We start from the raw sequence: 55430 nt of genomic DNA, 5'->3' as shown, positions 1-55430 counted from the left end.
CGGTTAACGCCGAGCGGCCAGCCTTTGGTATTGACCTAAACTATCAATTTTGTGAGTTCTCAGCCAAAAGGCTCGGGGCGATCTGAGATGTATCCATCGTTGTCGCAGGTTGTAACTTCGGTTGAACGTCTGTCCGGGGTGCATCCATTCTTCGGGTATGCTTTTTTAGGATTTAAGCTGGCCAGCCTGCCTATTGGTACGACTCAGGAATTTCGCTACTCGTTCATTCGGGACTCAATCCTTGAACCCTACTTTCGCTTTAAAGGCGTTAAAGGGTTCTATAACCCGTTCAAGAGTTCCAAGCAGTGGGTCAGCGAGCGGTACGACAGCACCTCACTCCAGCGTGTTATCGCGGACACATTTTCTGCCGCCTTTGTGCGTGATCCAGATACGCATGGTTGGGGATGGACGCAAAACTATGTTCAAGAGCTTAGTTTCTTGAGGGAATCAAATCGATCTGAAAAGATACCCCTTTTTGATATGGCCGTTTGGTATTGCAGAAATGTAAATATTCAAGCAGCATCTGGAAAAGAGCCTGGCGAGATTATAAGAACGTTTGTTAGCTACTTCAATCTTTTGGATGAGGAAATTGAAACGTTATTTGATAACACATCGATACGCGACATTGGGTTATCTCAGCAGCCAGTATCAGAAAACGAGTTGCTCTCTTACATAGGCTATCCCACCGAACAAGTGTCGGACAGAGCCGTGTCATTGCGTCGACTCTCAGTGCGAAATGTTGGACCATTTCAAGACGCCACCTATCCAGCGTCGCCCCGCCTCAACGTAATTGCTGGCGACAATAGCTTGGGCAAAACGTTGTTGTTAGAGCTTGTGTGGTGGTCGCTGACTGGCAGTTGGGCCGCACATCGAGCGGAACCACAAATTATGGAACAGCGATCAGAGATCGAATTTGACCTAAACAGAACTTTGACCAGAGGATCAACGGCCCTTGTTCCTTACAATAAGGTTGACGGTAGCTGGCAGCGCCCAAACGCAGATCTTAGCAGCGTGGCGCTATACTTCTCGTTTGATGGTGGTGTTAATATATTTATACCACGGCATTATTCTAGTGCTCTAAGTGGCAATGAAGTTATTAGACTAGGCCGAGAGCAACTCCTCGATGGACTTAAGACAACAAGCTCTGACGGTGTATCAAGACGCGCGTCGAATGGATTGCTACAAGACGTAGTATTTTGGCAGCTCTTGCCTGAACGATACCCAAAAAGACGAGAAGTATTCGAGGCCGCACTCCGAGCCCTCTCACCGCCGGAAGGTAGGCACCTCAGGCTTGGACCCCCCGGACGTATCCGTACCGATACGCGAGAGCTGCCAACTGTCCGAATGCCGTATGGTGATGTTGCCTTCCCATACCTGTCGGCCGGCATCCAAAAGGCTTTTACATTTGCGTACGTTGTAGCTTGGGTTTTTTTTGAGTTTCTAGATGCCGGAAAGCTTGAACGGGACGTTGACCCGCAAATCGTAGTGCTGATTGATGAGGTGGAAGCACACCTTCATCCAAAGTGGCAAAGGCAGATTGTGCCGTCGCTGCTCGCGGCATTGAGGCAAGTCGCTCCAAACTATCCCATTCAACTGCATATTGCGACCCACTCGCCGTTGGTGATGGCCTCTCTTGAGGACGGCTTCGACCCGACGAAAGATACCATACATGTGACTAAGCTCGTAGGTCGCGAGGTCTGCATTGCGACTATGCCTTTTACTAAACATGGGTCTGTCAACAGGTGGCTAGAGTCAGATATTTTTGGCTTGGACTCCGCTCGGTCGAAGATTGCCGAGGATGCATTGAAGGCAGCGAACGCGTTGTTGTCCAAGACCGACGTGGCAATTAGTACTCTAGACCGGATTGAGTCAGATCTTCGCAAAGCCCTACCGGACGATGATCCTTTCTGGGTCAGGTGGAATCGCTTCGCTTCATTCCATAGGCCTAGCGGGAAATGATCACCGTCATCCAAGCCGCTGAGCCGGAAGATTTTGAGAACCGAGTTCGAGGACCGGGTCGTACATTTCTTGAAAATCTCCCCAGCCTGGAAGACGTAAACTTTACAGGGAGGGAATACTGGAGAAAAGCGATTCCGGCCCTACGAAATTCATACAATGCCGTATGTTGCTACACAGCTCATTGGATATCTAGCGATACTGGGGCAAGTTCGGCGGATCATTTTATTGCACGTAAAATCGACCCGCGCCTGGCATACGAATGGACAAATCTCAGGTATTGCTGCTCTCGATTGAACTCGCGTAAAGGTCTTCGAAATATTATTGATCCGTTTCATGTTGTTGAAGGGATGTTTGAGATTGTTTTTCCAAGCCTGTTCCTCCGATCGGGTGCTGACTTCGCAAACAACGATCTCGTTCACCGGACGATAGAACTTCTTGGATTAAACGACGACGTCGTTGTGTCCGCAAGAGAAGAATATGTCAATCAGTATGCTGGAGGCAGTCATATCAATCATTTGAAGCGACATGCGCCCCTCTTGCATCACGAGATCTTACGCCAGAACTTAGACCGAGAGGCGTTACTCGCGATGGGCTTTGGACCTCCAGCTGTCTGAGTGCGAGGTTTCGTTATGCCACGTCTCTACGCGCATTTTTCGGCGCAAGTCGCGTCGCAAGAGGTGCGGGTGGCCAACGGCGTCTTCGGCGCCGACATGAAGGTCTCGCCGGTCAATGGCGGCCCGGTGACGATCTGGCTCGACACGGCGGGCTGAGGCGTCGGTTCGCCGAAGGCGAATCCACAGGGTCGACGGCATGAGAGTTGCGGAGGGCGAACTCCGGGCCGGGCCCATGGATGCTCGGCCCGGCGGATTTGGCGGGTCAAACACCGTCGCCGGCTTTGGCTTCGCGACCTCCGAGGCTTGGACTCCCGACACTATCCCCTCCCTTCCGTCGCTCACGAGGTCGGGAATGACGACATCGGCTGGGGCCTTCGCTAGCCGCAAACGTCGGTGATTGGCCGAAGCAAATCATGACTGTCGTCATTCCCGACCTCGTGAGCGAGCGCAGCGAGCGGAGAGTGTCGGGATCCAGGTCTCGGACTCGAAGCTGCAAGCCGGGGCGGGACGGCATCCACCTCAAGACCGACGGCGGAGATGCGCATTCGCGATACCCGCCGGGCCGGTAAGGGAAAGCCCGAAAAAGGGGATAGTTTTTCGCCCTTCCGCGAAAAGACGGCGGCACCCCAAGGCGGAAAAGTCAGCCGCCTCCGGCACTTGCCCTGCCACGTCGCGAGCGGCGCCGACGAAACAGGCCCCTGCCGGCCGATTTTTATCCCCGCTCTTCCCGCCTCCCGCATAATCGCCGTCAGTTCCTCCCGCGGGAACGCCGGTCGCGACGGTGGTTTGGTGGGGAGGAACGGCGCCTCCGGTGCGGGAAGACGTAGCCTGCGCCCGGGGAGGCCCGTCCGAAGGTTCCTCCTCCGCAACTATGTGCGGGGCGCACTGGACGAGTGCTGCGGCATGGCCAGCCGAGGCGACGCAAGAAGCCGGAGCCGGAGCTATAGCGAAGCGGAACGGGATAGGGCCCAAGTCGCCGGACGGGCGGCCGCGAGGTCGCGCAAATTTTAGATGAGCGACCTCGCGGCCGCCCGTCTTCCCGACCTTTCACAAAACTCGGCGGCAGCGCGCGAGAAGGAGAGCCCATGCCCAGACGTACCCGGGACGATATGAAAAGCCCAGCCGACGGCACGCCCCTGCCCGATCGGCGCTGGCTGGAGCGGCTGGCCGCCGTGCCCGGCCTCGGGGCGCCGCCGGAAGGCATGAGCGAGGAGGAATGCTGGTCGCCGAAACCCTGCGAGCCGGCCGACTGGAGCGATCTTCTGGTCGCCGACCGCTACGAGCATTTCGAGATGCCGCCCGGCTGCCCGCGCTTCCGCGTGCCGCATGCGCCGCGCGCGCCGTGGCAGAGCGAGGCGCAATACGAGGCCGACCGGCGCTCGACCGAGCAGTTCTACTTCGCGCTCTCCATCTGCCTCGGCATCGCCCAGCAGGCCGCCACCGTCGTCGGCCTGCACAGGAGCTGTCCGCGAAATCCCTGCCGGCGCGCCGGCCAATGCGTGTCGCGGCGCGCCGAGGACGACTGGACGGTGTTTCCGGGACCGATGCTGCCGCCCTGCTGCAACGACCGCGCCCGCACCGAGCTGGTGCGCCACATGGTCAACGTCAAGCTCGAGCAGATCCGCGAGGAGCGGGGCGGCGAGGAGCCGTAGCCGGTTTGCTAGGGGGAAACAATCGCATATGGCCGTGTTCGTCACCCCGCCCGCCTCCCTGAAGGCAGGGCAATCATATGTGGTGGTCGGCGAGGACTTTCGCCGCTTCGTACCCCTCGCCCCTAGCCGGCTGGCCTCTCCGCCAGGCGCCGATCGTCGACGATTTCGCGCGGCATGGCGACCACAAGGTCCCCCTCCCCCTTGTGGGGAGGGGCTAGGGGTGGGGGTAACTCACATGCGACTGTCCTGCATCGAGGGGAAGCAGGGTGACAAACCAGGGCCATGCGTTTGCCCTCTCCGCGAGGAGGGGCAAGCCGCGTCGCTCCCTGCGCTCAGCTCCGCCGGCGATACATGTAATAGCGCTCGGCCGGCACGCTGTCGGGCAGCGGCAGCGCGGCCAGCGCCGGGTGGTCGAGCGGCAGGCCGGAGACGACGATGCCGCCGCGCTGCACCAGCGAAGCCGTGAGGTCCGGCAGCCATTCCAGCGTCTGCCGGTCGAGCGCGTCGTTGCCGGTGCCGATGTCGACATGGGCGAGGGCGGCGCCGATGCCGGCGAAGCGCGGCGCGGTGACGCGGATCTCGCCGAGCACGAGATCGTCCTCGGCCGGCACGCAGCTCAGATGCGCCGCCAGCACGCGGTCGAAGGCGATGATGCGCCGTCCGGGCAGGTGCTCGCGCAGATGGTCGAAGGTGCGGCCGTTGCCGAGGCCGATCTCCAGGATCGGGCCGTCGAGCGAGGCCGCCTCGGCGCAGGCGGCGTCGAGCAGGGTGCGCTGCGCCGTCATGCGGCGGATGAAGCTGTCGAGGCGGCTCATCGGCGCCCGCCGCCCTGCTTCGCCCGGTGTGTCGGGCGCGGCGTCGTCATGCGCAAAGCCACGCCGTCACACCCCGGTGCGGGCCGCGCGCGGCAGGAAGCGTTCGATCAGCTCCTCGACATGCGCGTTGCGGGCGCGCGCCGTGTCGCCGCCCATGACCACCACGACGAGGCGGCGGCCGTCGCGGCCGACCGAGGTGCAGATGTTGAAGCCGGAGGCGCGGATGTAGCCGGTCTTGATGCCGTCGACCCCGGCGACGCTGCGCAGCAGCTCGTTGTGTCCGCGGATGGCGCGGCCGCGATAGGCAAAACTCTGGTTGGAGAAATAGGCGTACTGCGCCGGGAAGCGTTTGCGCAGAGCCAGGCCGAGCACGGCCATGTCGCGCGCCGTCGTCACCTGGCCGTCGTCGGGCAGGCCCGAGGCGTTGCGGAAGGTGGTGCCGCGCATGCCGATCGAGCGCGCCTTGGCCGTCATCATGGCGGCGAACTGCTCCTCGCTGCCGCCGAGATATTCGGCCACCGCCACCGCCACGTCGTTGGCCGATTTGACGGTGAGCGCCAGGACCGCGGATTCGGCGTCGATCGTATCGCCCGGCCGCAGCCCGAGCTTGCTGGGCGGGCGCCGCGCCGCATGGGCCGACACCGGGATCGGCGTGTCCCTGGCGATGCGGCCGGATTCCATCGCCTCGAACAGCATGTAGAGCGTCATCATCTTGGTGAGCGAAGCGGGATAGCGCGGCGAGGTGGAATCCGCGTCGTAGAGCACGCGGCCGGTGCCCGCATCGACCACGATAGCGGCGTATTTGAGCGAAGCCGGGCGCTGCGGCTGCGCCACGCGCAGCGTCTCGCTCGTCGAGCAGGCGGCGAGCGCCACCAGCATCAGCAAGAACATCGCCGCCGTCCTGAGCGGCGCGGTGATCGTCATCATGGATTCCCGCACGACGCCAATTGCCCGATTCGGGCCGCCCACTCCCCGTGAAGCAGCCGCGCGGACGCTACTCCAGGTGCGCCCCTTCCTGCAACGGCGGATGCCGGCGCCTCCCCAGCTCTTCGTCCGCATCGCCGGGTATTGAGCCAGCACACATGGTTGACATGGCGCAGCTTTCGTTCAACTATGAAAACGCGCCGGGCAAGCAGGCCCGACAAGGCGCAAAGCTGCATGACATATTGATGGCAAGCGTGCCCACAGTGCCAACTGTCGGGCACTTTTTGCGTTGAGGGGTCATGACGCAGGCGCAATACCACATCGGCGTGCTGTTTTCGCAAGGCGGCCCATACGGGGTGGTTTCGCGCTCCATGTACAACGGAGCCATGCTCGCCTTCGACGAGATCCGGGCATCCCGGGACTATGCCTTCGCCGTAACCCCGATCGTCGCCGACCCCGCCGGTCGCTTCGAGCAGTATGCGATCTCGACGTCGGATCTCCTGGGCAGGCAGGGTGTCCGCCACGTCGTCGGCTGCTACACGTCCTCCAGCCGCAAGGACGTCATCCCGCTCTTCGAGAAGCACGACGCGCTGCTCTGGTATCCTTCGCACTACGAAGGTTTCGAAAGCTCGTCCAACGTCGTCTACACCGGCGCGGCGCCGAACCAGCACATCGTTCCGCTGATCGAGTTCCTGCTCGCGCACATGGGCAAGCGCGCCTATTGCATCGGCTCCAACTACATCTGGGCATGGGAGAACAACCGCATCCTGCGCGAAGCCCTGTCCGCGGCGGGCGGAACGGTGCTTGCCGAGCGATACACGGCCGTCGGCGACATTGACCTTTCGAAGATGATCGCCTCCATCCTCGACGCAAGGCCGGATTTCATCTTCAACACGCTGATCGGCACCAGCGCCTACCGCTTCTTCCAGGACTTCCGCATCGCCTGCGCAGAACGCGGCATCGACCAGCCCGCTGAAATGCCGGTCGTGAGCTGCAGCCTTTCCGAGCCCGAGCTGGAGCAGATCGGGCCGCGGGCCATGGACGGCCATATCAGCTCCAGCGTCTATTTCTCCTCCATCGACACGCCGGCCAACCGGCGCTTCGTTGCCGCCTACCAGGCGCGCTGGCCCGACGGTCCCGCCACGTCGGCGGATGCGGAAGCCTCGTATGTCGCGGTCAAGATGCTGGCCGCCGCGATCGCGGCGGCGGGGTCCGACGATGTCGAAGCCGTACGCCAGGTATTGCCCAGCCTGTCCCTCGACGCACCGCAGGGGATCGTCAGCATCGACGGCCGGACCACCCACGCCTTCCTCACCCCCCGCATCGGCAAGTCGACCAAGGCGGGGCAGTTCGAGATCCTGTGGGCGGCAAGCCGGCCGGTCCGGCCCGATCCCTATCTGGTCCAGACCACACCCCGCTATGCGGTGCGCAACGGCATGCCGGCACTGAGGGCGATCAAGTGAGCGAACCGCGGATCATCCAGAACTTCATCGGCTACCGGGCCACGATCGCCACGGAACAGCCGGCGGCCGTCGAGCAGCTCGAAGACATGCTCGCCAAGCTCGGCATGTCCTCCGCGATCGCGGAGATTGCCGACGGCAAGCTGCAGATCGAGCCCGGCGACAAGGATGTGCTGTTCATCGATTCTGATCTCAACGTCACCGTCGAGACGGGCGGCGCCGAGCCGAGCCGATGCCTGCCGGTGATCGGCATCGTCGGCGTGGAGGCCCCCAGTAGGCTGCGGTCGCTGATGCAGTTGGGAGCCACCGCGACGCTGCGCAAGCCGGTTCACAGGGCGGCGGTCTATTCGGCGCTCTTCGTAGGCATCAACGAGTTCCGCCGCCGCCGCTACCTCGCCGATCGCCTCGAACAACACGAGCGCCGGCGGCTGCTGCGCAAGAGCCTGGTGAAGGCGGTGCTCGTCGTCATGCAGCGCACCGGAGCCGACCACTCCGCCGCCTATGATCTGCTGCGGCGCGAAAGCATGCGCTCGCGCCAGAGCATCGAGGATTTCTGCGAAACGTTCATCCAGGCAAACGGTCCCGAGTTGGATGAACCCGAAACAACGGTCGGGACGACGAAAACATACGCCAAAAAGCCTTGAACCAGAGGAGAAATAGAATGACTGTCAGTTTGCTACGGGCAGCTACATTGGTCTGCGCTTTCGCGCTATCGGCGACCGCCCACGCTGCCGATCCCATCAAGATCGGCGTGCTGGAGGATCAATCGGGAGACTTCGCCGCGGCGACCATCGGCAAGGTTCACGCCATCGAGCTCGCGGCCGAGGAAATCAACAAGGCCGGCGGCATTGCCGGCCGGCAGATCGAACTGGTCGTCTACGACACCCAGTCGGACAACAACCGGTATCAGGAATTCATGCGCCGGGTGCTCCAGCGCGACAAGGTCGACGTGGTGTTCGCGGGGTTCTCGTCGGCCTCGCGCGAAGCCTACCGGCCGATCGTCAACCAGTTCGACGGGCTGGCCTTCTACAACAACCAGTATGAAGGCGGCGTCTGCGACGCCAACATGATCGTCACCGGCGCCGTGCCCGAGCAGCAGTTCTCCACGCTGATCCCGTGGATGATGGAGACCTACGGCAAGCGCGTCTACACCATCGCGGCCGACTACAATTTCGGTCAGATTTCCGCGGAGTGGGTGCGCAACATCGTCAAGGAGAACGGCGGCGAGATGGCCGGCGAGGAGTTCATCCCGCTCGGCGTCTCGCAGTTCTCGCAGACCATCCAGAACATCCAGACGGCAAAGCCGGACTTCGTGGTGACGTTGCTGGTCGGTGCGGCCCAGGCTTCGTATTACGAGCAGGCCTCGTCGGCCAAGGTCGGCCTGCCGATGGCGTCGTCGGTCAATGTCGGCCAAGGCTATGAACACAAGCGCTTCACGCCGCCCAGCCTGGCCAACATGTATGTGACGACCAACTACATCGAGGAGGTCGACACGCCGGCCGGCAAGGCGTTCCTCGAAAAGTTCCACGCCAAGTACCCGAACGAGCCCTATGTGAACCAGGAAGCGGCGAACTCCTACATCGCCATGAACCTCTACAAGCAGATGGTCGAGCGCGCCGAGGGCTCCACCAACCGCGAGGATCTGCGCAAGGTGATCGCCCAGGGCGACGTCTGCTTCGACGGGCCGTCCGGCAATGTCTGCCTGGACCCGAAGAGCCAGCATATGTCGCACACCATCTTCCTGGCCAAGGTGGGCGACGACCACTCGATCTCGTTCCCGAAGGTGTGGGAAAACATCAAGCCTTATTGGCTGGGTGATGCCGGCTGCGACCTGACGCAGGCCGATCCCAGCGAGCAGTACACGCCGTCCAATCCTCCGGCCAAGCAGTAGTCCCTGACCGCCGGGCTGGCGCGGGTTCTTCGCGTCGGCCCGGCCGTAGCTGTTTGCCAACCGGAGAGCCTCATGGATCTTGCGACAGCAGTCGTGTCGTCGGCCTATCAATTCGGCGACGCCTTCGCGTTTCTGGTCCTGTCCGCCTGTGGCCTTGCGGTCATTTTCGGCATGATGGGCGTCATCAACCTCGCCCATGGCGAGTTCATCATGTGCGGCGCCTACATGACCGTTTTCGCGGTCGGCTGGGGCCTGCCGCTGCCGCTGGCGATTCTGTGCGGCAGCCTTTTCGCCGGGCTGGTCGGGATGGTGATCGAGCGCCTCGTGGTGCGCAGGCTCTATGCCCGGCCCCTCGATTCCATCCTGGCGACCTGGGGTGTCAGCCTCATCGCCTCGCAGGGCACGCTGATCCTGTTCGGCCCGACCATGCGCGGCGTTGGCACTCCGCTGGGCAGCTTCACGGTCGGCGCGTTGTCTTTTTCCTACTATCGGCTGGTGCTGATGGCGACGGCGCTCGCGGTGTTGCTGCTGCTCTATTTCGTCTTCAACAAAACCCGTTTCGGCGTGCTGGCGCGCGCCACCATCCAGGCGCCGCACATGGCCAACGCCCTCGGCGTCGACACCAACCGCGTCTACGCCTTCACCTTCGGCATCGGCGCGGCGCTCGCCGGCCTGACCGGAGGCATCTATGCCCCGACCATGACGATGATCCCGACCATGGGCACCACCTTCATCATGGAGGCCTTCGTCACCGTCGTGGTCGGCGGCGCCGACGTGTTCATCGGAACGGCGCCCGCCGCGGCGTTGCTGGCGATCGTCAAGGCCTCGCTGACCTCGTGGCAGGGCCAGCTGGCCGGCCAGATCGGCCTGCTGCTTGCCGTCATTGTCGTCATCCGCCTCCTGCCGAAAGGCATCACCGGCTTCATCCTGAAAGATCGGGCGTAAGCAACAATGTCAGTGTCACGGATGTTGAAACGGCTGGAAGGGCCACAGACCATGGGCAGGGGACCCGTGTTCTGGAGCGCCTTCGCTGTCGTGTTGGCCGTCGCGGTCGTCTATCCGCTGTTTGCCGACGGCTACGATGTCGGCAACAATATCTACTTCCTCAACTGGACGTTCATGGCGCTCGGGCTCAGCCTGATCTGGGGTTATGGGGGCTCGCTCTCCTTCGGCCAGACCGCCTTCTTCGGCATCGCCGGCTACAGCTACGGCATCCTCACCATCAACTTCGGCACGGCATACGGCTTCGGCCTGCTCTCGGTGCTGATCGCCGTCGCCATCGCGGCGCTGTTCGCCGCCGTCCTCGGTTATTTCCTGTTCTTCGGGCGGATCAGCGGCATATTCCTCGGTATCGTCACCCTGTCCGTGACCCTTGCCCTCGAACGCTTTATGGCCCAGACGGCCGGCCCGGAGTGGAAGGTCGGCAGCGCGCGCCTCAACGGCTTCAACGGAATGAGCGGCATGCCGCCGCTGACCCTGCCCTGGTTCGGCGGCGAGATCGTCCTTTATCCCGACATCGGCCTCTACTATCTGGTGCTGGGCCTGCTCGTCGTCGTCTATCTCGGCCTGCGCATCCTGGTGAACTCCAAGTTCGGCAATGTGCTGGTGGCGCTGCGGGAGAACCCGCAGCGCGCCGAGATGCTCGGCTACGACATCCGCAAGTATCAGCTCGGCTGCTTCGTCATCGGCACTGCGCTCGCCGGCCTGAGCGGCGTCCTCTACACCAGTTGGGGGCAGTACATCACGCCGTCCAGCATGGGCATCACCGCCGCGGCGCTGCCGATCATCTGGGTCGCCGTCGGCGGCCGGTCGGACCTCACCGCCACCCTCATCGGGACGCTGGTCGTGCTTTCGGCGTTCCAGGCGCTGACCATCTACGGCAGCCAGTACGCGCTCGTGGTGATGGGCCTGCTGCTCGTCTGCACCGTTCTCCTGGCGCCCAGGGGGCTGGTCGCCAATGCCGGCATCCTGCTGGCCTCCCTGTTCGACCGCAAGGGCAGGAGCAAATAGCCCATGGCCCTGTTGCAGACACAGAACCTCAACAAGCATTTCGGCGGCCTGCACGTCACCGCCGACGTCAGCTTTTCCCTGCAGCCCGGGAAGATCCACTGCCTCATCGGCCCTAACGGCGCCGGCAAGAGCACGTTCTTCAAGCTGCTGCTCGGGCAATACCAGCCGTCGGCCGGAACGATCGCGTTCGACGGCGAGGACATCACCCGCCTCAAGCCGTTCCAGCGCATCAACCGCGGCATCAGCGTCAAGTTCCAGGTTCCGGGCATCTTCGCGGCGCTCAGCGCGCAGCAGAACCTGCAGATCGCCCTGCAGCACCGGCTGGGCCCGGCCGACCTCGACGCCGAGGTCGAAAGGCTGCTCCGCTTCCTGCAGCTCGAGCAGGTCGCGGACCAGCAGGCGGGCAACCTCAGCCACGGCCTCAAGCAGTGGCTGGAGATCGGCATGGCCATCAGCCTGAAGCCCAAGCTCCTCCTGCTCGACGAGCCGACCGCGGGAATGTCGCCCGAAGAGACCTTCATGACCGGCGAGATCGTCAGGCAGCTCAACGCCGAGGGCATGACCGTGCTCGCGGTCGAGCACGACATGGCCTTCGTGCGCCAGGTGGCCGACCGCGTGTCGGTGCTGCATTTCGGGCGCATCTTCGCCGAAGGCACGATCGACGAGATCGTCGCCGACGAACGGGTCGCCGCCATCTATCTGGGGCAGAAGCATGACTGAGGCCTTGCTCGAAATCACAGGCCTGCGGGCCGGCTACGGCGGCAAGCCTGTCCTGCAGGGCATCGACCTCACCGTCGCGAAGGGTGAGATCGTAGCCGTCATCGGCCGCAACGGGGTCGGCAAATCCACGCTGATGAAGACGCTGATCGGCCTGGTCGAGAGCATGGCGGGGACGATCAGGCTGGATGCCTCCGAACTCACCGGGCTCAGCCCGTTCCGGCGCGCACGGCTCGGCATCGGCTATGTTCCGCAGGGTCGCGACGTCTTCCCGCGCATGACCGTGCGGGAGAACCTTCAGGTCGGCGAAGCCATGCGCGAGCGCATAGCTTCGGATGTCTACGACCGTATCTACAGCCTGTTCCCGATCCTGAAGGAGCGAGCCGGCCAGCAGGCGGGGACCATGTCGGGCGGGCAGCAGCAGCAGCTCGCCATCGGGCGGGTGCTGGTGGGCTCGCCGCAACTGCTGCTGCTCGACGAACCGTCGGAAGGCATCCAGCCGTCCATCGTGCAGGACATCGGCCGCATCATCCGGCAACTCAACCGGGAAAGCGGCATGACGATCATGTTCGTCGAGCAGAACCTCGACATGATCAAGGCCCTCGCCCAGCGCTGCTACGTCATGGACAAGGGGCGCATCGTCGCTCACGTGACGCCGCAGGAGCTCGAGGACCGCGACACCATCAGAAAGCACCTGGCCGTCTAGGCCGCGCGATCAACAAGGGAGAAAACGAGATGTCCTGGCTTCACGATTCGATCATGGCCAAACGCGCGGTGGCGAAGGGCAAGGTCAACAGCGTCCACAGCATGACGGAAGCCGATCAAGGCAAATATCACTACGTCTACGGCCCTTATGCCGAGCCTGTGCTCAGGGTCGACCCCGGTGCCGAGGTCTCGGTCGAGACCCACGACGCCTTCGAGGGCCAGATCAGGAGCGAGTCCGACATACCCAGTCAGATCCTGAATTTCCCCTATCTCAACCCGCAGAACGGGCCGATCTACGTCAACGGCGCCGAGAAGGGCGACTGCCTGGCCGTCTACATCAAGGAGATCCGCCCGCGCGGGGAGCAGCCGTCGGGCACGACCTGCCTCATCCCCGAGTTCGGCGGCCTCGTCGGCACGGGGGATACCGCCATCCTCAACGCCCCGCTTCCGGAGCGGGTGAAGAAGGTCCACATCGACGCCGTGAAGGGCGTGACCTGGAACGACAGGATCACCATACCTTACGAGCCGTTCATCGGCACGATCGGCACGTCGCCCGAGATCGAGGCGATCTCGGCGCTTCAGCCGGATTATTACGGCGGCAACATGGACCTGCCGGACGTGGCGCCGGGCGCCGTAGTCTACCTGCCGGTCAACGCGCCCGGCGGCCTGCTCTATCTCGGCGACTGCCATGCGAACCAGGGCGACGGCGAGCTGTGCGGCGTCGCGCTCGAGCACCCCACGGTCACCACCGTCCAGATCGACCTCATCAAGAACTGGAACTTCAAATGGGTCCGGCTCGAGAACGAAAAGGTTGTCATGACGATCGGCTCGGGTCGTCCGATGGAGGACGCGGCCCGTATCGCCTATCGCGAGCTGGTGCGCTGGATGGCCGCCGACTACGGCTTCGCCGAGCTCGACGCCTATATGCTGCTGACGCAGGTCGGCCGCGTGCGGCTCGGCAACATGGTGGACCCGAAATACACGCTCGGGGCCTCCATCCTCAAATCCTATCTCGCATAGCTATCCTTCCGCCGTTCGTCGCCGTCGTCTTGACGGCGGCGATGCGGCCGCAGCCACTCAAACGTGCTTGCGGCCGCCGGTCTCGCGGAACCAGCTGTCGGGATAGGGATACCACCATTCCTGTATCGCCGGCTTGTGGTCGATGACGACCATCTTGGAGCGGCGGAAGGCGTCGAGGCCCTGGCGCCCGAGTTCGCGGCCGAGGCCGGACGCCTTCCAGCCGCCAAAGGGCAGGGCGTCGTTGTCGATGAGCGGATTGTTGATCCATACCATGCCGGCCTCCAGCCGCTCCGCGGCCTCGTGCGCCTCGGCGAGATCGGTGGTGAAGATCGAGGCGCCGAGCCCGAACGGGCTGTCGTTGGCGCGTTCTATCGCCTCGTCGAAATCCTTCACCCGGCAGATGGCGGCGACCGGACCGAAACATTCTTCCCGGCAGATCGCCATGTCGGGCGTCACACCGGTGAGGATCGTCGGCTCGTAGAACCAGCCGATAGTGTGGGCCGGCGGAATGCGTCCGCCTGTCACGGCCGTGGCGCCGCTGGCAATCGCGTCGTCGACCAGCCGCATGACCTTGGCGCGCGCCGCCTCGTTCACCAGCGGGCCGATCTCGCTCTTGTCGAGACCGTTGCCGATCCTGAGCGCCCGCGTCCTCTCGGCGAACAAGTCGACGAAACGGTCGTGCACCTCGTCGACGACGAAGAACCGCTCGGCCGAGGTGCAGACCTGGCCGGAGAGGTGGAAGGCGGCGGTGACGGCGCCGGCCGCCGCGACATCGAGCGGCGCGTGCGCCGAGACGATCATCGGATCGGAGCCGCCGGCCTCGATGACACAGGGTTTCATGCGCTCGGCGCAAGCGACCGCAACTGCCCTGCCGGCCGCTACCGAGCCCGTGAAGGCCACCGCATGCGTGCGCTTGGACTGGATCAGCGCCTGCGCCGTCGCCGCGCCGCCTGGCAGGCAGGAGACGAGGCCCTCGGGCAGCGAGCGAAAGACGTCCATGTAGTCGAGCGTCGACAGCGTCGTCGCTTCCGCCGGCTTGATGATTGCCGCGTTGCCGGCCGCGAGCGAGGCGGCGACGGTCCAGCACATCAGCAGCACCGGGAAATTGTACGGCATGATGTGCACCGACACGCCGTAGGGCTCGTAGCGGGCATACTGGAACGAGCCGGCCTGCGTGGTGCCGGCGATCTTGCCAGCCTCGTCGCGCGCCATCTCGGCATAATAACGGAACACGGCAGAGCAATTGGCGATCTCGCCGATCGCTTCCGGATAGGGTTTTCCCATCTCCCGCACCATCAGCTCGGCGCAGCGGGTGAAGTCGGCTTGTTCGATGGCGTTTGCCACCTGGTGCAGGTGTTTTGCCCGGCTTTTCGCGTCGAGCCTTTTCCACATGGCCTGCGCGTGCGTGGCGGCATCCAACGTCGCCTCGATCTCGGCATCGGTGGCGGCGGAAATCGCGCCGACGGTCTCCAGTGTGGCCGGGTCGATGACGGGTTTCGGCGCGCCCGCCATCGGGTGATAGCCCGGGTTGACGAAGAACGTGGGTCGCTCGGGCAGGAATTCCATGCCGGCCTCCTGCTCAGCGGATCATATAGACCTTCTTGATCGTCTCGTGGACGGTGCACACGCCCTTCCAGTCCTGCGGGAAGAAGGCGGCTGTGTCCGGCTCGATCTCGATCACCTCGCCGCTTTCGTGGACATAGGTGCAGCGGCCTTCGAGAAAATGGCAGAATTCATCGCGGGTGACGTGGCATTCCCATTTTCCGGGCGTGCAGACCCACAATCCGCATTCGGAGCGCCCTTCCGGTCCCTTGTGCAGCAGCTTGCCGGAGGTGTGCGACTGGCCCTCGATCATGGTCGGGATGACACCCCAGTCGACGAGATCGGTTATGGAGAGCGGGTTCTTCCAGACGGGAGTGGTCATGATTCGTTCCTTAGGCTCATCTTCTGCCAGGATGTAGATATTGCGCATGGTCTCATGCACGGTGCATTCGCCGGTCCAGCCGGCCGGGAACATGACAACCGTGCCGGGCCCGACCTCGATCGTCTCGCCGTTGTCCGAGCGATAGGTCGCCTGGCCGGAGACGAAATGGCAGAGCTCGTCGCGCGGGATGGCGAGGCGCCAGCGGCCGGGCGTGCACACCCAGATGCCGCATTCCGGACGGTTGTCCGGGCCCTTGTGGACCAGTTTTCCGCTCGAATGCGAGGCGCCGGAAATCGCCTCCGGCTGCACGCCCCAGTCGATGAGGTCGGTGCGGGTCGAGGCGTCGTGGAGATGCGGGGCGGAGGTCATTGCGATATGACGCCCCCTCCACCGCCTTCGGCGGTCCCCCTCCCCCGTGAACGGGGGAGGAGCCAGGTTGCGGCCGGCCGCGGCGCCAGTTCCTCCCCTGCGAAGCGGGGGAGGGGGACCACGCGAAGCGTGGTGGAGGGGGCGGAAGGGATCACAGCAGTCCCTCCAGCAGCCGCGCCGCTTTCTCCGGTCCGTTCCGCGCCTGCATGTGCTTCGAAGCGGCAGCGAGCTTCGCCTTCATAGCCGTATCGGAAATGCAGCTTTCCAGCTTGGCGATCAACTCGGCGTCGGTCCAGTCGTAGCGCGGCATCCTAAAACCGTGCCCTGTCTCCTGCACGCGGGTGGCGTTGTCATGGCCGTCCCAGACATAGGGCATGATGATCGCCGGCTTGCCGAAAAACAGGCACTCGGTGAAGGAATTGTTGCCCCCGTGATGGATGACGGCGTCAACCTGCGGGATCACCGAGGGCTGCGGAAACCAGCTTTCGATGACCACGTTGGCGGGCACATCGGTGTAAGCCTCCTTGTAGCCGCCGACATTGACCAGCGCGCGGAAACGGCTGTTGCCGATCGCGGCGATGATGCGCTTCAAGAGGTCGGTGTCGCCGGCGCCGAGCGAGCCGAAGGACACATAGACCAGCGGTCCGTCATTGTTTTTCGCGAAGGCCGGCACCTCGTAGGGCGCCTCCTTGCGCACGCAGCCCTCCAGGTACTGGAATTTCGCCGGATCGAGCGGATGCCGGCGGTTGAACTTCACCGCTTCGGGGTAGAGCAGCAGGTTGAGATGCGGCGAGGCCTCGAAGAACTGGCCTATCGGATAAGGTCGCTCGCCGTTCTCGGTGAGGAAGGCGTTGAAGTCGTCGTGGATCGGCTTGATCACTGCGTTGAAGTGGTCGCGGTAGGCCTTGTGGCAGGCGTGGTCGTTCTCGCCGCAGCCTGAAAGATGCGGGGGTATGTCCTCGTCCTCGATTTCGTTTTCCGAGCAGGAGATGATGCGAACCCACGGTTTTCCGGACTGCTTTATCGCTGGAAACAGGATGACGTTGTCGACGCAGATGACGTCCGGGCTGATCTTTTCCAATACGCCAGGCAGGTCCTTCTCAGCCCATTTGGCGCTGTCGACGATCGCCGTCCAGCAGTCCTTCACGTAGTTGTCGACCTGGTCGTAGGGCGACTTTCGGAAGTTCGGGATGTGGCCGTTGATGAAGTCCTCCCAGAACTTCGCCATCTGCTCGGGCGGCATCGGCTCGGAAAGATTCACCGGCCAGGCCTCGAAGCCATACCCCTTGTAGACGTCGACAAAGCCGGGATCGGACAAAAACACCGCCTTGTGGCCGCGCGCCTCGACGGCCTGGGCGATGCCGACGGAATTCAGCGCCGGCCCGTAGGCGGCTTCGGGAAAGAATGCGATCGTCTTCTGGGCCATGCCTGCCTCCAACAGAACTCAATTCCTGAAAATGCGGGTGTCTTCCGCCGCCCAGCCGATCTCGACTGTCTCGCCGACCCTGACGGGACGGCGATCGGCGGCGTCGGCGGTGATGCGGACGAGGAAAGGTTTTTCGGTCAGCGCCGTGCGGATGTGAAGCTGCAGGTCGAGGCCGTGATAGGCGAGCGCCTCGACCGTGCCGGCGACGCGATTGGCGATGTTCGCCGCGGGGAACAGCGTCACTCGCTCGGGACGGACGGCGGCCACTGCCCTGTCGTCAACGGCCATGCCCTCCGGCACGCGGCCGCGAAGCATCGTGCCGTCCCGCGCCGTCACACCGTCAGGTGCGGCGCGGCCCTCGCAAAAATTCATCACGCCGATGAAGTCGGCGACGAAACGATCGGCGGGGCGCTCATAGATCTCGTGCGGCGTGTCGCATTGCAGCAGTTTTCCGTCCTTCAGCACCGCCATGCGGTCGGCCATGACCAGCGCCTCCTCCTGGTCGTGGGTGACCACGACGAAGGTAATGCCGACCTCGTGCTGGAGGCGCTTCAATTCCATCTGCATGGCGCCGCGCAGTTTCTTGTCCAGCGCGCCGAGCGGTTCGTCGAGCAAAAGCAGGCGCGGGCGTTTCACCAGCGCACGGGCGAGCGCGACGCGCTGTTTCTGGCCGCCGGAAAGCTGCTCCGGCTTGCGGTCCGCTAGCGCCGAAAGCTGCGTGGTCGCCATGATCTCGTCGACCCGCGTGCGGATTTTTTCCGTGGGCAGCCGCTCCATCTCGAGCCCGTAGGCGATGTTGGCGCGCACGCTCATATGCGGGAACAGCGCATAGGACTGGAACATCAGATTGACCGGCCGGCGATTGGGCGGCACGGCGGAAATATCCTTGCCGTCGAGCAGGATGTTTCCGCCGCTCGGCGTCTCGAAGCCGGCCAGCATCCTGAGCAGCGTGGTCTTGCCGCAGCCGGACGGGCCGAGCAGGGCAAAGAACTCGTTCTCGCGGATCGCCAGCGACACGTCGTCGACGGCGGCGATGCGGCCGAAATTTTTGGTGACACGGTCGATGGCGAGCAGAGTTTTCATCGCCCCACCCGTCCCTTCGGGCAATATCCCACATCAGCGGGAAGGCAATCGCAAATGACAAGCGACGAGGAATTCGGCTGTCGCCTACCCCCACCCCTAACCCCTCCCCACAAGGGGGAGGGGGACTTTGCTGCCGCCATGCCGAGTGCAGTCGTCGACGATCCAGAGCCAGCGGAGATGCCAGCTTGTCCCCCTCCCCCTTGTGGGGAGGGGTTAGAGGTGGGGGTAACTTCATATGCGTCCGCCGAAGGCGGTGGAGGGGGCATCATCGAACAATACGTCATTGCCCGACCACCCCGCGGTTGAGACGCTGCGAGATGGTGAGCGCCACCACGCTGACGGCCATGACGATGGTGGCGAGCGCGTTGATCTCCGGCGTGATGCCGAAACGGATCATCGAATAGATCTGCATCGGCAGCGTCGTGGAGGCGCGGCCGGCGCCGGCGGTGAAATAGGCGATGATGAATTCGTCCACCGACAGCGTGAAGGCGAGCAGCGCGCCGGCGATCACCGCCGGCAGGATGACCGGCAGGGTGATGCGCCGGAAGGTGGTGACGGCCGAGGCGCCGAGATCGGCGGAAGCCTCGGTGATCGACCAGTCGAAGCTTTTCAGCCGCGCCCGCACGACCGAGCAGACGAAGGCAATGTTGAACACGACATGGGCGAGCACGATGGTGTGCAGCCCCATGGTGACGTCGAGCATGGAGAAGAACGACAGCAGCGCGATGGCGAGCACGATGTCGGGAATGATCATCGGCGCGAAGATCAGCGCCTCCAGCGCCGAGCCGCGCTTCTTGCGCATCTCCACGCCGAGCGCCAGCAGCGTGCCGAGCAAGGTGGCGATTGCCGTGGAGACGCTAGCCACGATCAGCGTGTTCAGCGCGGCGGAAAGAATGTCGTTGTTGCCCGCCAGCGAGGCGTACCATTTGAACGAAAAACCGGACCACACGGTCGGCAGGCCGCCTGCGTTGAACGACAGGGCGATCAGCACCGCGATCGGGATGTAGAGGAAGGCGAAGACGGCGATCAGGATGGCGCGGTTCATGCCGCCTCCTCCCTGGCCGTCGCGCGGCCCGATGCCCGTTCGGAGGCGAAAGCCTGCAAGGTCAGCAGCAGCATCATGATGGCGATCAGCACCATCGACAGTGCCGCGCCGAACGGCCAGTCGTTGGCGGTGAGGAACTGGTCGTAGACGAGATTGCCGATCATCTGGAAGCGGCCGCCGCCGAGCAGCGCCGGCGTGACGAAATTGCCGATCGACAGCACGAACACGAAAACCGCGCCGGCAGCGATGCCGGGCAGCGTCAGCGGCAGCACGATGCGGCGGAAGGTGGTGAAGGCCGAGCCGCCGAGATCGCGCGAAGCTTCCGCCAGTTCCGGATTGAGGCGCGACAGCGGCGCGTAGCAGGCGAGGATGACGAAGGGCAGGTAGTTATAGACGAGGCCGGCGATCACCGCGCCTTCGGTGTAGAGCAGCGACGGCGGCTCGCCCGTATAGCCGATTGAGCGCAGAAGCTGGGTGATCAGCCCCTCGCGGTTGAGCAGCACGATCCAGGCATAGGTGCGGATCAGATAGTTCGACCAGAATGGCAGCACGGCGAAGAACAGGTAAATGGGCTGTCGGTGGCGCGGCGCGGCGGCGATGGCGTAGGCCGCCGCATAGCCGATGACGACGGCGATCAGCGTCGCCGTGCCGGCGATGCGGGCGGAGTTGAGGAAGATGCCGGCATAAAGCGGGTCGAAAACCTGCGCGAAATTTTCCAGCGTGAAGGTGTATTCGACGCCGCCATAGATGCCACGCCGGAAGAAGGCGAGCGCCAGAACCAGCGCGCAGGGAACGACCATCAGCCCGGTGAGCCAGGCCAGCGCCGGGGCCATGAGCAGGGGGGAGCGGGGGGTCACGGCCGCCACCTGCCGACGGTATAATCCTGCCTTGGGCAAGGGGGTCGCGCGCCTTCCCACCCCCCTCTGTCCTGCCGGACATCTCCCCCGCAAGGGGGGAGATTGGCAGCGTCAACCTTGCCGCTCGTTCTGCGGCGTTGGCGATTGGCGAAACCAAAGCGGCCGGAGCAATCTCCCCCCTTGCGGGGGAGATGTCCGGCAGGACAGAGGGGGGTGCGAAGGCGCGCGAACATCCCCGTCGTATCGGATCAGGCCGCCCGCTACTGCGCCGCCTTGATCTCGCTGACGATCTTCGAATACTCCCGCTGCGCCTCGCCGACATCGCGCAGTTCCTCGAACTTCACCAGGTCGGCGACCGGCATGGCCATGTTGGGATATTGCGCGGTGAGCTCGGCCGGCAGCGAATCCATCGCCGCCTTGTTCGGCACCTTGTAGAGGATATTCTGCGCCGCCCAGCCGTGGTTCTTGGCGTCGAGCATGAAGTTGATGAACTTGAAGGCGTCGTCCTTGCGCTCGGAGGCCTTCATCACCACCATCGTGTCCAGCCAGAGGTCGGAGCCCTCCTTCGGGATCACGTATCTGATGTCCTTGTTGTCGGTGATGCCGTAGTTGCACCAGCCGTCCCAGGCCTGCACCATCAGCGCCTCGCCTGACACCAGCTTTGAATAGAAGGTTGTGTCGTCATAGGCGAGAAGCGTCTTCTTGGCGGAGATCAGCAGGTTCTTGACCTCCTCCATCTTCGCCGGGTCGGTCTCGTTGACCGAAAATCCCTTGGCCAACTGGCCGGCGGCAAGCAGCCAGCGGTCGGTGGCGAGCATGGTGGTCTTGCCCTTGAGATCGTCCGAAGGCGCCAGCAGGTCGTTCCAGGAGGCAGGCTCCGTCTTCACCAGGTCGGAGCGGTAGCACAGGCCGGTCGTGCCCCAGGTATAGGGCACCGAAAAGGCGTTGCCCGGATCGTAGGGCAACTTGGTTGCCTCGGGATAGAGATTGGCGAGGTTGGGCACCTTGGCATGGTCGATCGGCTCGGCGAGGCCGAGCTTGTTCAGCACCTCGGCGAAAGGCGAGGAGACGAAGACCACGTCATAGCCCTTGCCGCCGGAGGCGACGAGCTTGCCCATGATCTCCTCGTTGGTGGCGTGCTTCACCACCTCGCCCGAGACGCCGGTCGCGGCCTTGAAGGTGTCCATGGCATCCGGTGCCATGTATCCGTCCCAGTTGGAGATGACGAGGTTTTGCGCGGCGGCTGGCGAGGCGAAGGCCAGCGCGAGGGCAAACAGGGCGGGGCCAGCCTTGAGGCTCCGCCGCGATATTCCCAATGCGGTCATGTCGAAACTCCCATTTGCTGTTTCGTCAGCGACGGTCGTAGGCGGCATGAGCCGCCCCCCGACCTGTTCCCGGTTTCTTGTCGTTTTGAGCGACAGTACTATTGCAATAAAAAATACGTCAATTCATATTCACGCCGATGCCGGCGGCTGCTTGTCCGATGAGCGGCGATGGGCCAGGTCTGGACGGCCGCAGCAAGCCGAGGAGTCGCCATGCAAGCCGCGATACGACGACCCCGGGCCAACCACCTCGATCTCGCGCAGCGCATTCTCGACGTCGCCCGGCAGCGGGGTTTCGGTCCCGGCACCCGGCTGCCTGAGCAGCAGATCGCCCGGCTCTGCAACGTCTCGCGCACGCCGGTGCGGGCGGCGCTGCGGCTGCTGACGGATCGCGGCATGGTGGAATGGCAGGCCGAGACCGGCTACCGCCTCGCCATCGATCCCGCGCGGCAGGCGCCGCAGGCGGCCGATCTGCCGAATGCCGAGGAAGACGAGATCGCCGATGCGATCCTGCGCGACCGGGCGGCGCGGCGCATCGACGGCACGATCACGGCGAGCGGCTTGATGCGGCGCTACGCCGTGGGACGAGGAGCGGTACTAAAGGCGTTGAAGAGACTGGAGGCCGAGAACCTGATCGAACGCGCGCCGGGCCAGTCCTGGCTGTTCCGCCCTGCCCTTGACGGCGCCGAGGTGTTGGCCGAAAGCTATGAGTTCCGGCTGGTCATGGAGCCTGCGGCGATCCTGGCGCCGGGCTTTCGCCTCGACGGGGCACGCGCCGTGGCTCTCAGGCAGCGCATGGAGGCGCTGCTGGCGATGCCGGATGCGAGCTTCGACATCCGGGCGTTCCATGCGGCCGATGCGGAGTTTCATGCGCTGATCGCGCACGGAACGGCCAACCGCTTCGTCGCCGAAGCGCTCGCCGGCCATCTGCGGCTGCGCAGCCTGCCGGGCGCGTCGCGCGGCCTCAGCCTCTTCCGACTGCGCCAGTCGACGCGCGAGCATCTCGGCATCCTCGACCATCTGGAGAGCGGCCAGTTCGAGGTCGCAGCGGACCTACTGAAAGTGCATCTCAGGCTGTCGCGCAACCAGCGCCCGCATGCGGCGAGCCGTGGCGCGCCGGCCCTGTTCGGCGCGATAAGCAGGCCGAACTGACCGCATCATGGCAGGCATAACCCGCCCCACGATCGCACTGTTTCCCGAGGCGAGCTTCGGCGCCGCGCTGAATTGCGTCGGCATCGCCCAGGCGCTGCAGGCGCGCGGCGCCCGCCCGGTGTTCATCTGCCATCCCGGCTTTTCCGGCGTCTTCGCCGATTATGGCTTCCAGGAATACCAGCTTCCGACCGCGGTGCCGCTGAGCGACGACGAGCGGCAGAACTACTGGCAGACATTCGTGAAGCGGCACCTGCCGCATTTCCGGCTGGCGCCCATCGACCAGCTCGAGACCTATGTGGCGCCGACCTGGGAGGCGATCGTCGAGACCGTCGTCGATGCCGAGGCGCCGCTTAACGATCTCCTGCCCAAGCTCAGGCCCGATGCGATCGTGCTCGACAACGTGGCCATGTTCCCGGCAATCGCCAATGCCGGCTGTCCATGGGTGAGGGTGGTCTCCTGCGCCGAGACCGAGCTGCCGGACGAGGCGGTGCCGCCCTATCTTTCGGGGCTGCCGGCGGACGATGCCGCCGGTCGCCGGGCATTCGAAACGCGTTACCGCGCCGCGGTCGCGCGGGCGCATGACAGGTTCAACCGGTTCCGGGCCGCGCAGGGGCTGCCGGCGCTGCCCGCGGGGCAGTTCCTCGAGCCGTCGCCGTCGCTGAACCTTCTGCTGACGCCGGAGATCGTTCGCCGCGAGCGCGCGGTGCCGCTCGACCCGGCCAGATACGTCTATCTCGAAGGCTGCGTGCGCTCGGACGGGCCGTACGACATGCCGGTGTTCTCGCCTGACAGCGGGCCGCTCGTCTATCTGAGCTTCGGCAGCCTCGGGGCGACCGACGTCGACCTCATCGAGCGCATGCTCGCGGTGTTCGCCGCCTTGCCGGCCCGCTTCCTGGTCAATGTCGGCAATCTGCGGGACGCCTATCGGGCGGTGCCGGACAATGTCCATCTCGACAGCTGGTTCCCGCAGCCGTCGGTGGTGGCGAGGGCCGACCTGTTCATCCATCACGGCGGAAACAACAGCTTTTGCGAGGCGCTGCGCTTCGGCGTGCCGTCCCTGGTGATGCCCTATTGCTGGGACGGTCACGACAATGCGCGGCGCGCCGAGGAAACCGGCACCGGCCGGCGCCTCGACCGTGCCGGCTGGACGCCGTCGCAGCTTTCGGCCGCGATCACCGGCCTGCTGGCCGATCGCGGCATGCGCGATCGGCTGCAGGTGAACGCGGCCAGAATGGCGGAAGCGCCGGGCACCGAGCGCGCCGCGGCCGCCATTCTGGCGCTGCTTGGGAATTGATCGGCTGAAGACGAGACGCATCGGCAAAGCCTGGCAGCGCACGTTCTTGTCATTGCGCCTTCGCGGCGATCTTCTTGCGGATCGAATGCAGCGCTTCGGCCTCGTTGGCCGGGGTTTTGGCGGTCGCGTCGAGGCGGACCGGCCGCAGCGTCTGCCCGCCCGGATCGATGGTGAGATGCAGCACCCGCGAAAAGAAGGTGCTGCCGGGCTGGGCGCGGCCGATGTTGAGGATGGCGGCCTCGGCAAGGTCTTTCTCGAGCATCGCGTACACGCGGCCGCGCGTCTCGCCCCGCAGCGCGTCGAGCGCCTCGTCGATCACCACCCAGCGCGGCTTGTGGAGCGCAAGGCGCGCGAAGGCGATGAGCCGCTGCTCCTCGTCGTTCAGGTCGCGCTCCCAGCGTGCGTTGCGGTCGAGCTGGCGCGACAGCCGCTGCAATCCCACGGCGGCCAGCACCTCGGCGAGCCGGGCATCGGCGAATGCCGCAGCGTCCTGCGGATAGCTGAGAACCTCGCGCAACGTTCCGTGCGGCAGGTAGGGTGTTCCGGGGATGAAGGTCACCGGCTCGCCGGCCGGCAGGCCGATGCGGCCGCTGCCCCACGGCCACAATCCGGCGATCGCCCGGAACAGCAGCGTCTTGCCGGCGCCGGGATCGCCGGTGATCAGCACGCGGTCGCCCGGCCGAATCTCCACCTGCGGAATGGAGAAGCGGGCGCACCCCTCGGGCGAGGCGACCTCGACCTGCTCCAGGACCATGCGCCCGTCTTCCGCCTCGGTATAGACGAGCCGTTTCTCCACGTCGTGCAGCTCGTCGACCGCGAGCATGGCGGCACGGAAGGTCGCGACGCGCAGCAGGGTGGCGCGCCAGTCGGCAATGCCGCCGATGTTGTCGACGAACCACCGCAGCGAAGCGTGCACCTGGGTGAAGGCGGCGGCGGCCATCATCAGGCCGCCGAAGCTCAGATCCCCGGCGAAATAGATCGGCGAGGCGATGACGATCGGCGCCACCACGGTGATCCAGCCGTAGCCGGCAGTGACCCAGTTCAGCCGCACCAGCGCCGTGAGGATGCGGCGGCTGGCCAGCAGCACGCTGCCGAGATCGAGATGCAGGCGCCGCTTCTCGTCCGTCTCACCGCCCGCCAGCGAAATGGAGTCGATGTGCTCGTTGACGTACATCAGCGAGAACCGCAGCTCCGCCTCGCGGGCGTAGCGGTCGCCGTTGAGCCTGATCAGCGGCCGGCCGACCAGCCAGCTCAGGGATGACGCGATGCCGGCATAGAGCACCGCCGCCCAGACCATGTAGCCGGGGATGGCGAACTCCCTGCCCCAGGCATGGAAGATGAAACCGGAGGACAGCGACCACAGCACGCCGACGAAGCTGGCGAGCAGTATGGTCGCCTGCAGCAGGCCTACGCCGAGATCGGTCGTAAGCTCGGTGAGATGGCGCGCGTCCTCGTGCAGCCGCTGGTCCGGATTGACTCCGATGGCGCCGGCATTGGCGAGGCGGAACGCCCGCTTCGGCCGCATCCACTCGGTGATCAGGTCGCTGGTCAGCCCCTCGCGCAGCTTGAGCCTCAGCATCTGGTTGAGCCAGGTCTGGGCGACATTGAGCACCAGCACCACGCCGGCGATCTCGGCGAATATGATCAGCTGGTGGAAGAACGCCTGCAGGTCGCGCCGCTCGAGCGAGTCGTAGAAGGGCCGATACCAGCGGTTGAGCACGACCTGGCCGACGGCTGTCGCCAAGATCACGGCGAATATGCCGAAGGCAAGCAGCAGGATGACGTTGCGCAGGGGCGAGGCCATGAAGGCGCGCCGCATCATCGCCAGCTGGGCGAAGAACCCGGCCTCGCCCGCCGCCATCGATTCAACCTGTTGGGTCATCGGTCAGCCTCGCAAGAATCGGATCCCGCCTGTGGCCGACAGGATGTAGGCTTGGGCCGCTTCGGCGCAATGGTCGGTACACCTGCCCTGCCGCCTTCCGGGCGCGCCGGACGGATGAATTGCCCCGGCCCTTCGCGGATCCGTTGAAATTGGCAAGGCCTCCGTTCTGGTTTATGTCGATATCCGGCGCCGCTGGCCGCCGGCGGGGTCGCTTGTTCCGGGAGGGATCGCATGTCGGAGATCGCAACGCTTGCCGCGACCATTTTCAAGCGCGCCGGCGGGCAGTCGCGGTTCGTGGTGGCGCTGGCGGGCCCGCCCGGCGCCGGCAAGTCGACGCTGGCGGAAAATCTCCTCGGCCTGTTCCCGCAAGGCAGCGCCGCCGTGGTGCCGATGGACGGCTTTCATTTCGACGATGTCGTACTGGAGGCGCGCGGGCTGCGCGCCCGCAAGGGGTCGCCGGAAACCTTCGACTTCCATGGCTTCGAGGCCCTGCTCAGGCGCATCCGGGCGAACGAATCGGAGATCGCCATTCCGGTCTTCGATCGCACGGTCGAGCTGTCGCGCGCCGGCGCGGCGATCGTCGGCCGCGAGGTCAAGTTCATCCTGGTCGAGGGTAACTATCTGCTGCTCGACGAGCAGCCGTGGAACCGGCTGGGCACATTGTTCGACCTGTCGGTCTATATCGACGTTCCGCGCGAGGAGCTCGAACGCCGCCTGGTGCAGCGCTGGGACGGCCACGGCAAGACGCCGCAGGAGGCGCGCGCCTGGATCGAGTCCAACGACATGCCCAACATCGACCGCGTGCTGGCGCGGCAGCGGCCGGCCGATCTCGTTCTCCGATCCGAGGCCGGTCGCTCGGAATGAGCCCAAAAACCGTGCCGACGCGGACTTAAACGCTGCGCTTCAACCGGTTTTTGGGCGGGATTGTCCTGAAATCGGGTCCATTTCGGACGTTTTTCAGGGGCGCGGTGGGATGTTCAGGCCGCGCTGGCTGGCGGGGCGCTCCAGACCCTTGTCCAGCCAGCGGTTGACGTTGGGCAGGCTGTCGAGCCCGACCAGTTGGCTGGCTTCGTAAAACACCTTCAAGGTCCGCACCCAGCCGAGCATGGAGATGTCGGCGATGGTGTAGTCGTCGTCCATGATCCATTGCCGGCCGTTGAGGCGCGTCTCCAGCACGCCGAGCAGCCGCTTTGATTCGTTGGCATAGCGTTCCAGCGGCCGCTTGTCGGCGATCTCCTTGCCGGCGAATTTGTGGAAGAAGCCGAGCTGGCCGAACATCGGACCGATGCCGCCCATCTGGAAGAACACCCACTGGACGGTCTCGTAGCGGCGGGCGGGATCGGCGGGCAGCAGCTTGCCGGTCTTCTCGGCGAGATAGAGCAGGATCGCGCCGGATTCGAACAGGCCGAGCGGCTTTCCGCCGGGACCGTCCGGGTCGACGATCGCCGGGATCTTGCCGTTCGGGTTGAGCGACAGGAACTCGGGCGTCCAGCTCTCGTCCTTGCCGATGTTGACGAGATGCGCCTCGTAGGGGAGTCCGATCTCCTCCAGCGCGAAGGAGACCTTCACGCCATTGGGCGTCGGGAAGGAGTAGAGCTGCAGCCGGTCGGGATGCTGGGCGGGCCAGCGGCTGGCGATCGGGAAGGCGGAGAGATCGGTCATGGGAGCTCCGGAGAATGGTGGCGGTGACGGGGCGGGCGTCTGCCGGAAGGTAGGTGCTGGCGGGCGAGGTGTCGACCTGGCCGCCGACTTCGTCAAGCGGCCTTGAAGGCGACCACCGCGTTGGTACCGCCGAAGGCGAAGCCGTTGCTGATCGCGGCCCGCACCTTGCGCTCGCGCGCCACGTTCGGCGTCACGTCGAGGTCGCAGTCCGGATCCCTTTCGGTGAAGTTCGCGGTGGGCGGGATGATGCCCTCGCGGATCGCCATGATGCAGGCGATCATTTCGAGCGCCCCGGACGCGCCCATGCAGTGGGCATGCATGGATTTGGTCGAGGATACCGACAGGCGATCGGCATGTGCCCCGAAAACGCGCCGGATCGCCTGCGTCTCGATCTGGTCGTTGGCCTTGGTCCCGGTGCCGTGGGCGTTGACGTAGTCGATGTCCTCCGGCGCGAGCCCGGCATCGGCGAGGCAGGCCCGCATCGCCGCCGCCGGCCCTTCGATCGTGGGAGCGACGATGTCGCTGGCGTCGCCCGACATGCCGGCGCCGGCGAGTTCGGCCAGAATCGGTGCGCCGCGTGCCCTGGCGTGCTCGTATGTCTCCAGCACCGCCATGCCCGCGCCTTCGCCGATGACGAGGCCGTCGCGATCGGCCGAGAACGGCCTGCAGGTGTCGCGCGCCAACGCCCGCAGCGCCTCCCAGCCCTTCAGCACGCCGAACACCAGCGGTGCGTCCGTGCCGCCCGCCAGCATCACGTCGGCACGGCCGAGGCGCAACTGATCGGCCGCCGCCGACAAGGCATGGTTGGAGGAAGCGCAGGCCGAGGTTACGCCGAACACCGGTCCGCGCAGCCGGTAGGCCATGCTGATCTGCCCCGCGGGGGCGCCCGGCATTGCCTTGGGCACGCTGAAGATACCGACCCGGGGGCGGTTTTCGATATGGACCTGGTAATACGCCTCATCGACGGTGGTCGCGCCGTATATACCGGTGCCGACCACGGCTCCGGCCCGAAATTCCTGCGCCTCGTCGATCTCGATCCCCGCGGCGCGGATGGCCTCGCCGGCCGCGATGGCGGCAAGCAGGCTGAAGCGGTCCATGGTGGCCACCTGCTTGCGATCGAGCCGGTGTTCCGGCAGCTCCTTGATCTCCGCGCCGATATTGCCCTTGAGGTTTCCGAGCGCGATCGTCGTGATCGGCCCGATGCCGGCACGGCCTTCACGCATGGCGTCGCATATCGCCGGCACGTCGGGGCCGAGCGCGCAGAGACCGCCTATGCCGGTGATGACGACACGCTGGCGCGACATGTCAGCCTTTTTTTGCAATGAGGACGCGGACCGCGTCGACGATGTCGCCGACGTCGGACAGCTTGCTCCAGGCCTCGGCCGTATTCATCTCGATCTCGATCCCGTATGCCTCCTCGAGGTCGAAGATGATCTCCGTCAGCTCGAGCGAATGGATACCAAGCTCGCTCAGCTCGGTTTCCGGCGTGATCGCGCCGATCCCGGGATCCGCATGGACCTTGATCTTGCCTATAATATCCTGGGCGAGTTGATCCATCGAACCTTCCTAGTCTTGCGCGCTCTTCTTTTGGGCGCTGCTTGTGCCTGAGTGCCCCCGCATTGTTGCGGCGACGACAATTCACTCCCTGAAACGCAGGAAATTCTATCCTGTATAAAAACCGTCCGCTACCAACGCAACACGCAACGCCGCATATTGCCATCTCGACATCGGCGCCAGCCCGCTTAAGCTCGCTGGCTATGGATTTTGCAGGTTCATCGGAGCGGACGACGGCCGAGCGGCTGGCGTCGCAGCGCGTTTCGGCCCGCGGCGCGCTCGCGGTTGCTCGTCGCCACGGGCGCACTCGCCTGGACCGCCTTTTCCAGGAAGGAGCCGCCAAGATACGCATGCCGCGTTCGGACGGCGAGCCGCTCGAGGCGATCCTGATCAACACGGCCGGCGGCATGACCGGCGGGGACCGGCTCGCCTGGGAGATCGATGCCGGTGCCGACACCTCCGTCATGGTGACGACGCAGGCATCCGAGAAGGTTTACCGGGCGGCGTCGGGGCAGGCGGAGATGGCGATTCGGCTGTCGGCGGAGGAGAACGGAAGGCTGGCCTGGCTGCCGCAGGAGACCATCCTGTTCGACCGCGCCGCTTTCTCGCGCCGGCTCGATGTCGAACTTGCCGCGGGAGCGCAGGCGCTGATCGCCGAGGCGACGGTGTTCGGCCGGGGCGCCATGGGCGAGCGCGTCGAGCGCGGGATTTTTCGCGACCGCTGGCATGTCGTCCAGGCGGGCCGTCTCGTCCATGCCGAAGCATTCGCCGCCGGGCCGGATTTCCACACCACGCTCGGCAAGCGTGCGGTGCTGGCCGGGGCGGCGGCGATGGCGACGGTGCTGCTCGTCGCGCCCGACACCGATGCCTGGCTGGACAAGGTGCGCGATATCGTCGGCGAGCGCGGCGGCGCCAGCGCCTGGAGCGTCGGCGGGACTGGCAAGCTTCTTGCGAGATTGTACGATGACGATGGCTACAGCCTGAGAAAGCGGCTGGTGCCGCTGCTCGGCCTGCTCAATGGACGGGCAGACATGCCCAAATGCTGGTCACTCTAGAGGACTGTCGAACGCATGAATCTCACGCCTCGCGAAAAGGACAAGCTGCTGATCGCCATGGCGGCGATCGTCGCCCGCAAGCGGCTGGAGCGCGGCGTCAAGCTCAACCATCCCGAGGCGATCGCGCTGATCACCGATTTCGTCGTCGAGGGCGCGCGCGACGGCCGCCCGGTGGCCGAGCTGATGGAAGCAGGCGCGCATGTGATCACCCGCGAGCAGGTGATGGAGGGCATCGCCGAGATGATCCATGACGTGCAGGTCGAAGCGACGTTCCCGGACGGAACGAAGCTGGTCACCGTGCATGAGCCGATACGGTAGGGAGGTTATGATGCTCGGACTGCGTCCCAACTGCGAGTGCTGCGACCGCGACCTGCCGCCGGATTCGCCGGACGCGCGCATCTGCACCTTCGAATGCACTTTTTGTGTCGATTGCGCGGATGATGTGCTGGGTGGCGTATGTCCCAACTGCGGCGGCAATTTTTCCGCCAGGCCGATCCGCCCGGCGAAGATGCTGGCCAAATATCCGGCGTCGACGAAGCGCGTGCTCAAGGCCGAGGGCTGTCCGCCCGCGGCGAGAGCGGCCTGAGCGGCGAAGGAGGTTCCATGATCCCCGGAGAAGTGATCACCGCGCCCGGCGACATCGAGCTGAACAGGGGCGCGGAAACTGTCACGCTGAAAGTCGCCAACGCCGGCGACCGGCCGATCCAGGTCGGCAGCCATTATCATTTCTTCGAGACCAACGGCGCGCTGCGCTTCGACCGGGAGAAGGCGCGGGGCATGCGGCTCGACATTGCCGCCGGCACCGCCGTGCGTTTCGAGCCCGGGCAGGAGCGCGACGTCACGCTGGTGCCGCTCGGCGGCAAGCGCGAGGTCTACGGCTTCCAGCAGAAGGTGATGGGGAAACTGTGAGGGTGCCGCCGCTGGCCGATTCGGCGTACTCAGCCGCCCGCCGGCTTGGCCGCCGCGTAGATCACCACGCCGGCATCCTTGAATTCGACGGCGAGGATGTCGCGGATCAGGATCTGCCGCGAGTCGATCGCATGATAGAGCATGGCGTTGCCTTCCAGCTCCTGCCGGAGTTCTCCGATCTCGTCCTTGTGCTCTTCCACCTTGGCGGCGATCTCGTCGGGAGGACCGCCTTCGGTGACGGCGGCGTCGGGCAGGAACACGATGTTGACGGCATCGAGCGTCGTGGCCTTTCGGACCGTCGCGATGTTTTCGGCGGTCTTGTCGATGGCCTTGATCACCGCATCGGTCTGGGCGGCGGCGGGCGTCTGCTCCTCATGCACCTCGGTGCCGACGATGGTATCGATCGCCTTGGGATCCTGCAGACCTTGCGCCATCGGCGCCGTCTGCGGCGCGAACGCCGCCAGGAAGGCTGCGGCCGCGACAGCATGCAGCCATTTGCTGTCCGGCAGGATGGTCGTCGTCATCGCTCGTTCCTTGTGGTTGCGCAGGCCAAAGGGGGACAACGGCAACTCCGCGGCCGGGGTTCCCGGCATGCGGCTGTTTGTCTGAGGCTGCTTGCCGGCGCCGAGTTAAGGACCGGCGCCGGCGAAGGAAAGGGACTGGCAAGGCCCGCCGCGAGCGGTCAGCCGGCCTTCTTGGTCACGAGCGTCAGCGCCCCCTCGCGGCTAACGCTTGCCGCGATGACATGCGCCGAGGTCAGCCCCTTTGCGTCCAGCGCCGACTTGAGCTCGGGATTGGCGTCGATCGTGCTGCGCAATTGCTTGAGCTCGGCGTCGCCGCCTTGAGCCACCACGTCGTTGACCTGCTTCTGCGTGGCTTCGGGCAGTTCGGTCATGTCGACGATGTTGACGCTGCGGATCGTCGGGGCGGTGGCCGGGGCTTCGGGCGCTGTCGCCGGTGCCTGGGCGGGCGGCTGCGTGGCCGGCGCTTGTGCGTTGGCGGCCATGGCGAAGGCGAGCGTGGTGCCCGCCGCCAGGATCGTGATCATGCGCATGGATTTTTCCTTCCATCGGTTGGCAGACGATCATGCTGGGGCGCGACCGCCACCCCATACGCCGAATCGGGTGAGAACCTGCCGCCGATGGGGTCGTTCCGTGGTTATTTCGTGTCGGAAATGAGGAGTGCCGCGGCCCCGCGGGCGCCCGGCCGGCCGCTGTTTGCGAGGCGTCGACCCCGACGCCTTCACGCCCACGAAATTCGACGGGAGAAGCCGGTGAGCGAAGATTCGCCGGGATTGCTTTCAGCCATAGCTCGCCTTACTTTCTGAGTTAGAAGTAAGGAGCTGCAAGATGCCGATAGCGTCCGCCAAGGTAACATCAAAGGGCCAGATCACCCTCCCGGCCAAACTGCGCGACCAGCTTGGAATCAAGCCGGGCGACCGGCTGGATTTCGAGCGGAACCGCGACGGCAAGGTGGAGCTGGTCGCGCGAACGGAACGCTTTGAAGATCTGCGAGGTGTGCTTCCCTATGACGGCCCTCCGCTGACGAACGAAGACATCGTCGAGATGGTGCGCCAAGCTCGGGCTGAAATGGGCCAGCGCGTCCTTGATGGGCTGAAGCGTTCCGGCAAGTGATCGGCCTTGACACCAACGTCCTCGTCGCCTGGCTCGTGCAGGGGCAAAGGCGCATTGTCCTTCCTTCAACGCAGTATCGCGTAAGCCATGTCGCCTTGCTGGAACTCGAATGGGTGCTTTCGAATAAGTTTGGCTATCCTAAGGATACAGTGGTCGCCATGCTGAGGCGTCTTGTTGCCGTGTCTAACATAGAGCTGGACCGGCCCGAAGTCGTTATGGCCGTTTTGGATGACCATGAACTGGGCGGAGCCGACTTTGGCGACTTTTTGATCGCTCGCGACAACTTGGCCGCAGGCTGCACGTCCACCCTGACGCTCGACGCAAAAGCCGCGCGCAAGACCGGATTCACACTCGCACGGAGTTGACAGATGCCTGCAAGACTCTCCCGCTCCGCCTATGCCCGCATGTTCGGCCCGACTGTGGGCGACAAGGTGCGACTGGCCGACACCGAGCTGTTCATCGAGGTCGAGAAGGATCTTTGCACCTATGGCGAGGAGGTGAAGTTCGGCGGCGGCAAGGTCATCCGCGACGGCATGGGTCAGAGCCAGGTGGCGCGCGCCGACGGGGCGGTCGACACCGTCATCACCAACGCGCTGATCATCGATCACACCGGCATCTACAAGGCCGATATCGGGCTGAAGGACGGCCGCATCCATGCCATCGGCAAGGCTGGCAATCCGGATACGCAGCCCGGCGTAACCATCGTCATCGGGCCGGGCACGGAAGCGATCGCCGGCGAGGGGCGGATACTCACCGCCGGCGGCTTCGACGCCCACATCCACTTCATCTGCCCGCAGCAGATCGAGGAGGCGCTGATGGCGGGGGTGACCACCATGCTGGGCGGCGGCACCGGTCCGGCGCACGGCACGCTGGCGACCACCTGCACGCCCGGCCCGTGGCACCTGGCGCGCATGATCCAGTCCTTCGACGCCTTTCCGATGAATATCGGCCTCTCGGCCAAGGGCAACGCCTCGCTGCCGAAAGCGCTGGAGGAGATGATTTTGGGCGGCGCCTGCGCGTTGAAGCTGCACGAGGACTGGGGCACGACGCCCGCGGCGATCGACTGCTGCCTGTCAGTGGCGGATCAGTATGACGTGCAGGTGATGATCCACACCGACACGCTCAACGAGAGCGGCTTCGTCGAGGACACGGTCAACGCCATCAAGGGGCGTACTATCCACGCCTTCCACACCGAGGGCGCCGGCGGCGGTCATGCGCCGGACATCATCAAGGTGTGTGGTCTGCCCAATGTCATCCCGTCGTCGACGAATCCGACGCGGCCCTACACCCGAAACACCATCGCCGAGCATCTCGACATGCTGATGGTCTGCCATCACCTGTCGCCGTCGATCCCCGAGGACATCGCCTTCGCCGAGAGCCGCATCCGCAAGGAGACCATCGCCGCCGAGGACATCCTGCACGACATCGGCGCCTTCTCGATCATCTCCTCCGACAGTCAGGCGATGGGCCGCATCGGTGAGGTGTTGATCCGCACCTGGCAGACCGCCGACAAGATGAAGCGCCAGCGCGGGCGGCTGCAGGAGGAGAGCGGCGACAACGACAATTTCCGGGTGCGCCGCTACATCGCCAAATACACGATCAACCCGGCCATCGCCCATGGCCTGTCGCGGGAAATCGGCTCGATCGAGGTCGGCAAGCGCGCCGACCTGGTCCTGTGGGACCCGGCCTTCTTCGGCGTCAAGCCGTCGATGGTGCTGCTCGGCGGCATGATCGCGGCGGCCCCCATGGGCGACCCCAACGCCTCGATCCCGACACCGCAGCCGGTGCACTACCGGCCGATGTTTGGCGGCTACGGCAAGGCGATCCACAATTCCTCCGTCACCTTCGTGTCGCGGGCGGCGCTCGATGCCGGGCTGCGGGAAAGGTTGGGCGTCGACAAGGCCATGGTCGCGGTGGAGAACACGCGCGACGGTATAGGCAAGCGCTCGATGGTTTTGAACGACGCCACCCCGCATGTCGAGGTCGACCCGGAGACCTATGAAGTGCGCGCCGACGGCGAGCTGCTCACCTGCGAGCCGGCGACCGTGCTGCCGATGGCGCAGCGGTATTTTCTGTTCTGAAATTACTTTTTTCCGCTTCAGCGGCGGCGAAGGGGGGTCGCGGTTACCCGAGATGGAGAAAAGACCCAACTTAATGGCTGGATCTATTGGGAGGTACTGACGCCGGGAGCGACGCGCTGGAAGCCGATTAGGTCCCTGCGGAAGCGTTAACCTGCCATCTGCTCATCGCGCGAGCTTAGATATGCCGCCACTTTGACGAATATCCAAATGAGTGCATGATGCGCCCATGAACCGGATCGACCCCAGCCCGCCACTTGTGGTCTACGAAGATGATTTTGCGCTCTGGTGCGCCCAGCAAGGCGCACTTTTGCGCGCCGGGCGCACGTCGTCGCTCGATCGTGAAAACCTTGCCGAGGAGATCGAGAGCTTGGGGAGGAGCCAGGAAGACGAGATCGAGAGCAGATTGAATGTGCTCGTCATGCATCTGCTGAAATGGTGCTATCAGCCCCAAAAATGCACGCCGAGCTGGCGCGCAACGATTATCGAGCAGCGTATGCGGATATCAAAACGGCTGAAGGCAAGCCCGAGCCTTAGGAATTATCCGGCAACTGTCCTTGATGAAGAATATGTCACCGCCCGCCTGCGCGCGGCAGGCGAGACCGGCCTTTCAGAGGTGATTTTCCCTGAGGGATGTCCTTTCACCATTGAGGAAATTCTCGACCCGGCTTTCTTCCCCGAAGGGCGGTAACTTGCCAAAGTCTGAGCCGAAGCCAGAGACCTCGCTCTACGAGCGCGATTCTATATTTGGACGCTGGAGCAGCGCGAGAAACTTCGCGCTCGCGTCCTCGGCATAAATGGGCTCGGGAGAGGGTCGCGATGGAGACAGGATTGCCTTCATCGGCCTTTCCGGAAAAAGTCCCGTTTTCCGTGGCGGAAGTGCTGAATTTCCGCTTCATGCCGGGGCGGCCCTGGTCGCCCGATGAATTGCGTGGCGATTGATGGTTTCCGAACAGACCGCCACCACAGCGGAGGTCTTCCCTCACATCCGCATCGTCATGGGCATGGTGATCGGTCTCGGTGTGACGCGGCTGCTGTCGGGCGTGGCGCGTATCGTCCAGCATCCGAAGCAGTATCCGCTCTATTCCGTGCATCTCGCCTGGGTGGCCTCTGTGCTGCTCATGCTCGCGCATTTCTGGTGGTGGCAGTTCGGCCTCTACGCCATCCCGGCCTGGACCTTCGGCGTCTATCTCTTCATCCTCGGCTATGCCGTCGTCCTGTTCCTGCTATGCGCGTTCCTCTTCCCCGACAGCATGCACGACTATCTCGGCTACGAGGATTATTTCCTGTCGAAGCGGGCCTGGTTCTTCGGCCTGCTGGCCGTCACCTTCCTGCTCGACGTCATCGACACGCTGCTCAAGGGCGAGGCGCATTTCGCCCGGTTCGGCAACGAATATCTTGTGCGCACCCCGTTGCTTGTGGCCTTGTGCATCGCGGCGATCGCGACGGACAACCGGACCTTTCACCGAGCCTTCGTGGCTTTCGCGCTGATCTATCAGGTTTCATGGATATGGCGGCTCTTCGACACGATACATTGACGGCCTCCGGTAGCCGGGACGGCGCCTACAAGGCCGTCGGCTTTCGCGGCTCGCGGGTTTCGCGCGTGCTGTGGATGCTGGAGGAGCTCCAAGTGCCCTATGAGTTCGTCGAAACGGAGCTGCGCTCCGACCGGCTCTACGCGCTCAACCCCTCCGGCAAGTGCCCGGTGCTGATCGACGGCGATCTCGTCGTCACCGATTCCGCGGCCATCTGCATCTATCTGGCCGACAAGCATGCGGAGAAGAACATGGGCGCGGCGCCGGGGCCGGCCGGCCGCGCCCAGATGGATTCCTGGATGCATTTCGCGCAGTCGGAACTCGAGGCGCCGCTGTGGAACAAGCTCCGGCACCACTACCTGCTGCCCGAGGACCTGAGGGTCGAGGTCGGGCCTGCGGCGGCCCACGATTTCGCCAGCGAGGTCAAGGCGCTCGACCGCCGGCTCGAAGGCCGGGAATACGCGCTGGGCGGCCGCTTCAGCGCCGTCGACGTGCTGGTTGGCGAGATCGGCGCCTGGGCGCGCAACGCCCGCTTCAGGATCGAATCGGACCGGGTCAACGCCTATCTCGACCGGGTGCTGTCGCGCCCGGCGCGGGCGCGGGCACAGGCCAATGGAGGCGCTTTCAAATGATGCGGGCAACGTCCGTCCTGCGGGCCGCAGCGGCCGGCGAATCGGCGCAGGGGAAGCCGATCGGCATGGCGATCCTCGCACATGACGAGCGCCACCTTCGTCGAAAGCTGATCGAGCTCGGGGGACAGGGTGGCCGGGTCATGGTCGATCTGCCGGAACCCGTGGCGCTCGGCGCCGGCGACCGGCTCGTTCTCGACGACGGCCGGCATGTCGGCATCGTCGCGGCCGACGAGGAGCTGTATGACGTGCGGGCGCACGACACCCGCCACCTTGCCGAGCTGGCCTGGCACATTGGCAACCGCCATCTCGCGGCCGCGGTCGAGGGCGGGCGCATCCTCATCCAGCGCGACCATGTGATCAGAGCGATGCTGGAAGGGCTCGGCGCCACGGTGACGGACGTCGTCGAGCCGTTCGAGCCGGTGCGCGGCGCCTATTCGGGCGGCCACGGCCATCACCACGATCATGGACACCATGACGCCCAGGATCACCCCGGGCATCATGGACCGCACAACCACAGCGACGATCATGCCCGCGGACATGATCACGGCTCGGACGACCACCATCATGGCGATGGACACCGTCACCGCCATGACTGACCGTCCTGCCGGCGCGCTGCTGCGCCTGATGGCTTGGCTGTCGCCGGCCTTTCCGGTCGGCTCGTTCAGCTACAGCCACGGGCTGGAGCGCGCCGTGCACGACGGTCTCGTCGCCGATGCCGAAAGCCTTCGCGATTGGCTGGAAACACTGCTTCAGTGCGGTTCGGGCTGGAACGACGCCGTGCTGTTCGCCGAGGCCTGGCGGCTCGCGCGCAAGGGCGGCGGTCTTCGCGATGCCGCCGATCTCGCGGCAGCCCTTTCCGGCTCGCGCGAGCGTCATATGGAGTCGACGCTGCAGGGTGCCGCTTTCCTCAAGGCCGCCGAGGCATGGCCTGTCGCGGGGCTGTCGGCCCTGCCCGAGGACTGCGCCTATTGCGTCGCGGTTGGAGCCCTCGCCGGCGCGCATGGCGTGCCGCTTGCCGACGCGCTCGGCGCCTTCCTGCAGGCCTTCGCCACCAATCTCGTACAGGCCGGCATACGCCTCGGCGTTACCGGGCAGCAGGGGGCGGTGGCGCTCATCGCCGGCCTGGAACCGACGGTTACGGAGGCCGCCGCCCGCGCGGCCGTCTCGTCGCTGGGCGATCTCGGCGCCTGCGCCATGATCTCGGACGTGGCGGCGATGCGGCACGAAACACAGTATTCACGGCTGTTCCGCTCGTGAGGACGGATGCTGGCGAGACCGACAAGGAGTTGATGAAATGAACGGACCTCTTCGTGTCGGCATCGGCGGACCGGTCGGCTCCGGCAAGACGACGCTGACGGAAAAGCTGTGCAAGGCGATGCACGCCGAATTCTCCATCGCCGTCGTCACCAACGACATCTACACCAAGGAGGATGCCATGATCCTGGCGCGGCTCCAGGCCCTGCCGGAAGAGCGCATCATGGGCGTCGAGACCGGCGGCTGCCCGCACACGGCGATCCGCGAGGATGCCTCGATCAACCTCGCGGCGATCGCCGAGATGAACAGGAAATTCCCGGACCTCGACGTGATCTTCATCGAGTCCGGCGGCGACAACCTGGCCGCCACCTTCTCGCCCGACCTCGCCGACCTGACCCTCTACGTCATCTCGGTCTGCCAGGGCGAGGAGATCCCGCGCAAGGGCGGCCCCGGCATCACCCGGTCCGATTTCCTCGTCATCAACAAGAGCGACCTTGCGCCTTACGTGAACGTCAACCTCGAAACCATGGAGCGCGACGCAGCAAAGATGCGTGGGCGGCGGCCGTTCGGCTTCACCGATCTGTCGCGTGGCAAGGGCGTGGCGGAGATCGTCGACTTCATCGTCGAGCAGGGCGGGTTGAGGCTGGCACAGCAGCGCAAAACCGCCTGACCCACGCTACCTCGGGCTGTTGCGGGGGCGCCCCTGTCGGTCCATGCTGCCGAAAAGCCGGAGAAGGAGCTGCACATGAGCATCGCCCACCTGCATCGGGAAAACCGCACCAATCTCCCCTTCTACGAGGAGCGGGTCGATCTCGCCGCCGCCTTTCGCTGGACGGCGCGGCTCAACATGCATGAGGCGGTGGCCAATCATTTTTCGCTTGCCGTAAACGACGACGGCACGCAGTTCCTGATGAATCCCAACCAGGTGCATTTTTCACGGGTCAAGGCGAGCGACCTGCTGCTGATCGACGCCAACGATCCGGAGACCATGAACCGGCCGGACGCGCCGGACCCTACCGCCTGGGGACTACACGGCTCGGTGCATCGCAACGTGCCGCATGCCCGCTGCGTCATGCATGTGCATTCGATCCACGCCACCGTGCTGGCCTCGCTGGCCGACTCGCTGCTGCCGCCGATCGACCAGAACTCGGCGATGTTCTTCAAGCGGCAGGTGGTGGACGAGCATTATGGCGGGCTGGCCTTCGAGGAGGAGGGCGAGCGCTGCTCGCAGCTCCTGTCGAATCCCAAGACCCAGATCATGATCATGGGCAACCACGGCATCCTCGTCATCGGCAACACGGTCGCCGAGGCGTTCAACCGCATGTTCTATTTCGAGCGCGCGGCGGAAACCTATATCAAGGCGCTGTGGACCGGCCGGCCCCTGCGCACCTTGTCCGACGCGGTCGCCGAAAAGGTCGCCGACGAGATGGACGACTATCCCGGCCAGGCCGACCGGCATCTGGCCGAGCTCAAGGCGATCCTCGACGAGCAGGAGCCGGTCTATCGGAACTGAGGCGCGTCAGGCTGCATGCCGCCCTCATGGGGGAGAGCGAGGAGCAGCCGACTAGCCGATGCCGAGATAGGCGCGCACGGCCTGCGGGCTGTCGGCGTTGAGCGCGCCGGGCGGCCCCGGCTGCGCCGGGAATTCCGGCCAGAAGATCGTCCGCATGCCGGCGGCCAGGCCTGCCTCGCTGCCCGGCCAGCTGTCCTCCATCACCGCGCAGTCGGCGGCGTCCAGGCCGGCAAGCCAGGCGGCGCGCAGGTAGGGTTCGGGATCGGGCTTGCCGCTGCGCACGTCGTTGCGCGAGACCGTGCGCATGCCGGCCTCGTGGATGCCGAGCGCCCGCAGATTGGCGTCGACGATGAGGCGGTCGGAATTGGAGACGACGCCCTGGACCACCCCGCGCGCCTTGAGTTCGCGAAAGATCTCGAGGGCACCCGGCCGCGGCTGCAGCCTGGGTGCATTGTCCAGGTAATGTGCGTATTTGCGCACGATCCATTGGTCGAACGGCAGATCGAGCCCGAACTCGTCGCGCAGCATCTCGTAGACCGGGTAGGCGGCGACGCCGAGCACGCGTTCGTGCAGGTCGGCCGGCGGCGTGATGCCGAGGGCCTTCAGCGCCACCACCAACGCCTCCTCATGCAGCGGCTCGCTGTCGATCAGCGTTCCGTCCATGTCCCAGAACACGGCCTTCGGGGTCATAAGCTCGATCCTCGTTCCCGTCCGTAATAGGACGTTTGCGGCCGGAGATAAACCCGCGGTCATCCAATCCGGCTTTCCTCGGCCGATGGGCAATTGTAAAGGGAACGGGCAATTGCCTTCAGACCGGATAATTGTCACACTCCGGCTGCCCGGCAACTGCCCGGACAGGGAGGAACTGGATCATGGCCGCCCGCCAGGACGCAGGCAGCGCACGGCTCGACGATGCGGCGCGGGCCGGGTGGCTCTACTATGTCGCCGGCAATACGCAGGACCAGATCGCGGCGAAGCTCGGGGTGTCCAGGCAGTCGGCGCAGCGGCTGGTGTCGCTCGCCATGGCGGAGGGGCTGGTCAAGGTCCGGGTCGATCATCCGATCGCCGCCTGCCTCGATCTCGCCGAGCGGCTGCGCAGCCGCTTCGCGCTGGACCTGGTCGAGGTGGTGCCGAGCGATCCAGCCTCCTCCTCGACGACGATCGGCATAGCCCAGGCAGCCGCCGCCGAGATCGAGCGGCGCCTCTCCTCGACCGAGCCGATCGTCATGGCGCTCGGCACCGGCCGCACGCTGAAGGCGGCGATCGAGCAGCTTCCGGCCATGGACTGCCCGCAGCACAAGATCGTGTCGCTCACCGGCAACATCGCGCCGGACGGCTCGGCCGCCTTCTACAACGTCGTCTTCACCATGGCCGACCGCATCAAGGCGCGCGCCTTCCCGATGCCTCTGCCGGTCATCGCCTCCTCGCCGGAGGAGCGCGAGATGCTGCTGGGGCAGCCGATGATCCAGCCGACCCTGGCGCTGGCCGCCGAGGCCGCCGTCACCTTCGTCGGCGTCGGCGACCTCGGGCCGCGGGCGCCGCTGTTCGTCGACGGCTTCATCAGCGAGGCGGAGCTGAAGGCGCTGCAGAAGGCCGGCGCGGTCGGCGAGATCGTCGGCTGGGCTTTCGACCGCGACGGCCGGCTGATCGAGGGCACCATCAACGACCGCGTCGCCTCGGCGCCGTTGCCGTCGCGCGAACGCTCGTTGGTGGTGGCGATCGCCATGGGCGAGAAGAAGCTGCCGGGCCTGCTCGCGGCGGTGACGCGCCGCCTGGTCAACGGGCTGATCACCGACGAGCGCACCGCCGAGGGGCTGCTTGCGGCGTGATGCCGGCGACCGCCGTGCCGTCCCTCATCCGCCTGCCGGCTCTTCTCCGCGTGATCCTTTGACAAACTCAGGAGGGGGAAGAGCGCAGGCCGCTCCGCTGGCACCCTACCTTCCCAGCACCAGCGCCCAATAGCGCTGGCCGTCCTGGCCGGTGCCGGCATAGGCGAGGCCGAAACGGCTGAAGCGCGGGTCGAGCATGTTGCGGCGGTGGCCCTGCGAGTTCATCCACATCGAGAACAGCCGGTCGAGGTCCATGCGGCCGAAGGCGATGTTCTCGGCCGCCGCGCCCTCGACGCCGTTGCCGTTCATGCGCGCGGCGAAGGTTTTGCCCCAGCCGGTGGTGTGCGCCATGCGGCCGGAACGCGCCATGTAGCCGGCCTGCTGCAGCGCCGCCTTCTCCAGCCGCGAATCCGGCGAAAGCGGCACCAATCCGTTGGATTCCCGAATCTCGCGGAGATAGGCAGCGCCGGAGTCCGACGCGCCGCCGGCGTCGCCTATGCCGCCGCCGGTCTGGCAGGCGGCCAGGAAGAGCGCCGCGCCGAGGGCGGCAGCGCCTGCGAGGAAGCGGCGGCGGTCGGCATTCGGTCCGAGGTGCATGGAAACTCCGCGGCAGATGGTCCTGCCGGGAGTTCCATAGCGGTCATTGTGGCATTTGCCGGGCGCGATCAATGATGGGGCCTACCAGGCATTCGCGTCCCGAGCTGGCGATCCGGCATTTCGTGCGCCGACGGCATGATGCCGTGGCTAAGCCGATGATCGCTGAGGTCCCCCTCTCCGTCTCGCCCTTCGGGCTCGCCACCTCTCCCCTGCCGTGCGGGGGCGAGGAACCCAAGCTGGATAGCGCCGGCATCGCGGCAGCGGTTCCTCGCCCCCACGCAGTGGGGGAGAGGTGGCGAGCCCGAAGGGCGAGACGGAGAGGGGGTTCTTGCCGGCAACGGCGCGAGGGTTTTTTACGTCGCAAAGTCGCGGCTTCGAGATGTGCCGGCCATCGCATCAGTGTCTTGATGCCGCGCCGGTCGAGCCCTACCGCCGCTTGCCCGACGGGTCGTTGCCGTCGAGAAAGCCGATGTCGCGCTTCAGATGGTCGGGCAGCGTCCTGGGATCGAGCACCGCCCGGGGCCTGGCTCTGCCGAAAGCCAGCGCCAGCCAGGATTTCCAGGAGCCTTGCCTGCGGTGCAGTGTGGTTGCGGGTGCTTGCAGCGTGGTCATGGTTGTCGCCTTCCCTTCGGTCCGGCTTATGGGCTGCCCTGTTATTTGTACGTGAAAGCGCCTAGTTTCCAATCGAACGTCGATCGGTACCCATTAACAGGGCTTATGTGTCGTGAGTTTCCAGCTTCCTCCGCTCGCAGCCATCCGGGCCTTCGAGGCGACGGCCAGGCTGGGCAGTTTCACCAAGGCCGCGGCCGAACTCGGCATGACCCAGGCGGCGGTGAGCTACCAGATCAAGCTGCTCGAGGAGCGGGTCGGCGCGCCGCTGTTCCTGCGCCAGCCGCGCCAGATCGTGCTGACCGAGGTCGGACAGCGGCTGGCGCCGGCCATGTCGGAAGCGTTTTCGCTGATCAGCGACGCCTATGCGTCGGCGCGCGGCGAGGCGCAGGGAACGCTGACGGTGAGCACCGTGCCGACCTTCGCCGGGCAATGGCTGGCCGGCCGGCTCGGCTCCTTCCAGTTCGCCCACCCGGCACTTGCGGTGAAGGTCGAATCGACCGGCCGGCTGGTCGATTTCGACCGCGAGGACGTCGACGTCGCCATTCGTGCCGGCAACGGGACATGGCCGGGCCTGACCACGCATTTCCTGCTGCCCACCGTGTTCACGCCGATGCTGAGCCCGGCTCTGGCCGAGACCATCGGCGGGGTCAAGGAGCCGGCCGACCTGATGCGCCTGCCCATCGTCGATCCCGGCGATCCCTGGTGGCCGCTGTGGCTGCGCATGGCCGGGCTGCCGACCGACTGGCTGAAGGATCGGCCGCGCAGCCAGCTCGGCTCGCAGATATTCGAGGCGCAGGCGGCGATGGCCGGCCGCGGCGTCGCCCTGCTGACCCCGGGCTTCTATCGCGAGGAGATTGCCGCCGGCCGACTTCTCCAGCCTCTCGACCTCATCGGCGACGACGGCCAGGCCTACTACCTCGCCTATGCGGAGGCGCGGCGCAACGCGCCGAAGATCAAGGCGTTCCGCGACTGGATCCTGGGGGAGCTGAAGGTGGCGGGGGGCGGGTGACGACAACGGGTGGTACGCTGCCGGCTGTGAGGCGCGCTCCTTCCCCGTCCCGCAGGCACCTCTCCCTGAAGAACGGCTGTCGGATTCGCATATTTCGCCGTTGACCGCCAAGTGATGCGCTCCCCGCTTCGTATGCGCTTCTTGCGTGCCTGTTTTCGACGCCGGAGCATGTCGCCGGCGGTACGGCATGGATCCTAGGGTCTCCGCCTCCGCTGCGCTCCGGCTTCGCCCTAGGATGACGAAGTGAAGAGACGCTGCGCCAACCTCCAAGGCCGGTGATCGGCAGATCGCAAACGTTGGCGACTGGCCAGCAATATCAACGACTTCGTCGTCCTAGGGCGGAGCCGGAGCGCAGCGGAGGCGGAGACCCTAGGATCCATGCCGTACCGGTGGCGACATGCTCCGGCGGTGCAGAATAAATTCGCTCAAGACGATATCGGATCGAAGTGCTCAACAATCGAAGTTGCTCAACATACGCCGGCACGCCAGGTTTCGGATGTGCGAAGCTCCGTAGCCGCAAGGACGGGAAAGGGGATAGATTTCTTCCGCGCACCGATCGTGACCGGCGGAATCTGACGCGAAATCAAGCGGTCGGAAAATCCGGCAGGCCAGAATCGCCCGGAATTTGTCCACATGCGTCGCAACGCCGGCGAGAAACGCCGGTCCGCCTGCCGCCTGCCGCCTCTCCGAGTCGAAAACGCCCCTCCCCTCGATTGCTCATGCTCGTTCTGTCCAGTTGCCCGACAAGCGCGGAATCCATCTTGACATAAATCATGGAGAGTGAATAATTGCCCAAGATCAAGGCAAATGCTCACCCTTGATATTTGGGAGGATATCTGGATGAAACTTAAATCGCTCATTCTGGGCCTGTGCGGCGCGAGCGCGCTCGCCTTTGCCGCGCATGCCGAGACGATCACCATCGCCACCGTCAACAACGGCGACATGATCCGCATGCAGAAGCTGACGGACGACTTCACCGCCAAGAACCCGGATGTCCAGCTGCAGTGGGTGACGCTCGAGGAGAACGTGCTGCGCGAGCGCGTCACCACCGACATCGCCACCAAGGGCGGCCAGTACGACGTCATGACCATCGGCACCTACGAGGTGCCGATCTGGGCGAAGCAGCAATGGCTGCTGCCGCTCGACAATCTCGGCGCCGACTACGACGCGGCCGACATCATCCCGGCGATCGCCGGCGGTCTGTCGGTCGACGGAAAGCTCTATGCCGCGCCGTTCTACGGCGAGAGTTCCTTCGTCATGTACCGCAAGGACCTGTTCGAGAAGGCCGGGCTGACCATGCCCGACGCGCCGACCTGGGAGTTCGTCGCGGAGGCGGCCCGCAAGATCAAGGCCGACAACCCGGACGTCAACGGCATCTGCCTGCGCGGCAAGGCCGGCTGGGGCGAGAACACGGCCTTCCTGACCGCCACCGCGAACTCCTTCGGCGCCCGCTGGTTCGACGAGAACTGGCAGCCGCAGTTCGACCAACCCGAGTGGAAGGCCACGATGGACTTCTACGTGAAGCTGATGACCGACGCCGGCCCGCAGGGCGCCTCGTCGAATGGCTTCAACGAGAACCTGGCGCTGTTCCAGCAGGGCAAGTGCGGCATGTGGATCGACGCCACCGTGGCCGCCTCCTTCGTCTCCAACCCGAAGGATTCGGTGGTCGCCGACAAGGTCGGCTACGCGCTGGCGCCCGACAGCGGGCTGGGCAAGCGCGGCAACTGGCTGTGGGCCTGGTCGCTGGCGATCCCGGCCGGCACGCAGAAGGCGGAAGCCGCGCAGAAGTTCGTGTCCTGGGCGACCAGCAAGGCCTATCTCGAGCTCGTCGCCTCGAAGGAGGGCTGGGCCAACGTGCCGCCCGGCACCCGCACCTCGCTCTACGAGAATCCCGAATACCAGAAGGCCGCGCCGTTCGCCAAGATGACGCTGGACTCGATCAACTCGGCCGACCCGACCAAGCCGACTGTGAAGCCCGTGCCCTATGTCGGCGTGCAGTTCGTGGCGATCCCGGAATTCCAGGGCCTCGGCACCACGGTCGGCCAGCTCTTCTCGGCGGCACTCGCCGGCCAGATGTCGGTCGACGACGCGCTGGCGCAGGCTCAAGCCGTCTCGGTGCGCGAGATGACGCGCGGCGGCTATATCAAATAAGGCGCCTCCCAGTGCCTTGGCCGTCCGGGCAACCGGGCGGCCACCTTTCGCGGGTTGTCGGTTCCGCTTCCTATTGTCTGAACCGCCGGAGCGCCTGGCCACCGGTACGGCATGGATCCTAGGGTCTCCGCGACGGCCTTCGGCCTGCTCCGCCCTAGGATGACGAAGGTGAAGTTGGCCTCTGCCAATCGCCAGCGTCGGAAATTGGCCGAATCGCTCCCCGCTTCGTCATCCTAGGGCGGAGCCGGAGCGCAGCGGAGGCGCAGACCCTAGGATCCATGCCGTACCGGCGACGAAATGCTCCGGCGGCGTGGAAGGTCGCAAGCCAGCGGCCCGGCAGATCGAAGCAGAAGGCGCCTTGGCGTCCGGTGCCTCCCAAGACCGGGAGGCTGAATTCAGGGCTCACAACGTCAATCGGCGGAGCGAACCATGGCCACCAAGCAGACCCGTTCCCTGGCGCGCCTGATGATGGCGCCGTCGGTCATCCTGCTCTTGATCTGGATGATCGTGCCGCTGGCGATGACGCTGTGGTTCTCCTTCCAGAACTACAACCTGCTCAATCCCGGCAATGTCAGCTTCGCCGGCCTGTTCAACTACCAGTTCTTCTATACCGACCCGGCCTTCTTCACCTCGATCCGCAACACGCTGGTGATCGTCGTCGGCGTGCTTTTGATCACGGTGATCGGCGGCATCCTGCTGGCGCTGCTGCTCGACCAGCCGATGTTCGGCCAGGGCATCGTGCGCATCCTGGTGATCTCGCCCTTCTTCGTCATGCCGCCGGTGGCGGCGCTGGTGTGGAAGAACATGATCATGCATCCGGGCTACGGCGTGCTGGCCGACATCAACCGCTTCCTCGGCCTGCAGCCGGTCGACTGGTTCGCGCAGTATCCGCTGTTCTCCATCATCCTGATCGTCGCCTGGCAGTGGCTGCCCTTCGCCACGCTGATCCTGCTGACGGCGCTGCAGTCGCTCGACGTCGAGCAGAAGGAGGCGGCGGAGATGGACGGCGCCAACTTCCTCAACCGCTTCTGGTACCTGACGCTGCCGCACATGGCGCGCGCCATCACCGTGGTGATCCTCATCCAGACGATCTTCCTGCTCGGCATCTATGCCGAGATCCTGGTCACCACCAATGGCGGCCCCGGCTACGCCACCACCAACCTGCCGTTCCTGATCTACCGCACGGCGCTGCTCGGCTACGACGTCGGCGGGGCCTCGGCCGGCGGCATCATCGCGGTCGTGCTTGCCAACATCGTCGCCTTCTTCCTGATGCGCGCGGTCGGCAGGAATCTGGACAAGTGAGGAGGGCGTGATGCGACTGGATTCAATGGATCGGGGTTCACCGGCGGCGATGGTGCTCTACGCTGCCCCCCTCTGTCCTGCCGGACATCTCCCCCACAAGGGGGGAGATCAGCCGTCGTCTCCGATTTCGCCAATCGCCGAGGTTGCAGGAAGAATGCCGACGCGGCGGCCGGCTGATCTCCCCCCTTGTGGGGGAGATGTCCGGCAGGACAGAGGGGGGCGCGAAGCTACGCCAGCCCGCAACCCCAATGCCGACGCTTGGGAGATCTAACCATGGCGCGCGCCGTCACGACACGCCACAAGACGATCGCCACCATCGCCGCCTGGGCGGTGGCGCTGCTGATCTTCTTCCCGATCGCCTACACCATCATCACCTCGTTCAAGTCGGAGACCGAGGCGATCGCCGGCTTCAACCTGATCCCCTCCGGCACGCTGGAGAGCTACCAGGCGGTGCAGTCGCAGAACGACTATTTCAAGCCGTTCATGAATTCGGTGATCATCGCCGTCGGCTCGACGCTGCTGGCGCTGCTGGTCGCCATTCCCGCCGCCTGGTCGATGGCGTTCTCGCCGACCAACCGGACCAAGGACGTGCTGATGTGGATGCTGTCCACCAAGATGATGCCGGCGGTGGCGGTGCTGGTGCCGATCTACCTGATCTTCCGCGACACAGGCCTACTCGACACGCGTACCGGGCTGACGATCATGCTGATGCTGATCAACCTGCCGATCGTGGTGTGGATGCTCTACACCTATTTCCGCGAAATCCCCGGCGAGATTCTGGAGGCGGCGCGCATGGACGGAGCGTCGCTGTGGAACGAGATCGTCCACGTGCTGACGCCGATGGCGGTGCCGGGCATCGCCTCGACGCTGCTGCTGAACATCATCCTGGCCTGGAACGAGGCATTCTGGACGATCCGGCTGACCACGGCCAACGCCGCGCCGCTGACCGCCTTCATCGCCTCCTTCTCGTCGCCGCAGGGCCTGTTCTGGGCAAAACTGTCGGCGGCGTCGACGCTGGCGATCGCGCCGATCCTGGTGATGGGCTGGTTCTCGCAGCGCCAACTGGTGCGCGGGCTGACGTTCGGCGCGGTGAAGTAGATTTAGGAGCAGGGGACAGTTTACTTTTTTCCGCCCGCGCAAACTCTCCGCTGCTGCGACCTTTCTGCGGAAGGAAAGTAAACTGTCCCCGGCGCCAACCCTCGGAGGAAACATGGGCAACATCGTTTTGAGAAACGTCCACAAGGCGTTCGGCGCAACGACGATCATCCCGAAGATCGACCTCGACATCGCCGACGGCGAGTTCGTGGTGTTCGTCGGGCCGTCGGGCTGCGGCAAGTCGACCCTGCTCAGGCTGATCGCCGGGCTGGAGGACACCACCGGCGGCACCATCCTGATCGACGGCCGCGACGTGACGGCGGAGGCGCCGGCCAAGCGCAAGCTCGCCATGGTGTTCCAGTCCTACGCGCTTTATCCGCACATGACGGTGGCCAAGAACATCGCCTTCCCGCTGAAGATGGCCGGCGAGACGCCGGAGGCGATCGACCGGAAGGTCAAGGACGCGGCGCGCGTGCTGAACCTCACCAACTATCTGGAGCGGCGGCCGGGGCAGCTTTCCGGCGGCCAGCGCCAGCGCGTGGCGATCGGCCGGGCGATCGTGCGCCAGCCCTCGGCCTTCCTGTTCGACGAGCCGCTGTCCAACCTGGACGCTGCGCTGCGCGGCACCATGCGGCTGGAGATTTCCGAGCTGCACAACCAGCTGAAGACAACGATGGTCTACGTCACCCACGACCAGGTCGAGGCCATGACCATGGCCGACAAGATCGTCGTGCTGAACGCCGGCAACATCGAGCAGGTGGGATCGCCGCTGGAGCTCTACCGCAGCCCGCGGAACCTGTTCGTCGCCGGCTTCATCGGCTCGCCGCGCATGAACCTGCTCGAGGGAGCGCCGGCCGCCCGCTACGGCGCAAAAACCGTCGGCATCCGCCCGGAGCATATCGGCGTGTCGACCACGGCCGGCGAGTGGAAGGCGACGGTGAGCGTCGCCGAGCATCTCGGCGCCGATACTTTCCTGCACGTCAACGCCGACGGGGTCGGGGCGCTCACCGTGCGCGCCGGCGGCGAGGTCGGGCTCGGCCATGGCGCGACAGTCTACTTGACCCCGGACCTGTCGAAGCTGCACAAGTTCGGCGACGACGGAAAGGCTTTGCAATGAGGCGGCGGGATATAATTGGTGATAGGCGAGATCCTGCTTGAGGCAGGGCGATTGCATGCCCTGCGGAAGGCGGACGGATTCGGAGCGCGCGGCGCCGGGACGATGGCATAGCGCGCAAGGATTTGATCGCTGGCTGGCGGATCGGAGGCAGGCCGGGCACGGCCGCGAGGACCCCACCCGGCCGCTTCGCCGCCACCCTCCCCTCGAGGGGGAGGGAGGCGCCGGCGCCGGCAAACGAAAACGAGGAACCATGTCCACCAAACTCTCGCTCGCCGATCTGGCAAGCCTCCCGGCAAGGGTCGCCCGTCCCGGTTACGCGCGCGCGGCGCTCACGCCCGGCATCCTGCATTTCGGCGTCGGCAATTTTCACCGCGCCCACCAGGCGGTCTATCTCGACGATCTCTTCAACGCCGGCCTCGACCATGACTGGGCGATCGTCGGCGCAGGCGTGTTCGAGGCCGAGAGGAAAGGCCGCGACATCCTCGCCGCGCAGGACTGGCTGACCACGGTGGTCGAGCAGGACGACGGCCACATGCAGGCGCGCGTCACCGGCGCCATGGTCGACTTCGTCGAGCCGGGCAATGGCGCGGCGATCGTCGCCAGGCTGGCCGACCCGGCGATCCGCATCGTCTCGCTGACCATCACCGAGGGCGGCTACTTCATCGACGCCGCCACCGGCCATTTCGACGCCGGCCATGCCGATATCGTGGCGGACGGCAGGAGCCCGGAGGCGCCGAAGACCGTGTTCGGGCTGATCCTCGCCGGGCTGAAGCGGCGCAAGGCGGACGGCACGCCTCCCTTCACGGTGATGTCCTGCGACAACATCCCCCACAACGGCCATGTGACCATGGACGCGGTGTGCGGGCTGGCGAAACTCTCCGATCCGGGCTTCGCCCGATGGGTCGAGGACAATGTCGCCTTTCCCAACGGCATGGTCGACCGCATCACGCCGGCGACCACCGACCGCGAGCGCACCATCCTCAAGGACGATTTCGGCGTGGCCGACGGCTGGCCGGTGTTCTGCGAGCCGTTCAAGCAATGGGTGCTGGAGGACAGGTTCCCGCTCGGCCGGCCGGCGCTGGAGAAGGCGGGCGTGCAGTTCGTCGCCGATGTGTCGCCCTTCGAGCTGATGAAGATCCGCATCCTCAACGGCGGCCACGCGACCATCGCCTATCCGGCCGGGCTGATGGACATCCATTTCGTCCATGAGGCCATGCAGCACGAGCTGGTGCGCGGTTTCCTGGAGAAGCTGGAGCGCGAGGAGATCATCCCGACCGTGCCGCCGGTGCCCGGCGTGGTGCTGGACGACTATTACCGGCTGATCGACAGGCGCTTCTCCAATCCGAAGATCGGCGACACCATCCGCCGGCTCTGCCTCGACGGCTCCAACCGCCAGCCGAAATTCATCATCCCGACCATTGCCGACCGGCTCAAGGCCGGCGCCGGCGTGGCCGGGCTGGCGCTGGAATCGGCGCTGTGGTGCCGCTACTGCTTCGGCGAGACGGACAGCGGCAAGGCGATCGAGCCCAACGATCCGAACTGGGAGCGCATGACGGGCACGGCGCGGCAGGCCCGCAACGATCCGGCGGCCTGGCTGGCGATGGAGGATATCTACGGCGCAGTCGGAAAATCGCCGGTGTTCGCGGCGGCCTTCGCCGAGGCGCTGGCGGCGCTGTGGCGGGACGGCACGGCCGAGACGCTGAGGCGGTATCTGGGTCGGGGGAAATAGCCCGCACGAAGGGGGAAGCGCGCTCGAGGAACGGTACGCCGCCTCGCGCGATCAGCCTGGAGAAAGCGTCGGCGCCGCTTGGCATTGCCGCTGGCCCGCCTGTAGAGTGCCGGCATGGTGGAGGAAATCCCATGTCCGGCCCGACTCCATGCGGCCTCGCTGCAAGGCAGTGTCGGGGTGCGCCGGGCCGTATCGGCCGATCTTTCCGATAGGGGTCGAGCTGGTCCGAAGCACTCCCTCACCGGCCCTTCGGGCCGCCTCTCCCCTTGCCACAGGGCAACCGCATATGGGATTTCAGCAACTGCTGCGCGGCCCTCTACCCCCACCCCTAACCCCTCCCCACAAGGGGGAGGGGGACTTTGCGGCCGCTATGCGGCGCATAATCGTCGACGATTAGTGCTCGGCGGAGACGTCAGCCGGTCCCCCTCCCCCTTGTGGGGAGGGGTTAGGGGTGGGGGTAAACGCATATGCGACAGCTCTGCCCTCTGCCGGGGCAGGGCAATCGCACATGCCGATGATGATCGTCATTCCGGGGCCGCGCAGCGGAACCCGGAATCCAGAGCGTTGGTGTCGAAGGAAAAGCGAAACCTCGCAAATATCCAGGAATTTCGAGCAGCGTCGGCACTCTGGATTCCGGGTTCCGCTGCGCGGCCCCGGAATGACGACGCAGAGCTGTCTGCCCCTCCGATACTCATATGCGATAGCCCTGCCCGCGCGCGGGAGAGGTGGCGAGGGGAGCGGGCCGACGAGGGCGCGCTTTGCCGATCGAAGCGTCTAACCTCCATCAGCATCGTCATTGCTCGCTCGTCCCACCACGGCAACCCAGGGCAGCTCGATGGCTGAGCTGGTCTGCGCCGTCGATGTCGGGACGAAGAGCGCGCGGGCCGGCATCTTCGACCGCGGCGGCCGGCTGCGCGGGCGCGGCGACCATCCCATCCTGTTGCACGAGCCGGGCGGAGGGCGCGCCGAGCACAGCTCCGACGACATCTGGCGGGCGGTGTGTGCCGCCGTGCGGAGCGCACGCCGCGCGGCCGATGCGCGGGCCGAGGACATTGCCGGCCTCGCCTTCGACGCGACCTGCTCGCTGGTGGTGCTCGACGCCGCGGGCCGGCCGCTACCGGTCTCGGCGTCCGAAGAGGAAGGCTGGGACACGATCTCCTGGATGGATCACCGGGCGCTGGCCGAGGCGGCGGAATGCTCAGCGCTCGCGCATCCGGTGGTCGCCGTGGCCGGCGGCGTGATGTCGCCCGAGATGCAGGCGCCCAAGGCGATGTGGCTGAAGCGGCACCGGCCCGACGCGTGGGAACGGACCGGCCTGCTGCTCGACCTCGCCGATTTCCTCGCCTGGCGGGCGAGCGGATCGACGGCGCGGTCGCGCTGCACGCTGACGGCCAAATGGCCGTATTCCGCGCATGAGCGCGAGGGCTGGCAGCACGACTTTCTCGAAAGCGTCGGCCTGTCCGACCTGCTGCGCAGGGGCGGCTTTTCCGGCGCCGCGCCGGTCGGCGCCGATCTCGGCGCGCTCACGCCGGAGGCGGCGGATGCGCTCGGCCTGACGCCGCGCTGCCGGGTCGCCGCCGGCATGGTCGACGCCTTCGCCGGCACGCTCGGCGTGTTCGCGCCGCAGGCGCTGGCGGCCGGTGCGGAAGCCGGCCATGCGGCGCTGATCGCCGGCACGTCGAGCTGCGTCATGATGATGACGAAGAAACCGATAAGCTTGGCGGGCTTCTGGGGACCTTATGCCGAAATCGCCGTGCCCGGCTACTGGATGACGGAAGGCGGCCAGTCGGCGACGGGCGCACTGCTCGACCACATGGTGCGCATGCATGCGGCCGGCGGCGAGCCGACCGCCGGGCGCCATCGCGCCATAGCGGCGCGGGTGGCGGAGTTGCGGGCGCGGGAGGGCGAAGGTTTCGGCGCGGGTCTGCACGTCCTGCCGGATTTCCACGGCGCCCGCGCGCCGCTGGCCGCGCCAGCCGCCCGCGGCGTGATCTCGGGGCTCACCCTCGACGCCTCTTTCGACGGCCTCTGCCGCCTCTACTGGCGCTCATGCGTCAGCATAGCGCTCGGCATCCGCCACATCCTCGACACGCTGGCCGAGGCCGGCCCGGCGATCCGCACCCTGCACGTCACCGGCGGCCACACCAAGAATCCGCTGCTGATGGAGCTTTATGCCGACGCGACCGGCTGCACCCTGGTCGAGCCGGTGGCGGACGAAGGCGTGCTGCTCGGCACCGCCATGGCGGCGGCAAGCGGCGCCGGCCTGTTCGGCGACCTGGCGGAAGCCTGCCTCGCCATGCGCCAGCCGACGCGCGAGCGCCGGCCCGACGCGACGGGGAAGGCGCGGTACGATCGCGACTATCGGGTGTTCCTGGAGATGCAGCGGCAAAGAAGCGTGCTGGAGGGGATGGGCTAGTGTTCGGTGGACGTCCTTCGAGGCTCGCCCTTCGACGGTTTCGCTTCTCGCCAACACATTGCGGGCTCGCACCTCAGCGGCTGTGAATCTTTTTGAACTTTGAGGCTTTGCAAGAGCGGCGGGGTATGATTCGGTTGAGCGCGGCGCTGCTTCTGGAGGATTGGATGCGCGGGGAAAGTCTTTTCGGGGACTTGCCGGAGCAGAAGGGTTCGGCGGCTGGCGTGGGCGGCTCGGCTGCGCCTCGAGGACCGTTGTGCCTGAAACGCTGACCTTCAGCGGTTGTCGTGAAACGAGCGCTGAGCCGATTGTATTGGCAGCGTCTCGAGATTGGCGGTCCGGCCGCGGTCCTCACCCGAGGTGCGCGCGGGCAATTCGCCGAAGATGCGAGAGCTGACCTTCGCGGGCGAGACTCGAACGACGCACGCCAGTTCCACCAAGGAGCACTCCATGTCCTACACACCCGCCGCCGATCGTTATGAGACGATGCGCTACAACCGCTGCGGCAAGTCCGGCCTGAAGCTGCCGGCCATCTCGCTCGGCCTCTGGCACAATTTCGGCGAGGACACGCCGATGCGCCTGAAGCGCGCCATCTGCCGGAAGGCATTCGATCTCGGCATCACCCATTTCGATCTTGCCAACAATTACGGCCCGCCGCCCGGTTCGGCCGAGACCGCCTTCGGCGATATCCTGCGCACGGATTTTTCCGGCCTGCGCGACGAGCTGGTCATCTCGACCAAGGCGGGCTACGGCATGTGGCCCGGGCCTTATGGCGAATGGGGCGGCCGCAAATACGTGCTCGCCAGCCTCGACCAGAGCCTGAAGCGCCTCGGCGTCGACTATGTCGACATCTTCTATTCCCATCGCTTCGATCCGGATACGCCGCTGGAAGAGACGATGATGGCCCTCGACCAGGCGGTGCGCTCGGGCAAGGCGCTCTATGCCGGCATCTCCTCCTACAATTCGCAACGCACCCGCGAGGCGGCCACAATCCTGCGCGAGCTCGGCACGCCGCTGCTGATCCACCAGCCGAGCTATTCGATGATCAACCGCTGGGTCGAGGAGGACGGGCTGCTCGACACGCTGGAAGGGCTCGGCGTCGGCTCGATCGTGTTCTCGCCGCTGGCCCAGGGCATGCTGACGACCAAATATCTCGACGGTATCCCGGAAGGCAGCCGCGCCACGCAGGGCAAGTCGCTCCAGCCTGCCTTCATCAACGAGCAGACTGTCAGGAACATCCGGGCGCTCAACGGTATCGCCGAGCGGCGCGGCCAGACGCTGGCGCAGATGGCGCTGGCCTGGGTGCTGCGCGGCGGCCGCGTCACCACGGCGCTGATCGGCGCCAGCCGGACCGAGCAGGTCGAGGATTGCGTCGGTGCGCTGAAGAATCTCGACTTCAGCGAGGCCGAGCTGGCCGAGATCGATAGCCATGCGCGCGACGCCGGCGTCAACATCTGGGCGGCCTCGGCCGAGCGGAAGGGACCACCGAGGAAATAGAGATGCAGGGGACAGTTTTACCCCGACTCCCTGGAGACCCGAAGAACGGCGTTGACGTTGGGGCCGCGTGCGATTCTGCTGGGATCATGATTCGCGGCGGCTTTCTGTCGAAGGATGGACGAGCACACCTCG

58 protein-coding genes and 2 pseudogenes (1 of these 60 running past the window's edge) are annotated in these 55430 nt (G+C 65.4%); 41 read left to right on the top strand and 19 right to left on the bottom strand.

Annotated elements, in window-relative coordinates; translation table 11 throughout:
- From C7I84_RS20985 to C7I84_RS20970, 5 genes are all read left to right on the top strand, one after another.
- Positions 1–86 carry the final stretch of a DNA-methyltransferase gene (locus tag C7I84_RS20985; RefSeq protein ID WP_106774176.1) on the top strand. 742 nt of this gene lie to the left of the window's left edge, so the window shows 86 of its 828 coding nt (coding positions 743–828); the start codon falls outside the window, past its left edge; its stop codon occupies positions 84–86.
- A 1-nt stretch (position 87) separates the two neighbouring features.
- Entirely contained in the window at positions 88–1959 is a 1872-nt protein-coding gene (locus tag C7I84_RS20980) for an AAA family ATPase (protein ID WP_106774175.1), read from the top strand.
- Positions 1956–2573, top strand: a complete 618-nt coding sequence (locus tag C7I84_RS29755; protein ID WP_133170127.1) for an HNH endonuclease family protein — start codon at positions 1956–1958, stop codon at positions 2571–2573. The genes C7I84_RS20980 and C7I84_RS29755 overlap by 4 nt, the downstream gene beginning before the upstream one ends.
- A gap of 15 nt (positions 2574–2588) precedes the next feature.
- Positions 2589–2729, top strand: coding sequence for a D-aminoacyl-tRNA deacylase (locus tag C7I84_RS20975; protein ID WP_106774174.1), 141 nt, complete (start codon positions 2589–2591; stop codon positions 2727–2729).
- A 929-nt stretch (positions 2730–3658) separates the two neighbouring features.
- Entirely contained in the window at positions 3659–4225 is a 567-nt protein-coding gene (locus tag C7I84_RS20970) for a hypothetical protein (RefSeq protein WP_133170126.1), read from the top strand.
- Between the two features lie 332 nt (positions 4226–4557).
- Here the strand turns inward: C7I84_RS20970 and C7I84_RS20965 are convergent, their stop codons facing one another.
- Both C7I84_RS20965 and C7I84_RS20960 read right to left on the bottom strand, forming a co-directional pair.
- The gene (locus tag C7I84_RS20965) at positions 4558–5040 is read right to left on the bottom strand and encodes a class I SAM-dependent methyltransferase (RefSeq protein ID WP_106774172.1); all 483 of its coding nucleotides are present in this window, start codon (positions 5038–5040) and stop codon (positions 4558–4560) included.
- 66 nt (positions 5041–5106) lie between these two features.
- Positions 5107–5964, bottom strand: coding sequence for a D-alanyl-D-alanine carboxypeptidase family protein (locus C7I84_RS20960; RefSeq protein ID WP_245428529.1), 858 nt, complete (start codon positions 5962–5964; stop codon positions 5107–5109).
- 299 nt (positions 5965–6263) lie between these two features.
- Between C7I84_RS20960 and C7I84_RS20955 the strand changes: the two genes are divergently transcribed.
- The 8 genes from C7I84_RS20955 to C7I84_RS20920 all read left to right on the top strand — a co-directional run bounded on the left by C7I84_RS20955 (position 6264) and on the right by C7I84_RS20920 (position 13767).
- Positions 6264–7427 carry a transporter substrate-binding domain-containing protein gene (locus C7I84_RS20955; protein ID WP_106774170.1) on the top strand — a complete coding sequence of 388 codons (1164 nt, stop codon included), beginning with the start codon at positions 6264–6266 and terminating at the stop codon, positions 7425–7427.
- Entirely contained in the window at positions 7325–8068 is a 744-nt protein-coding gene (locus tag C7I84_RS20950) for an ANTAR domain-containing response regulator (protein ID WP_245428528.1), read from the top strand. The genes C7I84_RS20955 and C7I84_RS20950 overlap by 103 nt, the downstream gene beginning before the upstream one ends.
- Before the next feature lie 17 nt (positions 8069–8085).
- The gene (locus C7I84_RS20945; protein WP_106774169.1) at positions 8086–9315 is read left to right on the top strand and encodes an urea ABC transporter substrate-binding protein; all 1230 of its coding nucleotides are present in this window, start codon (positions 8086–8088) and stop codon (positions 9313–9315) included.
- A gap of 72 nt (positions 9316–9387) precedes the next feature.
- Positions 9388–10260, top strand: coding sequence for an ABC transporter permease subunit (locus tag C7I84_RS20940; protein ID WP_106774168.1), 873 nt, complete (start codon positions 9388–9390; stop codon positions 10258–10260).
- Positions 10261–10311: 51 nt separating this feature from the next.
- The gene (locus C7I84_RS20935; RefSeq protein ID WP_425351370.1) at positions 10312–11325 is read left to right on the top strand and encodes a branched-chain amino acid ABC transporter permease; all 1014 of its coding nucleotides are present in this window, start codon (positions 10312–10314) and stop codon (positions 11323–11325) included.
- Between the two features lie 3 nt (positions 11326–11328).
- The gene (locus C7I84_RS20930; RefSeq protein WP_106774166.1) at positions 11329–12045 is read left to right on the top strand and encodes an ABC transporter ATP-binding protein; all 717 of its coding nucleotides are present in this window, start codon (positions 11329–11331) and stop codon (positions 12043–12045) included.
- Positions 12038–12748, top strand: coding sequence for an urea ABC transporter ATP-binding subunit UrtE (urtE, locus tag C7I84_RS20925; RefSeq protein ID WP_106774165.1), 711 nt, complete (start codon positions 12038–12040; stop codon positions 12746–12748). The genes C7I84_RS20930 and urtE overlap by 8 nt, the downstream gene beginning before the upstream one ends.
- 29 nt (positions 12749–12777) lie before the next feature.
- Positions 12778–13767, top strand: coding sequence for an acetamidase/formamidase family protein (locus C7I84_RS20920; RefSeq protein ID WP_106774164.1), 990 nt, complete (start codon positions 12778–12780; stop codon positions 13765–13767).
- A 57-nt stretch (positions 13768–13824) separates the two neighbouring features.
- Here C7I84_RS20920 and C7I84_RS20915 read toward each other — a convergent pair whose 3' ends face one another.
- The 8 genes and pseudogenes from C7I84_RS20915 to C7I84_RS20875 all read right to left on the bottom strand — a co-directional run bounded on the left by C7I84_RS20915 (position 13825) and on the right by C7I84_RS20875 (position 21796).
- Positions 13825–15333 (bottom strand): aldehyde dehydrogenase family protein, encoded by a 1509-nt coding sequence (locus C7I84_RS20915; RefSeq protein ID WP_106774163.1) that lies wholly within the window; start codon positions 15331–15333, stop codon positions 13825–13827.
- A 13-nt stretch (positions 15334–15346) separates the two neighbouring features.
- Positions 15347–15691: a cupin domain-containing protein gene (locus C7I84_RS30395; RefSeq protein WP_207771050.1), complete on the bottom strand. Its 345-nt coding sequence runs from the start codon at positions 15689–15691 to the stop codon at positions 15347–15349.
- 45 nt (positions 15692–15736) lie between these two features.
- A pseudogene (locus C7I84_RS30390) lies at positions 15737–16060 on the bottom strand (cupin domain-containing protein); the annotation flags it as partial.
- A gap of 151 nt (positions 16061–16211) precedes the next feature.
- Positions 16212–17486 carry a nucleotide disphospho-sugar-binding domain-containing protein gene (locus C7I84_RS20905; protein ID WP_106774161.1) on the bottom strand — a complete coding sequence of 425 codons (1275 nt, stop codon included), beginning with the start codon at positions 17484–17486 and terminating at the stop codon, positions 16212–16214.
- Between the two features lie 18 nt (positions 17487–17504).
- Positions 17505–18569 (bottom strand): ABC transporter ATP-binding protein, encoded by a 1065-nt coding sequence (locus C7I84_RS20900; protein WP_106774160.1) that lies wholly within the window; start codon positions 18567–18569, stop codon positions 17505–17507.
- Between the two features lie 280 nt (positions 18570–18849).
- Positions 18850–19614 (bottom strand): ABC transporter permease, encoded by a 765-nt coding sequence (locus tag C7I84_RS20890; RefSeq protein ID WP_106774159.1) that lies wholly within the window; start codon positions 19612–19614, stop codon positions 18850–18852.
- Complete coding sequence (locus C7I84_RS20885; protein WP_106774158.1) at positions 19611–20447, bottom strand: ABC transporter permease; 837 nt, start codon at positions 20445–20447, stop codon at positions 19611–19613. Before C7I84_RS20885 ends, C7I84_RS20890 begins: the two co-directional genes overlap by 4 nt.
- Positions 20448–20731: 284 nt before the next feature.
- A complete protein-coding gene (locus C7I84_RS20875) occupies positions 20732–21796 on the bottom strand; it encodes a polyamine ABC transporter substrate-binding protein (protein ID WP_106774157.1) in 1065 nt (354 codons plus the stop codon).
- A 210-nt stretch (positions 21797–22006) separates the two neighbouring features.
- Between C7I84_RS20875 and C7I84_RS20870 the strand changes: the two genes are divergently transcribed.
- Positions 22007–22945, top strand: coding sequence for a GntR family transcriptional regulator (locus C7I84_RS20870; protein ID WP_106774156.1), 939 nt, complete (start codon positions 22007–22009; stop codon positions 22943–22945).
- Positions 22946–22952: 7 nt separating this feature from the next.
- Positions 22953–24239 carry a nucleotide disphospho-sugar-binding domain-containing protein gene (locus tag C7I84_RS20865; protein WP_106774155.1) on the top strand — a complete coding sequence of 429 codons (1287 nt, stop codon included), beginning with the start codon at positions 22953–22955 and terminating at the stop codon, positions 24237–24239.
- A 49-nt stretch (positions 24240–24288) separates the two neighbouring features.
- Here C7I84_RS20865 and C7I84_RS20860 read toward each other — a convergent pair whose 3' ends face one another.
- Positions 24289–26121, bottom strand: a complete 1833-nt coding sequence (locus C7I84_RS20860) for an ABC transporter ATP-binding protein/permease (RefSeq protein WP_106774154.1) — start codon at positions 26119–26121, stop codon at positions 24289–24291.
- A 231-nt stretch (positions 26122–26352) separates the two neighbouring features.
- Between C7I84_RS20860 and C7I84_RS20855 the strand changes: the two genes are divergently transcribed.
- Positions 26353–26985 (top strand): nucleoside triphosphate hydrolase, encoded by a 633-nt coding sequence (locus tag C7I84_RS20855; protein WP_106774153.1) that lies wholly within the window; start codon positions 26353–26355, stop codon positions 26983–26985.
- Positions 26986–27078: 93 nt separating this feature from the next.
- Here C7I84_RS20855 and C7I84_RS20850 read toward each other — a convergent pair whose 3' ends face one another.
- The 3 genes from C7I84_RS20850 to C7I84_RS20840 form a co-directional block, all read right to left on the bottom strand.
- Positions 27079–27783 (bottom strand): glutathione S-transferase N-terminal domain-containing protein, encoded by a 705-nt coding sequence (locus C7I84_RS20850; RefSeq protein WP_106774152.1) that lies wholly within the window; start codon positions 27781–27783, stop codon positions 27079–27081.
- A 92-nt stretch (positions 27784–27875) separates the two neighbouring features.
- On the bottom strand, positions 27876–29087 hold the full coding sequence (locus C7I84_RS20845; protein WP_106774151.1) for a beta-ketoacyl-[acyl-carrier-protein] synthase family protein: 1212 nt from the start codon (positions 29085–29087) through the stop codon (positions 27876–27878).
- 1 nt (position 29088) lies between these two features.
- A complete protein-coding gene (locus tag C7I84_RS20840; RefSeq protein ID WP_106774150.1) occupies positions 29089–29340 on the bottom strand; it encodes an acyl carrier protein in 252 nt (83 codons plus the stop codon).
- 200 nt (positions 29341–29540) lie between these two features.
- On the opposite strand from C7I84_RS20840, the gene C7I84_RS20835 reads away from it, so the two are divergent.
- From C7I84_RS20835 to C7I84_RS20820, 4 genes are read left to right on the top strand one after another with little or no spacing between them, the layout of a single operon-like run.
- On the top strand, positions 29541–30392 hold the full coding sequence (locus tag C7I84_RS20835; RefSeq protein ID WP_106774149.1) for an urease accessory protein UreD: 852 nt from the start codon (positions 29541–29543) through the stop codon (positions 30390–30392).
- A 15-nt stretch (positions 30393–30407) separates the two neighbouring features.
- Entirely contained in the window at positions 30408–30710 is a 303-nt protein-coding gene (locus C7I84_RS20830; protein WP_106774148.1) for an urease subunit gamma, read from the top strand.
- Positions 30711–30720: 10 nt separating this feature from the next.
- Positions 30721–30978 carry a DUF1272 domain-containing protein gene (locus C7I84_RS20825; RefSeq protein ID WP_106774242.1) on the top strand — a complete coding sequence of 86 codons (258 nt, stop codon included), beginning with the start codon at positions 30721–30723 and terminating at the stop codon, positions 30976–30978.
- Between the two features lie 17 nt (positions 30979–30995).
- The gene (locus C7I84_RS20820) at positions 30996–31301 is read left to right on the top strand and encodes an urease subunit beta (RefSeq protein ID WP_106774147.1); all 306 of its coding nucleotides are present in this window, start codon (positions 30996–30998) and stop codon (positions 31299–31301) included.
- 29 nt (positions 31302–31330) lie between these two features.
- On the opposite strand, the gene C7I84_RS20815 is transcribed toward C7I84_RS20820, so the two are convergent.
- Both C7I84_RS20815 and C7I84_RS20810 read right to left on the bottom strand, forming a co-directional pair.
- On the bottom strand, positions 31331–31825 hold the full coding sequence (locus tag C7I84_RS20815; protein WP_106774146.1) for a hypothetical protein: 495 nt from the start codon (positions 31823–31825) through the stop codon (positions 31331–31333).
- A gap of 158 nt (positions 31826–31983) precedes the next feature.
- Entirely contained in the window at positions 31984–32355 is a 372-nt protein-coding gene (locus C7I84_RS20810; protein ID WP_165816161.1) for a hypothetical protein, read from the bottom strand.
- 295 nt (positions 32356–32650) lie between these two features.
- On the opposite strand from C7I84_RS20810, the gene C7I84_RS20805 reads away from it, so the two are divergent.
- From C7I84_RS20805 to C7I84_RS20760, 11 genes are all read left to right on the top strand, one after another.
- The gene (locus C7I84_RS20805; protein ID WP_106774145.1) at positions 32651–32935 is read left to right on the top strand and encodes an AbrB/MazE/SpoVT family DNA-binding domain-containing protein; all 285 of its coding nucleotides are present in this window, start codon (positions 32651–32653) and stop codon (positions 32933–32935) included.
- On the top strand, positions 32932–33300 hold the full coding sequence (locus C7I84_RS20800) for a type II toxin-antitoxin system VapC family toxin (protein ID WP_106774144.1): 369 nt from the start codon (positions 32932–32934) through the stop codon (positions 33298–33300). Before C7I84_RS20805 ends, C7I84_RS20800 begins: the two co-directional genes overlap by 4 nt.
- 3 nt (positions 33301–33303) lie before the next feature.
- The gene (gene ureC, locus C7I84_RS20795) at positions 33304–35016 is read left to right on the top strand and encodes an urease subunit alpha (protein ID WP_106774143.1); all 1713 of its coding nucleotides are present in this window, start codon (positions 33304–33306) and stop codon (positions 35014–35016) included.
- A 226-nt stretch (positions 35017–35242) separates the two neighbouring features.
- On the top strand, positions 35243–35704 hold the full coding sequence (locus C7I84_RS20790) for a DUF29 domain-containing protein (protein WP_106774142.1): 462 nt from the start codon (positions 35243–35245) through the stop codon (positions 35702–35704).
- A 128-nt stretch (positions 35705–35832) separates the two neighbouring features.
- Positions 35833–35955, top strand: coding sequence for a DUF29 domain-containing protein (locus C7I84_RS30665; RefSeq protein ID WP_165816160.1), 123 nt, complete (start codon positions 35833–35835; stop codon positions 35953–35955).
- On the top strand, positions 35955–36551 hold the full coding sequence (locus tag C7I84_RS20785) for a hypothetical protein (RefSeq protein WP_106774141.1): 597 nt from the start codon (positions 35955–35957) through the stop codon (positions 36549–36551). Before C7I84_RS30665 ends, C7I84_RS20785 begins: the two co-directional genes overlap by 1 nt.
- Complete coding sequence (locus C7I84_RS20780) at positions 36548–37180, top strand: glutathione S-transferase family protein (protein WP_245428527.1); 633 nt, start codon at positions 36548–36550, stop codon at positions 37178–37180. Before C7I84_RS20785 ends, C7I84_RS20780 begins: the two co-directional genes overlap by 4 nt.
- The gene (locus tag C7I84_RS20775) at positions 37177–37776 is read left to right on the top strand and encodes an urease accessory protein UreE (RefSeq protein WP_106774139.1); all 600 of its coding nucleotides are present in this window, start codon (positions 37177–37179) and stop codon (positions 37774–37776) included. The genes C7I84_RS20780 and C7I84_RS20775 overlap by 4 nt, the downstream gene beginning before the upstream one ends.
- On the top strand, positions 37751–38437 hold the full coding sequence (locus C7I84_RS20770) for an urease accessory protein UreF (RefSeq protein ID WP_106774240.1): 687 nt from the start codon (positions 37751–37753) through the stop codon (positions 38435–38437). Before C7I84_RS20775 ends, C7I84_RS20770 begins: the two co-directional genes overlap by 26 nt.
- A gap of 37 nt (positions 38438–38474) precedes the next feature.
- Positions 38475–39104 carry an urease accessory protein UreG gene (gene ureG, locus C7I84_RS20765; RefSeq protein WP_106774138.1) on the top strand — a complete coding sequence of 210 codons (630 nt, stop codon included), beginning with the start codon at positions 38475–38477 and terminating at the stop codon, positions 39102–39104.
- A 75-nt stretch (positions 39105–39179) separates the two neighbouring features.
- A complete protein-coding gene (locus tag C7I84_RS20760) occupies positions 39180–39947 on the top strand; it encodes a class II aldolase and adducin N-terminal domain-containing protein (RefSeq protein WP_106774137.1) in 768 nt (255 codons plus the stop codon).
- Positions 39948–39998: 51 nt separating this feature from the next.
- Here C7I84_RS20760 and C7I84_RS20755 read toward each other — a convergent pair whose 3' ends face one another.
- Positions 39999–40637 carry an HAD family hydrolase gene (locus tag C7I84_RS20755; protein WP_106774136.1) on the bottom strand — a complete coding sequence of 213 codons (639 nt, stop codon included), beginning with the start codon at positions 40635–40637 and terminating at the stop codon, positions 39999–40001.
- A 182-nt stretch (positions 40638–40819) separates the two neighbouring features.
- Between C7I84_RS20755 and C7I84_RS20750 the strand changes: the two genes are divergently transcribed.
- A complete protein-coding gene (locus C7I84_RS20750; RefSeq protein ID WP_106774135.1) occupies positions 40820–41776 on the top strand; it encodes a sugar-binding transcriptional regulator in 957 nt (318 codons plus the stop codon).
- Between the two features lie 105 nt (positions 41777–41881).
- On the opposite strand, the gene C7I84_RS20745 is transcribed toward C7I84_RS20750, so the two are convergent.
- Positions 41882–42373 carry a CAP domain-containing protein gene (locus tag C7I84_RS20745; RefSeq protein ID WP_106774134.1) on the bottom strand — a complete coding sequence of 164 codons (492 nt, stop codon included), beginning with the start codon at positions 42371–42373 and terminating at the stop codon, positions 41882–41884.
- 426 nt (positions 42374–42799) lie between these two features.
- Positions 42800–42985 (bottom strand): hypothetical protein, encoded by a 186-nt coding sequence (locus C7I84_RS20740; protein WP_106774133.1) that lies wholly within the window; start codon positions 42983–42985, stop codon positions 42800–42802.
- 112 nt (positions 42986–43097) lie between these two features.
- Between C7I84_RS20740 and C7I84_RS20735 the strand changes: the two genes are divergently transcribed.
- The 9 genes and pseudogenes from C7I84_RS20735 (at position 43098) to mgrA (ending at position 55298) form a co-directional block, all read left to right on the top strand.
- Entirely contained in the window at positions 43098–43994 is an 897-nt protein-coding gene (locus tag C7I84_RS20735) for a LysR substrate-binding domain-containing protein (protein ID WP_106774132.1), read from the top strand.
- A gap of 840 nt (positions 43995–44834) precedes the next feature.
- Positions 44835–46145, top strand: a complete 1311-nt coding sequence (locus tag C7I84_RS20730) for an ABC transporter substrate-binding protein (protein WP_106774131.1) — start codon at positions 44835–44837, stop codon at positions 46143–46145.
- Between the two features lie 429 nt (positions 46146–46574).
- Positions 46575–47447 carry a carbohydrate ABC transporter permease gene (locus C7I84_RS20725; RefSeq protein WP_106774130.1) on the top strand — a complete coding sequence of 291 codons (873 nt, stop codon included), beginning with the start codon at positions 46575–46577 and terminating at the stop codon, positions 47445–47447.
- Positions 47448–47512: 65 nt separating this feature from the next.
- Positions 47513–47698 (top strand): annotated as a pseudogene (locus tag C7I84_RS31060) (hypothetical protein); the annotation flags it as partial.
- A gap of 22 nt (positions 47699–47720) precedes the next feature.
- Positions 47721–48545: a carbohydrate ABC transporter permease gene (locus C7I84_RS20720; protein ID WP_106774129.1), complete on the top strand. Its 825-nt coding sequence runs from the start codon at positions 47721–47723 to the stop codon at positions 48543–48545.
- 112 nt (positions 48546–48657) lie between these two features.
- The gene (locus tag C7I84_RS20715; RefSeq protein ID WP_106774128.1) at positions 48658–49659 is read left to right on the top strand and encodes an ABC transporter ATP-binding protein; all 1002 of its coding nucleotides are present in this window, start codon (positions 48658–48660) and stop codon (positions 49657–49659) included.
- Positions 49660–49909: 250 nt separating this feature from the next.
- Complete coding sequence (locus tag C7I84_RS20710; protein WP_106774127.1) at positions 49910–51388, top strand: mannitol dehydrogenase family protein; 1479 nt, start codon at positions 49910–49912, stop codon at positions 51386–51388.
- An 835-nt stretch (positions 51389–52223) separates the two neighbouring features.
- Positions 52224–53804 carry an FGGY family pentulose kinase gene (locus C7I84_RS20700; RefSeq protein WP_106774126.1) on the top strand — a complete coding sequence of 527 codons (1581 nt, stop codon included), beginning with the start codon at positions 52224–52226 and terminating at the stop codon, positions 53802–53804.
- Between the two features lie 447 nt (positions 53805–54251).
- Positions 54252–55298 carry an L-glyceraldehyde 3-phosphate reductase gene (mgrA, locus tag C7I84_RS20695; RefSeq protein WP_106774125.1) on the top strand — a complete coding sequence of 349 codons (1047 nt, stop codon included), beginning with the start codon at positions 54252–54254 and terminating at the stop codon, positions 55296–55298.
- Positions 55299–55430: the final 132 nt, after the last annotated feature.

This window comes from Kumtagia ephedrae (assembly GCF_003012745.1).
GTDB lineage: Bacteria > Pseudomonadota > Alphaproteobacteria > Rhizobiales > Rhizobiaceae > Kumtagia > Kumtagia ephedrae.
This window is presented reverse-complemented; position numbering and strand designations above follow the sequence as displayed.

Bases quoted from the DNA above. Each gene is read 5' to 3' on its own strand.
- C7I84_RS20980 (WP_106774175.1), top strand. From the start codon at position 88: ATGTATCCATCGTTGTCGCAGGTTGTAACTTCGGTTGAACGTCTGTCC.
- C7I84_RS29755 (WP_133170127.1), top strand. From the start codon at position 1,956: ATGATCACCGTCATCCAAGCCGCTGAGCCGGAAGATTTTGAGAACCGA.
- C7I84_RS20975 (WP_106774174.1), top strand. From the start codon at position 2,589: ATGCCACGTCTCTACGCGCATTTTTCGGCGCAAGTCGCGTCGCAAGAG.
- C7I84_RS20970 (WP_133170126.1), top strand. From the start codon at position 3,659: ATGCCCAGACGTACCCGGGACGATATGAAAAGCCCAGCCGACGGCACG.
- C7I84_RS20965 (WP_106774172.1), bottom strand. From the start codon at position 5,040: ATGAGCCGCCTCGACAGCTTCATCCGCCGCATGACGGCGCAGCGCACC.
- C7I84_RS20960 (WP_245428529.1), bottom strand. From the start codon at position 5,964: ATGACGATCACCGCGCCGCTCAGGACGGCGGCGATGTTCTTGCTGATG.
- C7I84_RS20955 (WP_106774170.1), top strand. From the start codon at position 6,264: ATGACGCAGGCGCAATACCACATCGGCGTGCTGTTTTCGCAAGGCGGC.
- C7I84_RS20945 (WP_106774169.1), top strand. From the start codon at position 8,086: ATGACTGTCAGTTTGCTACGGGCAGCTACATTGGTCTGCGCTTTCGCG.
- C7I84_RS20940 (WP_106774168.1), top strand. From the start codon at position 9,388: ATGGATCTTGCGACAGCAGTCGTGTCGTCGGCCTATCAATTCGGCGAC.
- C7I84_RS20935 (WP_425351370.1), top strand. From the start codon at position 10,312: ATGGGCAGGGGACCCGTGTTCTGGAGCGCCTTCGCTGTCGTGTTGGCC.
- C7I84_RS20930 (WP_106774166.1), top strand. From the start codon at position 11,329: ATGGCCCTGTTGCAGACACAGAACCTCAACAAGCATTTCGGCGGCCTG.
- urtE (WP_106774165.1), top strand. From the start codon at position 12,038: ATGACTGAGGCCTTGCTCGAAATCACAGGCCTGCGGGCCGGCTACGGC.
- C7I84_RS20920 (WP_106774164.1), top strand. From the start codon at position 12,778: ATGTCCTGGCTTCACGATTCGATCATGGCCAAACGCGCGGTGGCGAAG.
- C7I84_RS20915 (WP_106774163.1), bottom strand. From the start codon at position 15,333: ATGGAATTCCTGCCCGAGCGACCCACGTTCTTCGTCAACCCGGGCTAT.
- C7I84_RS30395 (WP_207771050.1), bottom strand. From the start codon at position 15,691: ATGACCACTCCCGTCTGGAAGAACCCGCTCTCCATAACCGATCTCGTC.
- C7I84_RS20905 (WP_106774161.1), bottom strand. From the start codon at position 17,486: ATGGCCCAGAAGACGATCGCATTCTTTCCCGAAGCCGCCTACGGGCCG.
- C7I84_RS20900 (WP_106774160.1), bottom strand. From the start codon at position 18,569: ATGAAAACTCTGCTCGCCATCGACCGTGTCACCAAAAATTTCGGCCGC.
- C7I84_RS20890 (WP_106774159.1), bottom strand. From the start codon at position 19,614: ATGAACCGCGCCATCCTGATCGCCGTCTTCGCCTTCCTCTACATCCCG.
- C7I84_RS20885 (WP_106774158.1), bottom strand. From the start codon at position 20,447: ATGGCCCCGGCGCTGGCCTGGCTCACCGGGCTGATGGTCGTTCCCTGC.
- C7I84_RS20875 (WP_106774157.1), bottom strand. From the start codon at position 21,796: ATGACCGCATTGGGAATATCGCGGCGGAGCCTCAAGGCTGGCCCCGCC.
- C7I84_RS20870 (WP_106774156.1), top strand. From the start codon at position 22,007: ATGCAAGCCGCGATACGACGACCCCGGGCCAACCACCTCGATCTCGCG.
- C7I84_RS20865 (WP_106774155.1), top strand. From the start codon at position 22,953: ATGGCAGGCATAACCCGCCCCACGATCGCACTGTTTCCCGAGGCGAGC.
- C7I84_RS20860 (WP_106774154.1), bottom strand. From the start codon at position 26,121: ATGACCCAACAGGTTGAATCGATGGCGGCGGGCGAGGCCGGGTTCTTC.
- C7I84_RS20855 (WP_106774153.1), top strand. From the start codon at position 26,353: ATGTCGGAGATCGCAACGCTTGCCGCGACCATTTTCAAGCGCGCCGGC.
- C7I84_RS20850 (WP_106774152.1), bottom strand. From the start codon at position 27,783: ATGACCGATCTCTCCGCCTTCCCGATCGCCAGCCGCTGGCCCGCCCAG.
- C7I84_RS20845 (WP_106774151.1), bottom strand. From the start codon at position 29,087: ATGTCGCGCCAGCGTGTCGTCATCACCGGCATAGGCGGTCTCTGCGCG.
- C7I84_RS20840 (WP_106774150.1), bottom strand. From the start codon at position 29,340: ATGGATCAACTCGCCCAGGATATTATAGGCAAGATCAAGGTCCATGCG.
- C7I84_RS20835 (WP_106774149.1), top strand. From the start codon at position 29,541: ATGGATTTTGCAGGTTCATCGGAGCGGACGACGGCCGAGCGGCTGGCG.
- C7I84_RS20830 (WP_106774148.1), top strand. From the start codon at position 30,408: ATGAATCTCACGCCTCGCGAAAAGGACAAGCTGCTGATCGCCATGGCG.
- C7I84_RS20825 (WP_106774242.1), top strand. From the start codon at position 30,721: ATGCTCGGACTGCGTCCCAACTGCGAGTGCTGCGACCGCGACCTGCCG.
- C7I84_RS20820 (WP_106774147.1), top strand. From the start codon at position 30,996: ATGATCCCCGGAGAAGTGATCACCGCGCCCGGCGACATCGAGCTGAAC.
- C7I84_RS20815 (WP_106774146.1), bottom strand. From the start codon at position 31,825: ATGACGACGACCATCCTGCCGGACAGCAAATGGCTGCATGCTGTCGCG.
- C7I84_RS20810 (WP_165816161.1), bottom strand. From the start codon at position 32,355: ATGCGCATGATCACGATCCTGGCGGCGGGCACCACGCTCGCCTTCGCC.
- C7I84_RS20805 (WP_106774145.1), top strand. From the start codon at position 32,651: ATGCCGATAGCGTCCGCCAAGGTAACATCAAAGGGCCAGATCACCCTC.
- ureC (WP_106774143.1), top strand. From the start codon at position 33,304: ATGCCTGCAAGACTCTCCCGCTCCGCCTATGCCCGCATGTTCGGCCCG.
- C7I84_RS20790 (WP_106774142.1), top strand. From the start codon at position 35,243: ATGAACCGGATCGACCCCAGCCCGCCACTTGTGGTCTACGAAGATGAT.
- C7I84_RS30665 (WP_165816160.1), top strand. From the start codon at position 35,833: ATGGAGACAGGATTGCCTTCATCGGCCTTTCCGGAAAAAGTCCCGTTT.
- C7I84_RS20785 (WP_106774141.1), top strand. From the start codon at position 35,955: ATGGTTTCCGAACAGACCGCCACCACAGCGGAGGTCTTCCCTCACATC.
- C7I84_RS20775 (WP_106774139.1), top strand. From the start codon at position 37,177: ATGATGCGGGCAACGTCCGTCCTGCGGGCCGCAGCGGCCGGCGAATCG.
- C7I84_RS20770 (WP_106774240.1), top strand. From the start codon at position 37,751: ATGGACACCGTCACCGCCATGACTGACCGTCCTGCCGGCGCGCTGCTG.
- ureG (WP_106774138.1), top strand. From the start codon at position 38,475: ATGAACGGACCTCTTCGTGTCGGCATCGGCGGACCGGTCGGCTCCGGC.
- C7I84_RS20760 (WP_106774137.1), top strand. From the start codon at position 39,180: ATGAGCATCGCCCACCTGCATCGGGAAAACCGCACCAATCTCCCCTTC.
- C7I84_RS20755 (WP_106774136.1), bottom strand. From the start codon at position 40,637: ATGACCCCGAAGGCCGTGTTCTGGGACATGGACGGAACGCTGATCGAC.
- C7I84_RS20750 (WP_106774135.1), top strand. From the start codon at position 40,820: ATGGCCGCCCGCCAGGACGCAGGCAGCGCACGGCTCGACGATGCGGCG.
- C7I84_RS20745 (WP_106774134.1), bottom strand. From the start codon at position 42,373: ATGCACCTCGGACCGAATGCCGACCGCCGCCGCTTCCTCGCAGGCGCT.
- C7I84_RS20740 (WP_106774133.1), bottom strand. From the start codon at position 42,985: ATGACCACGCTGCAAGCACCCGCAACCACACTGCACCGCAGGCAAGGC.
- C7I84_RS20730 (WP_106774131.1), top strand. From the start codon at position 44,835: ATGAAACTTAAATCGCTCATTCTGGGCCTGTGCGGCGCGAGCGCGCTC.
- C7I84_RS20725 (WP_106774130.1), top strand. From the start codon at position 46,575: ATGGCCACCAAGCAGACCCGTTCCCTGGCGCGCCTGATGATGGCGCCG.
- C7I84_RS20720 (WP_106774129.1), top strand. From the start codon at position 47,721: ATGGCGCGCGCCGTCACGACACGCCACAAGACGATCGCCACCATCGCC.
- C7I84_RS20715 (WP_106774128.1), top strand. From the start codon at position 48,658: ATGGGCAACATCGTTTTGAGAAACGTCCACAAGGCGTTCGGCGCAACG.
- C7I84_RS20710 (WP_106774127.1), top strand. From the start codon at position 49,910: ATGTCCACCAAACTCTCGCTCGCCGATCTGGCAAGCCTCCCGGCAAGG.
- C7I84_RS20700 (WP_106774126.1), top strand. From the start codon at position 52,224: ATGGCTGAGCTGGTCTGCGCCGTCGATGTCGGGACGAAGAGCGCGCGG.
- mgrA (WP_106774125.1), top strand. From the start codon at position 54,252: ATGTCCTACACACCCGCCGCCGATCGTTATGAGACGATGCGCTACAAC.